The 56,798-nt window shown below is 69.2% G+C and carries 48 protein-coding genes and 2 pseudogenes (2 of these 50 only partly in view); 25 read left to right on the top strand and 25 right to left on the bottom strand.

Annotated features, from left to right (window positions below; all coding sequences use genetic code 11):
- Window positions 1–106: 106 nt before the first annotated feature.
- Window positions 107–1,138: a Dyp-type peroxidase gene (locus ACIBNA_RS38520; RefSeq protein WP_399169908.1), complete on the top strand. Its 1,032-nt coding sequence runs from the start codon at window positions 107–109 to the stop codon at window positions 1,136–1,138.
- A 585-nt stretch (window positions 1,139–1,723) separates the two neighbouring features.
- Here the strand turns inward: ACIBNA_RS38520 and ACIBNA_RS38525 are convergent.
- The 5 genes from ACIBNA_RS38525 to tpg (ACIBNA_RS38545) all read right to left on the bottom strand — a co-directional run bounded on the left by ACIBNA_RS38525 (window position 1,724) and on the right by tpg (ACIBNA_RS38545) (window position 6,769).
- The gene (locus ACIBNA_RS38525; protein ID WP_399169909.1) at window positions 1,724–2,437 is read right to left on the bottom strand and encodes a helix-turn-helix domain containing protein; all 714 of its coding nucleotides are present in this window, start codon (window positions 2,435–2,437) and stop codon (window positions 1,724–1,726) included.
- Window positions 2,437–4,482 carry a hypothetical protein gene (locus tag ACIBNA_RS38530; RefSeq protein WP_399169910.1) on the bottom strand — a complete coding sequence of 682 codons (2,046 nt, stop codon included), beginning with the start codon at window positions 4,480–4,482 and terminating at the stop codon, window positions 2,437–2,439. The genes ACIBNA_RS38525 and ACIBNA_RS38530 overlap by 1 nt, the downstream gene beginning before the upstream one ends.
- Before the next feature lie 22 nt (window positions 4,483–4,504).
- Window positions 4,505–5,107 carry a DNA-binding protein gene (locus ACIBNA_RS38535; RefSeq protein WP_399169911.1) on the bottom strand — a complete coding sequence of 201 codons (603 nt, stop codon included), beginning with the start codon at window positions 5,105–5,107 and terminating at the stop codon, window positions 4,505–4,507.
- 103 nt (window positions 5,108–5,210) lie between these two features.
- Window positions 5,211–6,182, bottom strand: coding sequence for a hypothetical protein (locus ACIBNA_RS38540; RefSeq protein ID WP_399169912.1), 972 nt, complete (start codon window positions 6,180–6,182; stop codon window positions 5,211–5,213).
- Between the two features lie 17 nt (window positions 6,183–6,199).
- Window positions 6,200–6,769 (bottom strand): telomere-protecting terminal protein Tpg, encoded by a 570-nt coding sequence (gene tpg / locus ACIBNA_RS38545; protein WP_399169913.1) that lies wholly within the window; start codon window positions 6,767–6,769, stop codon window positions 6,200–6,202.
- A gap of 101 nt (window positions 6,770–6,870) precedes the next feature.
- Here tpg (ACIBNA_RS38545) and ACIBNA_RS38550 point away from each other — a divergent pair, with 101 nt between their 5' ends.
- On the top strand, window positions 6,871–7,923 hold the full coding sequence (locus ACIBNA_RS38550) for a hypothetical protein (RefSeq protein WP_399169914.1): 1,053 nt from the start codon (window positions 6,871–6,873) through the stop codon (window positions 7,921–7,923).
- Window positions 7,924–7,976: 53 nt separating this feature from the next.
- On the opposite strand, the gene tap is transcribed toward ACIBNA_RS38550, so the two are convergent.
- A complete protein-coding gene (gene tap / locus ACIBNA_RS38555; RefSeq protein ID WP_399169915.1) occupies window positions 7,977–10,379 on the bottom strand; it encodes a telomere-associated protein Tap in 2,403 nt (800 codons plus the stop codon).
- Between the two features lie 185 nt (window positions 10,380–10,564).
- On the opposite strand from tap, the gene ACIBNA_RS38560 reads away from it, so the two are divergent.
- From ACIBNA_RS38560 to ACIBNA_RS38580, 5 genes are all read left to right on the top strand, one after another.
- Complete coding sequence (locus tag ACIBNA_RS38560; RefSeq protein WP_399169916.1) at window positions 10,565–11,284, top strand: TnsA-like heteromeric transposase endonuclease subunit; 720 nt, start codon at window positions 10,565–10,567, stop codon at window positions 11,282–11,284.
- Window positions 11,284–13,503 carry a Mu transposase C-terminal domain-containing protein gene (locus tag ACIBNA_RS38565; protein ID WP_399169917.1) on the top strand — a complete coding sequence of 740 codons (2,220 nt, stop codon included), beginning with the start codon at window positions 11,284–11,286 and terminating at the stop codon, window positions 13,501–13,503. Before ACIBNA_RS38560 ends, ACIBNA_RS38565 begins: the two co-directional genes overlap by 1 nt.
- 81 nt (window positions 13,504–13,584) lie before the next feature.
- Window positions 13,585–14,616 carry an ATP/GTP-binding protein gene (locus ACIBNA_RS38570; RefSeq protein WP_399169918.1) on the top strand — a complete coding sequence of 344 codons (1,032 nt, stop codon included), beginning with the start codon at window positions 13,585–13,587 and terminating at the stop codon, window positions 14,614–14,616.
- A gap of 150 nt (window positions 14,617–14,766) precedes the next feature.
- Window positions 14,767–15,441 (top strand): hypothetical protein, encoded by a 675-nt coding sequence (locus tag ACIBNA_RS38575; protein ID WP_399169919.1) that lies wholly within the window; start codon window positions 14,767–14,769, stop codon window positions 15,439–15,441.
- A 222-nt stretch (window positions 15,442–15,663) separates the two neighbouring features.
- Window positions 15,664–16,557, top strand: coding sequence for a hypothetical protein (locus ACIBNA_RS38580; RefSeq protein WP_399169920.1), 894 nt, complete (start codon window positions 15,664–15,666; stop codon window positions 16,555–16,557).
- 266 nt (window positions 16,558–16,823) lie between these two features.
- Here ACIBNA_RS38580 and ACIBNA_RS38585 read toward each other — a convergent pair whose 3' ends face one another.
- Together ACIBNA_RS38585 and ACIBNA_RS38590 are read right to left on the bottom strand one after the other, a co-directional pair.
- On the bottom strand, window positions 16,824–16,961 hold the full coding sequence (locus tag ACIBNA_RS38585) for a hypothetical protein (RefSeq protein ID WP_399169921.1): 138 nt from the start codon (window positions 16,959–16,961) through the stop codon (window positions 16,824–16,826).
- Between the two features lie 248 nt (window positions 16,962–17,209).
- A complete protein-coding gene (locus ACIBNA_RS38590) occupies window positions 17,210–17,755 on the bottom strand; it encodes a hypothetical protein (protein WP_399169922.1) in 546 nt (181 codons plus the stop codon).
- Between the two features lie 18 nt (window positions 17,756–17,773).
- Between ACIBNA_RS38590 and ACIBNA_RS38595 the strand changes: the two genes are divergently transcribed.
- Window positions 17,774–18,544, top strand: a complete 771-nt coding sequence (locus tag ACIBNA_RS38595) for a transposase (RefSeq protein ID WP_399169924.1) — start codon at window positions 17,774–17,776, stop codon at window positions 18,542–18,544.
- A gap of 259 nt (window positions 18,545–18,803) precedes the next feature.
- Here the strand turns inward: ACIBNA_RS38595 and ACIBNA_RS38600 are convergent, their stop codons facing one another.
- Together ACIBNA_RS38600 and ACIBNA_RS38605 are read right to left on the bottom strand one after the other, a co-directional pair.
- The gene (locus tag ACIBNA_RS38600) at window positions 18,804–19,313 is read right to left on the bottom strand and encodes a hypothetical protein (protein WP_399169925.1); all 510 of its coding nucleotides are present in this window, start codon (window positions 19,311–19,313) and stop codon (window positions 18,804–18,806) included.
- Window positions 19,310–19,537 carry a hypothetical protein gene (locus ACIBNA_RS38605; RefSeq protein WP_399169926.1) on the bottom strand — a complete coding sequence of 76 codons (228 nt, stop codon included), beginning with the start codon at window positions 19,535–19,537 and terminating at the stop codon, window positions 19,310–19,312. Before ACIBNA_RS38605 ends, ACIBNA_RS38600 begins: the two co-directional genes overlap by 4 nt.
- 518 nt (window positions 19,538–20,055) lie before the next feature.
- Here ACIBNA_RS38605 and ACIBNA_RS38610 point away from each other — a divergent pair.
- Window positions 20,056–21,921, top strand: a complete 1,866-nt coding sequence (locus ACIBNA_RS38610; RefSeq protein WP_399169927.1) for a hypothetical protein — start codon at window positions 20,056–20,058, stop codon at window positions 21,919–21,921.
- A 12-nt stretch (window positions 21,922–21,933) separates the two neighbouring features.
- On the opposite strand, the gene ACIBNA_RS38615 is transcribed toward ACIBNA_RS38610, so the two are convergent.
- Window positions 21,934–23,406: a hypothetical protein gene (locus ACIBNA_RS38615; RefSeq protein WP_399169928.1), complete on the bottom strand. Its 1,473-nt coding sequence runs from the start codon at window positions 23,404–23,406 to the stop codon at window positions 21,934–21,936.
- Window positions 23,407–23,837: 431 nt separating this feature from the next.
- Window positions 23,838–25,235, bottom strand: coding sequence for a hypothetical protein (locus ACIBNA_RS38620; RefSeq protein ID WP_399169929.1), 1,398 nt, complete (start codon window positions 25,233–25,235; stop codon window positions 23,838–23,840).
- Window positions 25,236–25,666: 431 nt separating this feature from the next.
- On the opposite strand from ACIBNA_RS38620, the gene ACIBNA_RS38625 reads away from it, so the two are divergent.
- The 4 genes from ACIBNA_RS38625 to ACIBNA_RS38640 all read left to right on the top strand — a co-directional run bounded on the left by ACIBNA_RS38625 (window position 25,667) and on the right by ACIBNA_RS38640 (window position 32,031).
- Window positions 25,667–26,989, top strand: a complete 1,323-nt coding sequence (locus ACIBNA_RS38625; protein ID WP_399169930.1) for a hypothetical protein — start codon at window positions 25,667–25,669, stop codon at window positions 26,987–26,989.
- A 116-nt stretch (window positions 26,990–27,105) separates the two neighbouring features.
- A complete protein-coding gene (locus ACIBNA_RS38630) occupies window positions 27,106–30,276 on the top strand; it encodes a DEAD/DEAH box helicase (RefSeq protein WP_399169931.1) in 3,171 nt (1,056 codons plus the stop codon).
- Between the two features lie 238 nt (window positions 30,277–30,514).
- Complete coding sequence (locus ACIBNA_RS38635; protein WP_399169932.1) at window positions 30,515–31,507, top strand: SEC-C metal-binding domain-containing protein; 993 nt, start codon at window positions 30,515–30,517, stop codon at window positions 31,505–31,507.
- Window positions 31,508–31,710: 203 nt separating this feature from the next.
- Window positions 31,711–32,031 carry a hypothetical protein gene (locus tag ACIBNA_RS38640; RefSeq protein ID WP_399169933.1) on the top strand — a complete coding sequence of 107 codons (321 nt, stop codon included), beginning with the start codon at window positions 31,711–31,713 and terminating at the stop codon, window positions 32,029–32,031.
- Window positions 32,032–32,160: 129 nt separating this feature from the next.
- Here the strand turns inward: ACIBNA_RS38640 and ACIBNA_RS38645 are convergent, their stop codons facing one another.
- Window positions 32,161–33,039, bottom strand: coding sequence for a nucleoside triphosphate pyrophosphohydrolase family protein (locus ACIBNA_RS38645; RefSeq protein ID WP_399169935.1), 879 nt, complete (start codon window positions 33,037–33,039; stop codon window positions 32,161–32,163).
- 123 nt (window positions 33,040–33,162) lie between these two features.
- On the opposite strand from ACIBNA_RS38645, the gene ACIBNA_RS38650 reads away from it, so the two are divergent.
- Genes ACIBNA_RS38650 through ACIBNA_RS38670 form a run of 5 tightly spaced genes read left to right on the top strand, consistent with a single transcriptional unit; the run spans window position 33,163 to window position 35,550 of the window.
- Window positions 33,163–33,423 carry a phosphopantetheine-binding protein gene (locus tag ACIBNA_RS38650; protein WP_399169936.1) on the top strand — a complete coding sequence of 87 codons (261 nt, stop codon included), beginning with the start codon at window positions 33,163–33,165 and terminating at the stop codon, window positions 33,421–33,423.
- On the top strand, window positions 33,420–33,827 hold the full coding sequence (locus tag ACIBNA_RS38655) for a helix-turn-helix domain-containing protein (RefSeq protein WP_399169937.1): 408 nt from the start codon (window positions 33,420–33,422) through the stop codon (window positions 33,825–33,827). Before ACIBNA_RS38650 ends, ACIBNA_RS38655 begins: the two co-directional genes overlap by 4 nt.
- On the top strand, window positions 33,824–34,720 hold the full coding sequence (locus ACIBNA_RS38660) for an ImmA/IrrE family metallo-endopeptidase (protein WP_399169938.1): 897 nt from the start codon (window positions 33,824–33,826) through the stop codon (window positions 34,718–34,720). Before ACIBNA_RS38655 ends, ACIBNA_RS38660 begins: the two co-directional genes overlap by 4 nt.
- A gap of 42 nt (window positions 34,721–34,762) precedes the next feature.
- Window positions 34,763–35,254: a hypothetical protein gene (locus ACIBNA_RS38665; protein WP_399169939.1), complete on the top strand. Its 492-nt coding sequence runs from the start codon at window positions 34,763–34,765 to the stop codon at window positions 35,252–35,254.
- The gene (locus tag ACIBNA_RS38670) at window positions 35,254–35,550 is read left to right on the top strand and encodes a hypothetical protein (RefSeq protein WP_399169941.1); all 297 of its coding nucleotides are present in this window, start codon (window positions 35,254–35,256) and stop codon (window positions 35,548–35,550) included. Before ACIBNA_RS38665 ends, ACIBNA_RS38670 begins: the two co-directional genes overlap by 1 nt.
- A 42-nt stretch (window positions 35,551–35,592) precedes the next feature.
- On the opposite strand, the gene ACIBNA_RS38675 is transcribed toward ACIBNA_RS38670, so the two are convergent.
- Window positions 35,593–36,624, bottom strand: coding sequence for a nucleotide kinase domain-containing protein (locus ACIBNA_RS38675; RefSeq protein WP_399169943.1), 1,032 nt, complete (start codon window positions 36,622–36,624; stop codon window positions 35,593–35,595).
- A 47-nt stretch (window positions 36,625–36,671) separates the two neighbouring features.
- Between ACIBNA_RS38675 and ACIBNA_RS38680 the strand changes: the two genes are divergently transcribed.
- Window positions 36,672–36,959, top strand: coding sequence for a hypothetical protein (locus tag ACIBNA_RS38680; protein ID WP_399169945.1), 288 nt, complete (start codon window positions 36,672–36,674; stop codon window positions 36,957–36,959).
- A 640-nt stretch (window positions 36,960–37,599) separates the two neighbouring features.
- The gene (locus tag ACIBNA_RS38685) at window positions 37,600–38,811 is read left to right on the top strand and encodes a UvrD-helicase domain-containing protein (RefSeq protein WP_399169947.1); all 1,212 of its coding nucleotides are present in this window, start codon (window positions 37,600–37,602) and stop codon (window positions 38,809–38,811) included.
- A gap of 115 nt (window positions 38,812–38,926) precedes the next feature.
- Here ACIBNA_RS38685 and ACIBNA_RS38690 read toward each other — a convergent pair whose 3' ends face one another.
- The 4 genes from ACIBNA_RS38690 to ACIBNA_RS38705 form a co-directional block, all read right to left on the bottom strand.
- Entirely contained in the window at window positions 38,927–39,589 is a 663-nt protein-coding gene (locus ACIBNA_RS38690; protein ID WP_399169948.1) for a hypothetical protein, read from the bottom strand.
- Between the two features lie 195 nt (window positions 39,590–39,784).
- On the bottom strand, window positions 39,785–40,696 hold the full coding sequence (locus tag ACIBNA_RS38695) for an HNH endonuclease (protein WP_399169949.1): 912 nt from the start codon (window positions 40,694–40,696) through the stop codon (window positions 39,785–39,787).
- On the bottom strand, window positions 40,696–42,216 hold the full coding sequence (locus ACIBNA_RS38700) for an AAA family ATPase (protein WP_399169950.1): 1,521 nt from the start codon (window positions 42,214–42,216) through the stop codon (window positions 40,696–40,698). The genes ACIBNA_RS38695 and ACIBNA_RS38700 overlap by 1 nt, the downstream gene beginning before the upstream one ends.
- A 279-nt stretch (window positions 42,217–42,495) precedes the next feature.
- Window positions 42,496–43,089 carry a hypothetical protein gene (locus ACIBNA_RS38705; RefSeq protein ID WP_399169951.1) on the bottom strand — a complete coding sequence of 198 codons (594 nt, stop codon included), beginning with the start codon at window positions 43,087–43,089 and terminating at the stop codon, window positions 42,496–42,498.
- Between the two features lie 703 nt (window positions 43,090–43,792).
- Between ACIBNA_RS38705 and ACIBNA_RS38710 the strand changes: the two are divergent.
- Window positions 43,793–46,210, top strand: a pseudogene (locus ACIBNA_RS38710) (Helicase associated domain protein); the annotation flags it as partial.
- A 12-nt stretch (window positions 46,211–46,222) separates the two neighbouring features.
- Here ACIBNA_RS38710 and ACIBNA_RS38715 read toward each other — a convergent pair.
- Complete coding sequence (locus ACIBNA_RS38715) at window positions 46,223–46,804, bottom strand: hypothetical protein (RefSeq protein WP_399169952.1); 582 nt, start codon at window positions 46,802–46,804, stop codon at window positions 46,223–46,225.
- Window positions 46,805–47,512: 708 nt separating this feature from the next.
- Between ACIBNA_RS38715 and tpg (ACIBNA_RS38720) the strand changes: the two genes are divergently transcribed.
- Entirely contained in the window at window positions 47,513–47,923 is a 411-nt protein-coding gene (gene tpg / locus ACIBNA_RS38720) for a telomere-protecting terminal protein Tpg (protein ID WP_399169967.1), read from the top strand.
- On the opposite strand, the gene ACIBNA_RS38725 is transcribed toward tpg (ACIBNA_RS38720), so the two are convergent.
- From ACIBNA_RS38725 to ACIBNA_RS38740, 4 genes and pseudogenes are all read right to left on the bottom strand, one after another.
- The gene (locus ACIBNA_RS38725) at window positions 47,886–49,064 is read right to left on the bottom strand and encodes a hypothetical protein (protein WP_399169953.1); all 1,179 of its coding nucleotides are present in this window, start codon (window positions 49,062–49,064) and stop codon (window positions 47,886–47,888) included. The two genes, tpg (ACIBNA_RS38720) and ACIBNA_RS38725, sit on opposite strands and share 38 nt — an antisense overlap.
- A gap of 11 nt (window positions 49,065–49,075) precedes the next feature.
- The gene (locus ACIBNA_RS38730; RefSeq protein WP_399169954.1) at window positions 49,076–49,708 is read right to left on the bottom strand and encodes an AAA family ATPase; all 633 of its coding nucleotides are present in this window, start codon (window positions 49,706–49,708) and stop codon (window positions 49,076–49,078) included.
- 187 nt (window positions 49,709–49,895) lie between these two features.
- Window positions 49,896–51,442: pseudogene (locus tag ACIBNA_RS38735) on the bottom strand (Mu transposase C-terminal domain-containing protein).
- Window positions 51,443–51,550: 108 nt separating this feature from the next.
- Window positions 51,551–52,567, bottom strand: coding sequence for an AAA family ATPase (locus ACIBNA_RS38740; RefSeq protein WP_399169955.1), 1,017 nt, complete (start codon window positions 52,565–52,567; stop codon window positions 51,551–51,553).
- 1,295 nt (window positions 52,568–53,862) lie between these two features.
- Here ACIBNA_RS38740 and ACIBNA_RS38745 point away from each other — a divergent pair.
- Both ACIBNA_RS38745 and ACIBNA_RS38750 read left to right on the top strand, forming a co-directional pair.
- Window positions 53,863–54,324, top strand: coding sequence for a GNAT family N-acetyltransferase (locus ACIBNA_RS38745; RefSeq protein ID WP_399169956.1), 462 nt, complete (start codon window positions 53,863–53,865; stop codon window positions 54,322–54,324).
- 319 nt (window positions 54,325–54,643) lie between these two features.
- A complete protein-coding gene (locus tag ACIBNA_RS38750; RefSeq protein WP_399169957.1) occupies window positions 54,644–54,766 on the top strand; it encodes a hypothetical protein in 123 nt (40 codons plus the stop codon).
- A gap of 319 nt (window positions 54,767–55,085) precedes the next feature.
- On the opposite strand, the gene ACIBNA_RS38755 is transcribed toward ACIBNA_RS38750, so the two are convergent.
- Window positions 55,086–55,403, bottom strand: a complete 318-nt coding sequence (locus ACIBNA_RS38755; RefSeq protein ID WP_399169958.1) for a hypothetical protein — start codon at window positions 55,401–55,403, stop codon at window positions 55,086–55,088.
- 643 nt (window positions 55,404–56,046) lie between these two features.
- Between ACIBNA_RS38755 and ACIBNA_RS38760 the strand changes: the two genes are divergently transcribed.
- On the top strand, window positions 56,047–56,798 hold the 5' portion of the coding sequence (locus ACIBNA_RS38760; RefSeq protein WP_399169959.1) for an IS5 family transposase. The gene runs 58 nt beyond the window's last position; the window shows 752 of its 810 coding nt (coding positions 1–752); it begins with the start codon at window positions 56,047–56,049; the stop codon falls past the right edge of the window.
- Window positions 56,795–56,798, bottom strand: the 3' portion of a protein-coding gene (locus tag ACIBNA_RS38765; RefSeq protein WP_399169968.1) for a hypothetical protein. The gene runs 500 nt beyond the window's last position; the window shows 4 of its 504 coding nt (coding positions 501–504); the start codon falls outside the window, past its right edge; it ends in the stop codon at window positions 56,795–56,797. The genes ACIBNA_RS38760 and ACIBNA_RS38765 overlap by 62 nt on opposite strands.

Below are 56,798 nucleotides of genomic sequence, written 5' to 3' on the forward strand. Positions count from 1 at the left end.
CCCGCCCCCTTGCGCATACCTCATGCAGTCGGCATACCGCAGGGATCATGAGCCGTCAGCCCTTGCCGACACCACGCTTTGAAGCTCAGTAACCGCCTCGGCGGCAATGGCCGCTGGAGTAGGCGGCCTCACTGCCGTCGGCGTCACAGCTCTGCCCAACGGCTCACCCGATGGGCAAGACAAAGCACCAGCCCATCTGCGCGGAGCAGCGCCGCTGCCGTATGCGCAGCTCATCTCACTCGACATCGCCTTGGGCAGCGAACGCGCCGACGCGCTGCGCGCTGCACATCAAGCCATCACGGCGATCGACGGCGGCAGCGTCGCCGCCTGGCTGGCACTGGGCGAAGGCGCCTTTTCCTCGAGCGCTGACAAGCCGCGGCACCTGAAGCGGATGCCATCGTTTGCAGGTGACGTACTGGACCCTGTCCAGTCACATGGCGACCTCTTACTCCACATCACCGGATCCTCAGCCCGCGCTGTGCGGCAGGCCACCGAGCAAACGCTGCGTGCGCTGGCCCAACAGCAGGTGCGCTGGCGCGCGGACGGCACCCGTCCCGAGAACCGCACCGAGGACGGACGAGGCCTGTCCCGTAACCCGTTCCACTTCACCGAAGGGCATGGAAACCCCGCCACGGCGGCCGAGATCACCGAACGCGCGACCGTCAGGACCGGTCAGGGTGAGCCGTCCTGGGCCGTCGGTGGCAGCTACGAGGTGATCCGGATCATCCGGCTCGCCACCGGCTTCTGGGACCGGGACACCGTTCAGGAGCAGGAGCGCATCATTGGTCGCCGTAGGAACGGACGGTGGTTGGACGGCACACCCAGCACCGAGCGGGCCGTCTTCGCCGCCGATCCTCACGGCAAGACCACTCCACTCGACGCACACGTACGCCGAGCAGCACCCGACCGGCGCAAGCCTCCCCCGATGGTCCGGCGCGGCTACAACTACCACCGGGCGCCCGACGACCAGGGGCTGATCTTTTCCTGCTTCCAGAGTGACTTGGTGAAGGGCTTCGAGGCGGTACAGCACAGGCTGCAAGGCGAGGCCATGGCCAAGTACACCCTCACCACAGGAGGCGGCTACTTCTTCGTCCCGCCACCCGGCGACGCCTGGCTCCACGCACTGGAAGAGAACTGAGGATCTAGGTCAGCGGCGCACTGAAGTGAACCCGTGTCATCCGGGCTCAAGTTCCTGGGCGTAGCGACCCACGGTGGGATGCGGGTTTACGGCCCCTTCTGCAGGCGCTTGATTCCATCGATGTGAACCGCCGACGGAGCAGTCTGAGATCAGTTGTAGAGCCTGAGGTACGGCCTGAGCTCCTGCGTGGTTCGTAGTGCGGTGAGTGCCTGGTGAGTGGGCCGGGCGGCAGTTACTGCTGTTGGGGGTGCGCCGGCGGGTAGGTGGGAGGCGTTCGCACGCGCGGGTGGGACCGGCGATGAGGTCTAGTACTTCGATGGCGTAGCGCGCTGCTACACGGTCGCAGTCCTTCAGGGGCCATGCGCCGTGTAGGACTGGCGTCGGCTGACCTGTGCTTGGCTCAGTCCGAGCGCGGAAGCGAGGTCGGACTGTGTTTCTCCCGTCATCTGCATGAGTGCGGCGATCGCGGCCCTCACTCGTTCCCCCGACGACAGCACCATGGTGTTCAACCTACCGCTGTCTGTCACTGGTTCGTTCGCACGGCGTCGTGTTCGGTTAGTGCCCGGTGTGGTGTGGCGGGGTCGGTCAGCGTGGGCGCCAGGTGCGGATCTCGAGGTGGAGGATGTGGGCGTCTGCGCGGATGCGTCCGGTCTCCACGAGCCATTGGTGCACGGCGGCGGTGACGTCGCCGGCGGCAGCGTTGACGCGGCGGGCGAAGTCGGCGGCGTCGAAGCCCCCGGTCTGGGCGGAGCCGTAGGAGCGTTCTTCGGTGTGGTCGGAGCGTTGGATGACGTCGCGGCGGATGCCGGGTGAGTCGGTGCGGCTGCCGGAGGGGAGCAGGTAGCCGGTCTTGGCCAGGCGGACGGTGAAGGCCAGGCGCAGGCCGCGGCGAGCGGCTTCAGCGATCAGTGGGCGCAGGCGGGCGGAGCCGGAGGCAATGGCCTGGGCGCCGACGCGGCCGGTTCCGGATCCGCTGGGCGTGATGAGGACGGCTTTGCTTCGGACGCGGGCGCGGGAGCCGGAGGCGGTGGTGCGGCGCTGGGTGTGGCGAGCGGCGATGGCGGCCAGTTCGGTCAGTTCGGTGATGCCTGCGGTCTCGATGGCGGTGAGGACTTCGCGCAGGGCGGTGACGAAGGCGGCTCCTTTGTTCTTGGTGTAGAACTGCGAGACGAGGGAGGGGTCGCGGTCGATGATGCGGGCGATGTCGCGTTTGGTGTAGCCGGCGGATTGGAGGCGGTCGGCGAGTCGGGCGGCTTCGTTGGGTGCGGTCTGGGGGGCGGATCGGCGGTGGGGCGGCATCAGGCCTCTTCGGGTGTGCTGTTCAGGGCGTGGCGGCCGGTGTCGCGCAGGGTGAGGAGTTCTTCTTCGCTGGTGGGTGCGTTGACGGGGCCGGGGAGGTGGCCCTTCATGAGGTAGTCGCCGGGCCGGTGGCGGTGGGGCCAGTTCTGCGGTGTGGTGAGGTAGACGGCGTCGGTGCGGAAGGCGACGACGGTGCCGGGCGGGGTGTGCAGGGCTCCGGCGTGGGTGTCGTCGTCGCGGTGGTACTGGGTGAGCAGGGCGGCGCGGGCGGCGGACCAGATGGCGGCGGCCCATTCGGGGTGGGCGTTGGGGTCGCGGGCGAAGCCGGTCGGGCGCTGCCAGGTGATCTGCTGGTCGTCGAAGCCGATGATTTCGGCGTCCGGTGGGACGTCCCGCTCGGCGGTGCGGGGGGTGGTGCCGGTGACCATGCGGGGGCGTTGGGCGAAGGAGCCGATGCCGTAGAGGAGGATGGAGCGCACCGCGCGGGAGGCGAGGTGAGCGGCCCGGGCCTGTTGGGCGTCGCCTTGGAAGTGGGCTTGGGCGGAGAGGTTGGTCCAGGTCTCCTTGAGCTTCTTGGACCAGTCGTCGAGGGGTTTGCCTGCTTCCCACAGGATGCCGTCGACGATTTCGATCTTCCACGGCTGGATGGGGTTGGTCAGGGCGGCGTGGACTTCGGGTCCGCCGGCCCAGGTGGTGAAGGTGGTGCCGGGGGCGTGCGGATAGTGCCAGGCTCGCTCGCCGGGGGCGGGGGCGGGCAGGAGGCCGATGTGGTTCCACCCGTCGGGCACGGTGACACGGATGTGCCAGTGACCGCAGCCGTAGAGGGCGTCGTGCTGTTCCTTGGCCGACCAGGAGGCGAAGGCCTTGCCGGTGATGCGGCGGGGGGCGCCGATGGGGGATTTCCAGGTGTGTTTGGCGTAGGCGAAGGTGCGGTCGTATTCGATCAGTGCGGGCAGTTGCTCGGGGACGCGGGGTGGGGTGATGAGTTCGTTGCGGCCCTGTCCTGCGGTGGCGTGCAGCAGCCCGCGTAGTTCTTCGGACAGCACGGGGAAGCCGTCGGCGTGTTTGCCCCTGCGGGGAATGGTGCGGGTCCACAGGTCGCGGCCGGTCTGGGAGGGTGAGCCCATGATGACGGCGTCGCTGAAGTGGCGGCGCAGTTCTTCCCACAGCAGGCGGAAGGCGTCGCGGACGATGCCGGGGTGGTCGGTGTCGTCGAGGTCGAACCACTCCCCCACGCTGCGGATTTCGACGTGGTGGTCGCCGTTGTCGCGTTGGTAGCGGGCGACGGGGTTGCGGGCGTGGACGAAGTGTCCGGCCATGCGGTCGCGGCCGCGGCCGGTGTCGGTGCGCCAACCGGGGGTGGGGGCGTTCAGCCAGGCGGCGACGGCGTCTTTGAGGTAGGGGTAGCGGTCGGCGTCGCGGTGCCAGGGGGCGCCGGCGGTGATGTAGATGCGTTGGATGCTGTCGGGGACGGTGTGGAAGACGGCGGTCAGGATGGCTGCGGCCGACCGGTCGCCCAGGTCGAGGCGGACGGTCTGGTCGCGGTGGACGAGGATCCCGGTGGCGGTGTCCAGGAAGACGGTGGGTCGGGCCTGCTGAATGAAGTTGGGGTACTGGGAGACGAGGCCTGAGGTGGGTGTGAACCAGCGTCGGGTGTCGGTGTCCTGGGGCAGGGTGGGCAGGTCTCGGGGTGCGCCGTGATCGGTCGGCTGCTTCAGCGGCGCGCAGGGCGCCGGATCTGGTGCGGGGGTGGCCGGGGGTTGGGGATCGGGCCGGCTGTTTTCCGCAGCGTGGGGCGCTGGGTGAGGGTCGGGGGCGGTGATGTCCTGGGGGGCGAGCTGGGGGGCCAGGGCGACGACCTCGGCGATGCTGAGCCCGGCCGCGGGGGCGATCCGCTCGGCCGTGGCCTTGTCGTGTGCGGCCAGGGTTGTGACGGTCTTGTCCCGCTGGGTTTCCAGGCGGGCCAGGGCGGCCGCAGTCTTCTTGATGTCGTCGCGCAGCGTGCGCAGCTTGGCGAGGCCGTCGGTGTAGGTGGTTGCGTCCATTGTGGTTCCTCGTGGGCCGTCGTCAGCTGGCGGTGTCGGGGGTGACGTAGGCGATCGCGCCGCCGGAGTGGGATTCCAGCCGGGTGCCGAGCAGCAGGGCGGCTGCGGCGCGGTCGTCTTGTCGGGCGGAGGGCAGTTCCATCGTGGGGGCGGCGAGGTCAGTGATGTAGCCGGCCAGGCGGGCGCCGGGGAAGGCGTAGCGGCCGTTGTCGTTGCGCTGCCAGGTGTCCAGGCCGGTCAGGACGGCGACGACGTATCCGGAAAGGGTGACGGGCAGTATGCCGGCGGCGGCGATGCTGGCGGGGTCGCAGCGCCACCAGCCGCGCAGGCTCTTGAGAAGGTCGTCGGCACCGAGGCGGGGTGCGTAGCCGATCCATGTGCGGTCGTCCTCGTGGACGCGGCGTGCTGCGTCGACGCGCAGGACGGCGATTTCCCTTGCGTTGAGGCGGTGCAGGGGGGCGTGCGCGCGTTGGTGGAGTGCCTGGACGACGTGGAGGGGGAGCATGACGCGGACACCACGGTGGGTCAGGCCCGGCAGGACGTCGGCGCGGATCAGGCGGCGCAGGGTGGTGATGGCGCAGTCCAGTTCGGCGGCGGCCTGTCCCGTGGTCAGCAGCACGGCCATGCGTGTCTCCTCGGTGGTGTGACCTGCAGGATGTTAGCGATACGCCCAGCCATTTGCAAGCCCGATCAGATATCTGATCGGGCTTGCAAAAGCGGATGGATGGTCACAGGGCGTTGAGCCGGGCTTCGTCAGCGGCCGGGCCGACCGCTCCGATCTTCAGCAGCCGGCTTTCGATGGCCTGCTCGCTGCGGCCGAATTCCTTGCTGAGTTCGGGGGTCAGCAGCCCTTCGGCGCAGAGTCGGGCCAGTTGCCGTTCCTCTTCGTCGCTCCAGCGGGCGTGGGAGTTGGGGTGGACCATGCGTCGTTGCTGCATGGCCTCGGAAAGGGGCCGGTTGGCGGGGCGGCCGGTGTGCTCAACTCCGGGCGCGCGGATCAGTCCCTGGCGTTTGAGTTCTTCGTAGATGGCTTTGCGGGTGCAGCCGAACTCCGCAGCGAGGATGGTGAAGTCGCGTTCCTGGCGGAAGCGGGCTGCGAGGCGGGCGCTGTCCGTGGGGTGCCACGCGGCGCTCTGGCGGGGCGGTGGGATGGGGGCAGGGGTGGCGAGGGTGTGTGCGGCGGCGTCCAGAAGGCGGGCCAGGGGTGCAAGGTCGTCATCGGTGACGGCGCCGCACAGTTCCCCCTGGATGTCGCCCTGCCCGCTACTGATGGTGAGTTCCAGCGTGAGCTGTCCGTTGGCGCATCGGGTGCCGGTCAGGACGTAGCGGCGGTCGGCTTCGGTAAAGGCGGACTCCAGGCAGGGCGCCGGTGCGGGGTCGGCTGGTGCTGGTTCCTGGGTCGCTGCGGGCAGGGGGGCGGTGCCCATCGGGTGGGCGAGGAGGCTGTGGACGTGCCAGGTGGCCTGGAAGTGGCCGCCGGTGTCGAGTTGGTAGGTGACGGGGCCTGGTTCGAGGTCGGTGACGCCGTACAGGACGGTGAGCTGCTGCCCGGCGAAGGGGCTGTGGGCTTCGGGAGTGCCGGGCACGGGCTGGTAGGTGAGGATGCCGCGGTCGGGTTGCTCGTCAGGGTTGAGCAGAACGGTGTCGGGATCACCGTGCCAGCGGCCGTTGGTGTCCTGGAAGGCGTAGATGAGGGCCATGAGCGGGTTCCGGAAGGTCAGTAGTGGAATTGGATGAGGTGCAGGTCGCTGATGGTCACGGCGGCCTGTTGCTGGTCGGGGGGCAGGGCGCGGAAGAAGTAGGCCTCGCCGATGCCGTCGGCGAGGATGCGGCGCAGTTCGTCTTCTTCGGCGTCGCGGTGGCGGGCGTCGAAGAGGTGGCGGGCGTGGTGGGCGGGCAGGTCCTCGATGACGCGCAGCAGGCGGGGGTCGTGAAATTCGCCGCTGAGGGTGGTGTAGGCGAAACGGGCGTGGAGTTGGGCGGTGACGCAGCCGCCGTGGTCGAGGATCTGCTGATGCGCACGGCGGCGGACATCCGGCTGCCAAGTGCGGTGGATCTCGCGCTCGATGAGGGTGGCCTGGGCGGAGGTGAGGTCGTCGAGGTCGCCCTCGGCCCATCGGGTGAGGGTGTGGGGGTAGGCGAACAGGCGTGGCGCCAGGACGCTGGGGCTGGCCTGGCGCAGCAGGTGGCGCAGGCGGGTGGCGGGGCGCTTGGGGGGTTGTCGTGTCCAGTGCCGGGCGTCGGCGAGGTCGAGCGCGTGGGAGACGGAGGTGTTGGGCAACGGCACGGTGGGGGTGGTCTCCTGCCGGGGGTTACCGGGGTCGGTGCTGGTCGTTGTCCGCGGTGAAGGGCCAGGCGGGGGCCGGGCTGGGGATGCGGGAGGCGGGCATGGGCATGGAGGCGGTGCCGAAACTGGTGGGGGTGGAGCCGGTGCCGGGTGAGGCGGCGGCTTCCTTCGTCCTGCGGCTGGCCCACCTCAACGAGTTGCCCGTGAAGGAGGTGCTGCGGGAGGCGGGAGCGCACCGGCCGCCCCGCGAGCTGGATCCGTGGGCGCAGGAGGTGTTCCTGGGTGACCAGGCCGCCGCGCGGCTGGCGGTGATGGCCTGGCGCACGCCGCAGGAGCTGTGCCGCGCTCTGCCCACGCTGGCCGCCGGCACCGGTGGCGGCCGCCGCCCGTCGGTGCGGGTGAAGCCCTGGCCCGGGCAGTGGACGCCGCTCGAGCCGTGTGCGGCGTGCCTGACCCGGCACGATGACCTCGTGACCCCGGTGGTGCTGGCCGGCGGCGATCCGTGGCAGGTGTGCGTGCGCCACGGCCGGTGGCTGCGCAGCACTGCTGGCGGCGGCCCCGCCCAGGTCTCTCTGGCCGGGCTTGAGGAAGTGGTGCGGGCGCATCGGCGCCGGGTGCGGCTGCAGCAGCGGGTGGGACCGTACGCGCGGGCGCTGCTGGCCGATGCGCTGCAGGTGACCGCGGCCTGGTGGCAGGGCCGCCAGATGGGCTCGGAAACGCTCTGGGCGGGCCGGGAGGAGGTGCTGGGCACGGGGCGGCAGCGGTGGGCGGTGCCGCTGGTCGTCTATCCGGAGGCCGTCATCGTCGCCGAGGCCATGGCCGTGTACGAGCGGCAGCGGCACTGGGGCCGGGAGTTCGCAGGCGATGCACCGGGCTGGGTCTCGAAGCGCTGGATCGCCTTCGTGGGCGAGCGGCTGGGCATGCCCGGCCCGATGGAGCACGGTGGCTACCGGATGCTGCGCCAGTGGACGCTGCAGCATCGCATCACCGCGCCGGTGGTGGACCGGCTGGCCCAGCCGGCGCCGCCGCCCGGCTACCGGAGGGGGCATCTGCCGGTGATGGATCCGCATTGCGGCCTGCCGGAACGAGGGGCGCTGGAGGACGCCTCGTGCCTTGACTGGCGGCTGGGCCGGCCGGTGTCTGCCGCGGGGTGAGAAGGAGGCGCCCGCCCGGTGCGGGCACTGGACACCGTGGGCGGGCTGGGCGTTCACCATGACGGGCAGGTGTCTTTCAGCAGCTGGGCGGGGTTGGTGCCCTCGGCGCAGCGGGCCGTGTACCAGTGCAGCGGGCGCACTGCGACGGGAAGGACGTGGCCGGGCGAGATGCCGATCTTGAAGTCGCTGTAAGGGGTGTCGGTGATCTCGGTCAGGTGCGGGGTGCGGGTGGCGTAGACGATGTGGCTGCCGGCGACGGCGAGGGGCCAGTAGCCGCTGCGGGATGTTCGGGCGAGCTTGCGGTGGAGGTTGGCACGGGCGTTGGCGACGACTGCGGCACGCAGGTCGGGACGCCAGGAGGGCTCCTTGGGGCTGGGCCAGGCGGCCAGTGCGGCCTGGTCGGGCGGCTGGGCCAGGGCCTCGAAGGCGCCCTGGGCGGTGGTGTGCAGGGCGTGCAGCAAGGCCCGCTGCAGAGGGTCGGCCTGAGGCAGGTCGGTGAGGGCGGCCAGAAGGTCGGGGATCTCCAGGGTGGCGGTGATGCCGAGGCGTTCCAGGACGGTCAGGCGGGCCAAGCGCAGGTGGTCGTACCAGGGGGACAGGTACGGGCCAGTCGGCCCGGGGCGCAGCCAGCCCCGGACGGGTTGTAGCTGTGCTGCGCCCATCCGTAGGGCGGCGTAGGCGACGGCGGGTGTGGTGTGCCAGGCGAGGCCGGTGCCGGCGAAGGCCGGGGGCAGCAGGGGGTGTTGGGGGACGGCGGAGAGGTCGACGAGCCAGCTGCCGGGTCGTTTGGGGTCGAAGGGCGGGTGGTGGAAGTGGTGGGCCGGCCCGTCGGCGACTCGGATCTCGTTGCTGCCGGCGAGGTGGAGCAGGTTCACCGCCAGGCACACCGCGTATACGCGGTCGGCTTCGTCGGGGGCGGGATGGCGCCACCAGTCGATGTCGGTGTCGGCGAGGGCGTCTTGCTCGGCGCGGTGGCTGGCCAGTTGGTGTCCGGGCGGGGCCTCGCAGGGGGCCGGGTCGACGGGCATCGTCAGTGCTCCGCGCACGCCCGCGGTCAGCTGGGCGCCGGTGGCGGTGTGGCGGTGGGCGGGCGGGCGCAGGTCGCGCATGAGCTGGTGGCCGCAGGCGCCCGGGGGGCCCAGCGGAGTGCGCACGAGCGAGGCGTACTGGCCCAGGACGGCGGCGAGTTCGCCGGGGGTGAGCCGTTCGGGCAGGTTCCAGGCGTCGTGGTGCAGGGCGCCCCAGTCGGTGATGGCGAGGTGGACGCTGTCGCAGGCGGGGTCACCGGCGCTGGGGTGCAGCCGCGTCCAGGGGCCCAGGCCGTCGGCGTCGGTCTGCCAGCCGATCGCGCGGGCCTGCTGCAGCAGCGGGTGGTCGCTGCGCGGATGCCGTGCGGGCAGGTCGGGCAGGCCGGCGGGCAGCGCCAGGCGGGCGCGGGCGGTGCCGGTGAGCACCAGCAGCGGGCCGGGTGGCAGGGCTTCGCGGCGGACGGGGGCGGCGCCGAGCGGGGTGTTCACTGCCCAGGCCAGCAGCCCGTGCAAGTCATCGGCGGGACAGGTCAAGGTGCGGCCGTCGGCGAGGCGGGCGATCAGCCCCGACGGGCCGGCTTCGAGGACGGCCAGGGGGCCGTCGGACATGCCTCTGGCCTTGATCGGCGGATAGGCCAGCCGCACCGTGGGGCGGGCCTCGAGCGGTTGCCGCTGCTGCTGCGGCGGCGCAGGAGTGCTGGCTCCTGGCCATGCAGGCGTTGGCCGGGATGCGGGTGAGGCCGGCAGGGCCCGGTCGACTTCAGGTGCGGGGCATCTGGTGCCTAGGTGCTGGGGGTGGCCGCCGACACGGTGTTGCGTGGGCTGCTGGCAGCGGCGGCACGGTGCGTGGGCTGCCTCCCGGGTGGGGATCTCGTGCCGGAGAACGCCCAGCGCGGCCCAGTCGGGTGCCTGGGCCGGCAGGGGGTGAGGCCCGGCAGTACCTTCCTGCCGGGCTTCCAGGGCAACCAGCAGATGCCCGTAGATGGCCGCAGTGTCGCCGCGTGGGGTGGTACTCCCCCGTTCCCAGGCGCGGACGGTGTCCTCGCTCACGCCGCAGGCGTCGGCGATCTGATGCAGGGACAATCCGGACTGGCAGCGCAGTCTGCGCCGTTGCGCTGGCAGGGGCAGGCCGCCGGGCGGCGGCCCGGGCTCTGAGATGGCGTCGAGGTCGAACAGTCCGTCCACGATTGGGTCGGCCCCCCACTGGTGCTTGGTCCGGATGCGGCACTGCTGGTCACAGCAGATGCGCTTGGCAGCGCAGCATGCAGGAATCTGCAAAGCGCATGCGTCACACGCAAGAACGTTCCGTTGGGCGCCGACCTGCACAGATGCCGCGGACGTGGGCCGGAGATCTGCTCCGTTCGAGCGAGGCGCGCGCCGGGTGTTGTCCTGCGCCCCCCTTTCCCGGCCTTGTCGGTACGGGTTCACCTGGTACAACGGCCGGTTCGCCCGTGTGATCGAACGGCGCGCGGGCGCGGCGCGCGCTCGCTCGTTCGAGGGTGTTCGACCCGGATCGCTTTCTCCAGGCGCAGTGGGCGGCCACGGTGATCGGCATCGCCCGGATCGATCACACGGGCGATATCCGTGCTGTCGCATTGTGAGAGGTGTTGAGCGTGGCTGAGGTGGTGTGGGCGCAGTTCCTGTCCCCCGCTGGGCGGCTGCTGAAAAGACCCGTGAGCCAGGTCTGTCAGGAGCGGCTGGAGGAGCGGGCCGAGGTGTGGAGACCGACGCGGTACCGGGGCCGGCGGGCGATCGCCACCTGGTGGCGGCCGGCCGGGCAGGCCCGCCTCGCGGGCTGCGCCACCCTGGGTGCCCTGGAGGCGGCGCTTTCCTTGGAGTTCGATCCGCAGGTGGTGTCGTTCACGGGCTGGCCGGTGCGGCTGGCCTGGGCGGACAGCGAGCAGGGGTACGTGCCGGACTTCTTCGCCCGGCTGGCCGACGGGCGCGCGCGGCTGCTGGTGTGCCAGACCTCGCAGCGGGCCGCGGGCGACTGGGAGGAGGCATCGAGGCTCCTGGAGGCGGCCGGCGAACAGGCCGGCTGGGAGGTGCGGGTGCATCCGGACGCCGAGGACACGGCCGCGGCTGCGAATCGGCAGCGGCTGGCCCGCTACCGGCATGCGCGGCTGGCCGATGTGGACACCGCGCGCGTCCTGCACCAGGTGTTCGCCCGGCCGCGCCCGTTCACCGACGGGGTGACAGCGAGTGCCCTGCCCGAACTGGCCACGGTGGCCCGGGCGTTGCATCTGGTCTGGATGCGCGAGCTCCTCATCGACTGGAGCACCCCGTTCGTGCCGGCGCGCTCCCTGGTGTGGTCGCCGCAGGGGGTGCGCTGATGGCGGTACACGCACCGGCTCGGCCGGATGTCGTGGCGGTGGGCAGCGCCGTGCACTGGCACGGCGAGACGTATCTGGTGACGGCGCTGCAGGGCATCAAGGTGCACCTGCTCAGCCAGCACGCCGACGGCGAGGACGCCGTCGTGCTGCTGGACACGCTGCACCGCTCCCCTGGCTTCCGCGTGCTGGACGCGCCGGCCTCAGACGACGGCCCTGCCCCGCCGTCGGCGTCCGCGCGCCGGCCCTTGGGCGGCGCGGAGCTGCTGGAGGGGCTAACGAAGGAGGCCCGCAAGGAGGTCGACTTCTGGCTCGACCATGTGCTGGAAGTGCACACGGGACTGCCCGGATTCGCCGCCCCGGGCACTGCTCCGCGCCCCTGCTACGACCCCGAGCACACCACCCTGCGGGACCGGTATGCGACCAAGGCCGCCGAACTGCGCGCCGCGCATCACCCGGTGTCGGCGGCCACGGTGGAACGCAAGCGGCTGGCCTGGCTGGAACAGGGCGTGTGGGGGCTGGTCGACAAGCGGCGGGTGCGCGGCCCAAGCCGGCACGGCCGCGTCGACGAACAGGTCGTCAAGCTGCTGCGCAAGGTGCACAAGCGGCACGAGAAGAAGTCCATCGGGACCAGGTCACGGCTGTTTGAGCTGCTCAGGAGGGCATGCGTGCGCAAGTTCAAGAAGAAGGCGGAGCAGCTGATGCCCTCCCGGGCGACGTTCTACCGGCTGCTGGACCGGCTCGGGATCGTCTGCGGAAAGCAGGCAGCCGCCCGGCGCGGCGACGGCAGCCACCGCCCCGAACCGCCGTTCACGCTGGCTATGGCCACGGCGCCGGGCGAGCAGGTGCAGATCGACACCACCTCGCTGGACATGCTGGGCGTGGACGAGACCGGACGCATCGTCTCCTTGGAGCTGACCGCAGCCATCGACGTGGTCAGCCGGTCGGTCCTGGCCGCGGTCATCCGGCCCAAGTCCAGCGGCACCAAAACCAGTACCACCTCCCGCCGTCACGGCGGGCGGGCCACCAAGGCCGTGGACGCCCTGCTCCTGCTGGCCGAGATGTGCACCCCGCAGCCGATGCGCCCGCACTGGTCGCTCAAGGCGAGCGCCAAGGAATCCGACCTGCCCTACGCCCAGCTGGTGGAGGCCGACGAGCGGATGGAGGGCGCGGCAGCCCGGCCGGTGATCATCCCGGAGATGATCATCATGGACAACGGGAAGGTGTTCGCCGGGCGTGCCTTCATGGACGCCTGCGCCCAGCTCGGCATCTCCGTACGCCCGGCCTGCGCCTACTCCCCCACCCACAAGGCGATCATCGAGCGGACCTTCGGCTCGATCAAAAGCCTCTTCAGCCAGTTCCTGCCCGGCTACACCGGCAAGGACCTCACCCACCGCGGCAAGAACGTCGCCAAGGAACGGCTGTGGCGCATCGACCAGATCAACGACTTCCTGCAGCAGTGGATCGCCCTGGGCTGGCAGCAGCGCCCGCACAGCGAACTGCGTAACCCGTTCCTGCCGTCCATGCCGCCGCGCACCCCCAACCAGATGTTCGCCGCCCACGTCGCCAGCAGCGGCTACGTCCCCCTCCGTCTCAGCGCCGAGGACCGGCTGCGGCTGCTGCCCACCGCCTGGGCGCAGGTCACCGACAAGGGAATCCGCCTGAACAACCGCACCTACGACAGCCGCGCCCTGAACGGCTACCGCAACGCCCGCTCCGGCTGGCCGGGCAAGGGACAGCGGTGGCCGGTGCGCTACCACCCCCACCAGCCGGAGAAGGTCTGGCTCGACGACCACCACAACGGCGCCTGGGCGGAAGCCGAATTCGTCTACCAGCGGCTGATCGGCGACACCTGGAGCGAACACATCTGGGACCAGGCCACTGCCGCCCACCTCGACAAGGGCGGCCACACCCGCGACGAGACCGCCATCGCCCGCCTGGTGCGCTCCCTGCTGGAGCGCGCCGGCCGCGGCCCCTCCCGCACTGCCGTACCGGGGCCGGTCCCCGTCGAGCGCGGCATGCAGGTCTCACCGGCGCCGGTGCAGGACCCCTATCGCGGCATCCCCGCCCCCGCCTACCACAGCGTGGCCAGCCTGCCCGTCATGGACGTCGACCCGCGCGAGCTGTACGCGCCGGCTGTGCGTCTCGCGCTGCCGGCCAGCCCGTCGGGCCCACCCCAGCCGAGCGAGGGCCGCGGCCACGCCTCCGTCGAACAGTCCTAGCTCTCCTTCCCCGTCTGCGAGCGGTGACCGGCGCGGATACCGAGCGCCGGCCACCGCCGACTGTCTCCAAGGACGCATGCCATGGCTTTCCCTCAAACCCCTGACGCCACCAGCCGGTTCCTGCCGCCGACGACCCACCCGGGCTGGCTGGCCCAGCTCGACCGCGTCATCGACCCGCCCGACCTGGCAGCCTGCCCGCAAACGGAACACCCCCTCGGGCTCGACGACCCACGCATCCTCTACCACGCCACCATGCGCACCGTGCAGACACCGGCCCTGACGAAAGCGGTCGCCGTCGCACGGCGACTATGGCTGGTGGGCGGCCCCCGCAGCGAGGGGCCCCTGCACCTGGCCGTCGACGGACCGGGCGAGACCGGGATGACCACGGTGCTACGGCAGATCGGCCGGGCCTACGAGGGCCTCATCCGCGACCGGCTGCCCGCCGACCCCAAACGGATCCCTGTCATCCACATCAACACCCCGCTGGCCCCCAGCAGCAGGCTGGACATGTCGGTCCCGTTCGCCGAGTTCCTGGGCCACAAGCACACCAAAGACCCCGAGACCAGCCAGCGCAGCACCGACATGACCGGACCCGTCTGCCACGTCATGAAGACCCGCGGCACCCGCCTGGTCCTCGTCGACGGCATCGACCGGCTGGACAACTCCGAACTGAAGACGGCCTTCGACTACTTCGGCTACCTCGCCGCCGAATGCAACGTTTCCTTCGTCTACTGCGGGCCCGGCGCCCGCGAGATCGTCAACGAGGCCCGGCGCGGCAAACGACCCGCACCGCCCGACGGCGGCGGCGCAGGCGGCATCCCCACCCTGGCTGTCACCCCGATCCCCTACAGCGCAGACGACTACGAGTTGTTCCACCAGGTCGTCAAGGCCCTCGATCAGGACCTGCGCCTGCACCAGCACCGTCCGGGCGACCTGCTCAAGCTCGCCGCCCACCTGCACCGTCGTACCGGCGGCTACATGAAGCCGCTGTCGTACCTGGTGTGCCAGGCCGCGCAGGAGGCCATCGAGACCGGCATCGAGGCCATCACCGAGGAGCTGCTCGACAGCCAGCTGGTGGGCCGCTTCGATGATGATCCGATTCTGCAGATCTGACACGCATCCGTTCAGATCATCCGCTCGTTGCACTCCATGTCAGGCACCGCTTACGGCAGCGCGACAGGCACCGGCAGCCGCGCTCTGCTAGACACCCCGCCCCCGTCGGCGGCCGACCTGCCGCCACTTCCCCGAAGGAACCTTCTCCCCGTGGCCAAGCGCAAAGCCAAAGCCGCCCGCCCCCGCCAGGCGCCCACCATCGTGGTAGCGGACGCAACCGAGATCGGAACCTCGCCAGGCGTCCTCATCGTTAGAACTGGTCCCCTCACCAAAACCCCCACGGTCCTCACCCTGCCCGCCGAGACCGTCGACTCGTTCGTGTCGACCTTGCAAAAGGCAGCCTGCGCAGCAGAAGAGGAGTACTGGGGCCTTCTGCCCGCCTTCCGAGCTGGGGCCGCCAGTGAGGACAGCACCGAGTTGGCACGAGCCAAGGAGACGTGGCTTCTTTCCCAGCCCTGGCAGCAGGAGATGCGGCGGGTACTGGGCCAGCGGAGCGATCGTCTGTTCTTCATGGACTACGTCGGACACGTCGCCGTCGTCGCAGCTCCGCCCTACGCGGCCACCCCTCACCTGCTCATCTTCGACCCGCTGCAACTCCACCGGCTGGCCCCAGCGTTCCGGCAGGCCGCCGACCGGGCACGGCACAGCCCGCCGGCCGCCACGGCCGATCCAGTGCAGCGGCTTGCCGCGGCGCACCTCGAATGGTCCTCCCTCCCCTGGCCGCGCCACCCGGTCGCCCTGCCCACCCAGCAGCAGGCAGACACGGTCATCACGGCGCTGCGCACCGAATTCCTGCGCCGAACCCCGCTCCTCAAGGAGCACTGAACGCTCCCGGCCAACCGCCCAGCCTGTCCTCGCGGGTCGCGGTAGCGCGCAAGCGGGCCGTGCTGCCTGCCGGCCAGGTCGGTCCCCCAGTGCCGCTGCGGCCCCATAGGCCCCAGGCCGGACAACGGGCCTGTCCCTCTCATGTCTCTCTTTTCTCTTTCCCCCCAGGCGCAGCGCGCCGCACTGGCGTGCCGCGCCCCACCTCAGAACAGGGAATGCCTGATGGAGCAGTACCGCACATGGCTGGAAGTGCGTTTCCGAGATGACGACGGCCAGGACGGCCCCTGGCAGCGCTACGACCAGGTGATGGATCCCTACTACTCGCAGGCCCCCCGCAGCGAGCAGATGTACGAGGACGACAGCCAATGGCTTCCGGGCACTGTCCAGGAACGCGCCCAAGACGATCTCAACGAGGCTCTCGACACCGTCATCGACGAGCAGTACCTCGCGCGCGTGGTACGCGATGGCCCAATGGATGTGCGTGTCCGGCTCGTGGAAGAAGGCTCCGGCGACACCCCTGACAAGGTCATTGCCGTGTACACGCCGTCCCCCGAGCAGGAAGCCCGGGCGTATCTGAAGTCAGCCCTGAGCGGCTACGACGACGTACGGGACGATCTGCGCTGGCGGCTGCTGCGGGCATACCGGGCGGGTGTCGCTGCGGACGAGCTCATCCGTGAGACCGCTGGACGGATCGAAGCCGCCGAAATCCACGCCCTGTTCGAGGCTGACCGGCTAGCCGAGGCCGCCCGCGCCGTCATCGCCGGCTGGGAGGACCCGGAGGATCGGGCAGCGGTGATGGTCGGGAGGGACAACTCTGTCCTTGTCCTGCTGCGGACCTCATTCCAGCAGGAAATCAACTACGAGGAGATGTGCCGCAGCGACGGCCACTACGGGTACGAAAACTGCGAAGACGACGACTGGTGGGGATACAAGGACGGCGTGCGCGACGCTGAAGCGCTGTTGCAGCTCCTGGCCGAGCACTACGCGGTCACTTGCGGTGGCCGCCCGGCGACGGCGTCCGACCTGGCCCCGACGGATCCCGCTCAATGGGGCCAGGTACGGATCACTCCCAAACCGTCCCTGGCTCAGGCACCCTGTCTGCTGCAGGCGCCCTGAAAGGTTCCTGGTGGCTGGTGCGGGATGCGCGCGCACCCCGCACCAGCCACCAAGGGCCGCGCGTCAGCACGACCGCCAGTGAGGCGAATCCCCCCGCTCAGAAGGGAGGTTCGGCATGGACACCCGCGCCGGCTCCGCGAGCCGGGCACCTGGGAGTGTTGCAGGGCCAGTTGCCGGCGATGCCCATCGTCGTGCGAGCTGACGCAGCTACGGACGGCCATCCAGCCGCCAAGCCGATGGAATCCCGCGGCCCGCACCAGGCGGCCTCAGGGTGAGTCCTCCTCGTCGAGGTCCAGAGCGGTCAGACGGCATCTCGAGCCACGGAAGTCCAAGGCCTCTGCGGCCAGGAAGGCGCCGAGGCCGAACCCTTCCCAGGGATGGTCCAGTTGCACATTGAAGAGCACCAGGAGGTCGTAGTGTCCTTCCAGGCCAAGTTGATGGATCTTGCTACCCGGTCCTCCCAGGCTGCGAAGACCCTCGACGCCAGGGGCCGAGCTGTACTCCAGTCCGTCAACGCTCCCAGGGTGTGTTCCTCTTGCCACCAGCCCATACGCGCCAGTGTTTACAAGAGAACTCCAGCCTCAAATCCTGTGGAGGACCGGGCAGTTTCAGTGGGTCGAGCGGGCCGATCTGCCGGGGCACGCCCCGCTGCTCACTGATCGGCACGGGCCGGGGGGATCACGCAGTGCAGGAGACGAACCTGGTCTGCGTTGATCGCCAGCTCGTGCTCTTGGTAGTCCCAGTCGTCGGCAGTGTCGGCGTCGGCAAGGTTGAGCCGCTCGGCGAAGTACTGGGCGTGCTCGGCAGCGGGCAAGCCCGCCGTGACCGCGGCCTCCATGAGCTCCGCCATGAGGTCACCTTCGACATGGCTCACCCAGTCCCGCTCCTCGCGGTGGCGCACGGCGAACAGGGCGGTCTGCTCGCGGACAGTCTCGTCACCGCCCGCAATCGTGTGCGCCTCGCACAGAGTCCGGTAGCAGGCGGGCCGTTCAGGGCACCGAGGCTGGTCACAGAGTCTGTGAGCGTCACCCCAGGGTCCTGCCCCGAGGTGGAAGCGCCGCCGGGTGTCGCTGATCACCACGCCGTCCAAGCTGGCGGTCTCGATCGAGAGCTTGCGCTGCTCGAGCAGCAGACAACCGGATGCCAAAAGGTTGACGGCAGCCAGAACGCTAAGGGCTGTCCCGTAACTGCTGGTCACGGATGAGATGATCTTGCTGTGTCTGGTGTGATCACGGCGTCGGAGCCCTCCTGGATAGCCCCGTTCACCGGGCTGAGCCCGCGCCAGTTCGGCAAGCTGATCACCGCTCTGCGGCGTGAAGGTGCGGACCCGGTGCGCAAGGGCCGGCCGTGGAGCCTGCCGCTGGAGGACCGCGTGCTGCTGGTCGCCGCGTACTGGCGGACGAACCTGACCCTGCGCCAACTGGCGCCGCTGTTCGGGGTGTCCAAGTCCGCCGCCGACCGCATCATCGATCACCTCGGGCCCGCGCTCGCGCTCCAGCAACGCAAGCGGTTCCGCAAGGACACCGTGCTGATCGTCGACGGCACCCTCGTCCCCACCCGCGACCACACCATCGCCGAGCAGTCGAAGAACTACCGGTACTCGACCAACCACCAGGTCGTCATCGACGCCGACACCCGGCTCGTCGTCGCCGTCGGCCGACCGCTGCCCGGCAACCGCAACGACTGCAAGGCGTGGGAACTGTCCGGCGCGAAAGACACCATCGGGAAGGCCACAGTCATCGCGGACGGCGGCTATCGAGGCACCGGCCTGGTCATCCCACACCGCCGCGAACGCGGCCAGGCCGACCTCCCGGCCTGGAAGGAAGAACACAACGCTTCCCACCGCAAGGTCCGCGCCCGCGTCGAGCACGTCTTCGCCCGCATGAAGGGCTGGAAGATCCTTCGCGACTGCCGACTGAAAGGCGCCGGCGTTCACCACGCCATGCTCGGTATCGCCCGCCTGCACAACCTCACCCTCGCCGGGTGACGCAGAAACTGGCAGGTCACCCAGCCTGCCAAAGATCATTTACGGGACAACCCTTAGTGCGGGCAATAGGAATTCCCAGGATGGCCGAGTGATAGACCACCCAGTCGCTGCAGCGGTGCGCGGGAGTGCGGGAGGACTCCTCGATGAGGGCCCAGGCCGAGAAGGGAGTGGCGGTGGGATTGCTGGGCGGTGATGCGAGCGGGTGGGTACTTGCAGTGCCATTCACGGCGTGGCTCCGTTGCATGTGGGGCTGGAGGGGTCAGAGGTGATGCATGTCGGTGCAGGGGCAGTGCGAGCACGGCTCACCCTGCCCTGCGTTGCCGGGATGGCACGACCAGTCGTGCCCGCAGGCGCACAGGATGCCGCCATTGGCGGCGGAGAAGGAGCAGATGTTGCAGGCCGCGCTCTCCGGCTGAGGGCTTTCGGGGGAAGAAGTCCGGAGCTGTTCGGGCAGGTGCTCGAGCAGCTCCCGCGGCAGGGCGGAGCGGCCCTGGTTGAGGACGATCTCGCACAGCTCGTGGTCGAGCCAGGCTTGGGCTGGATCGTCGGTGTTGGCGATCAGCCAGCTGCGGAATCCGGCCGGCGCGTCGTCCAGAAGTGCCAGTTTCCCCCGGCTGGCAGTCTCCAGTACGTGGGTGAGGCGGGTGGCGAGTTCGCCACCGAGCTCGTGGCGGTCGGCTGCGGCCTTGCGCGCGTGCAGCAGCACGCTGGTGCCGTGCGGCTGGAGGGTCAGTTCGTTGGGCAGAGCGGCGCCGGATGCCCCGTTCACGGGATCGGTGTGCCAGGGGAGGTCAGGCGGCTGGTGTACCAGTCTGTGAATGTCATCGGGTCGGCAGTCTGGCTGCTCCATCCCCAGTCGACTACACAGCCGCAGGCCTGCTTCAGCGGCGTCCAGGCGATCTGCGCCGCGCGTGTCTTGGTGCTTCGGCGCTGGCTGGCGTCGTGCAGTCCGCGCAGCTTGTGGCGCGGCTTGTTCTTCTTCGTACGTCCCATGGATGACCCCTGCTTCGTCACGGAGATGACCTGGCCCCTTTGGCCGACGGTGTCTCTTCCCACAGGACAACGACCGATGAGACGAAGAGCGGTGAATGTGATCACCTTCTCGCTACTTCGTGTGATGGTCGAGCATGTACGCGATCCCGACAGTTAGGCGTATGACGCCCGTTCCGGCAGGCTCCGCTTCTGCCGTCGGACAAGGGCGTCTGCCTGGTGATGACGTCACGTCAACTCTCCGCCACGATGCCGGGTTGACGCTTCGCAAGACCCCCCGCAGCACCACCTGTGGGTGCCTTCCAGCGGGCGCTTCGGGATCGTGCGTGGGCAGCGCGGTGTCGTGGCGGCGGTCTTTCCCTCGGAGGTGCCTGCGCGAGGCTGCCCGGCCGGAAGGTCACGCCCGAGAACGCGGGGTGGCTGATCATCCGTGCGGATGAGATGCGACGGCGCCCGTCTCGTGCGGCGCGCGCTGTTCGTTGGCGCCAGGGCACTCGGCCATGCGGGCCGGGCGGAGGGAGATGTGCGCGGTGCGTAGGCGGTCTTTCATCATCGAGCGACACGAATTCCAGGTCCAAGGCGACTGGGTGGGTCAGGTTTTCACCGGCGTGGTGACCTTGCTCGTGGGCTGTTCCGGGTCCGGCAAGTCGACGGGTTTCGAGTCGCTGCTGTATCCGCTGGGCCTGAACAGCGGGAAGATCATGCATGCGGTGCGGGCGTGTACCCAGGTCCGTCTGGTGTTCCGTGTCGGCGGTACGCGGTGGCAGGCGACGCGGCCGGCGGTGCACCGGGGCGGCTATGTATCCTTCGAAAATCTCAGCGACCCGGCGGTCGGCGAGGTGCGTCGGCCGGTCGCTCGCGGGCGCGGCGGCGAGCAAAGCGCCAGCGAGTTCGTGATGGAGTTGCTGGGGATCCCGATCCTGGGCAGCGGCGGGGGCCGGGTCGGGCTGGCCGAGGTGGAGCGGTGGATGGCGCTGCGGCAGTCCACCATTGCCACCGCTTACCTGGGCGGAGGAAGCGACGCGGTCCGCCGGCTGACAGGGCGGGTGTTGCTGGGCCTGCACGACGAGCACATCGACGCCCTCCAGCAGCGGTTTCAGGAGGCCAAGTCGGCCCACGCACAGGCGAAGGCGTCGGCCGCGGCGATGCTCGCGGCGCGCCGTGACGCCGGGCTGCCCGGCCCGATGGACCTGGAGGCGACCGAGCAGCTATGGAAGCAGGAGCACGCGGCCGCGGCCGAGCGGGTGAAGCAGGCTCAGGGGGAGCTGAGTAAGCATCAGCGACACGTGGCCGAGCTGGACAAGCAGCGCGACCAAGCGAAGACGGCACACCAGTCGGCGCGCCGCCATACCGGCGCTGTGGAGGAGCGGCTACGGCAGGCCCTGCGCCATGAGGGACGTCTGGAAGGCCGCCTGGAGGGGCTCCGCAAGCAGGCGTCCGTGCCGCAGCACTGCCCGCAGTGCACTCAGGTGCTGCAGGCGGACGGCCTTCCCAATGACCACTGCCGGGTGTGCAAACAGCCAGACGCGCTGCACGCGCAGCGGCTGGCGGGCCAGGCGGCCCTCCTCGCGGAGGCGGAAAAGTCGCTCGCCTCGGCCCGGCAAGCCTGCGGGCGGCTGGAAACCGAGCTGGCACGGGCACAGGAGACGGAAGATGCGGCCCGGGAAACGGTACGGGCGGTAGAGCAGTCGATTGGTGACTTCACGCGTTCCACCCTCAACCCTTGCCGGGCGTCCGCCCTCACGCACGAGAAGGAGGCCGCTCACCTGGCCGGACGCCTGGAGCAGCTGCAGGAGCGCATCAAGGAGGTCGGGGTGCTGGCGGCGCTGGAGGCAGAACGGGACCGGCTGCTGGAGGCGAAGGACCAGGCGCACGAGGCGTGGAAAGAGGCGGAGAAGAAACTCGCTACCGAGCTTAAGCGTCTGGTGGAGCAGTGGTCGCACCACTTCCTGGCCCGGCTCAGGGCGGTCAACCCCGACGTGCGCCACGCCCACATCGACCCCGAGACGTTCCTGCCCCACGTGGACGGGCTGGCCTTCGACGACCAGGCGGTGGCCGGCGGCCCGCAGACCCTGGCCAACCTCTGCGCCATGCTCGCTCTGCGCGATCTGGCACGTTCGGTGCCGACGGTGCTGCTCCCGCTGTTCTTCATGGTCGACTCGCCGCTCAGCGGCCTAGGCGGCCAGGGACTGGACGGGCAGATGGCCGAGCGGCTCATGGAGCAGCTCGCCGACGCGGCCGCCGACGCGGACGCGGACGGGACGCCGATGCAGATCATCGCCGCGGTCAACGATCCTCTGACCCGCCCGCTGACCGGGGTGCGCGAGATCCGCCTGGACCGCAGCAACCGCTACATCCCCGCCCAACTGGAAGGTGAGGCAGCCTGACCGACACAACAGTCAGTGCGGCTGGCCGACCGGGTCTTCGCGTCCGTCGGCCGGCTCGCCAGTCAGCCGGCGCGCGGCACGGGAGTCGTAGTCGGGCGCCAGCAGGCGCTGGACACCGGCGACGTACTCGGTACCCGACTGGCCCCCAGGCGCCGCCAAGACGCCGGCGTGGACCAGGTTGGCGGACACGACCCGCATGGTCGGTACGGTCGGGCCGGACCAGCCACGGAAGTCGGGCACGTCCACCGTGGGTGCTCGGCCCGACGCCCGCCATGCAGCCTGCCGCACCTGGCGGTTGCCGCTGAAGGCACGGTGCGCCGCGAGGTCGGCCAGAACCCGTGCCGTGGTGCCCGCCGCCAGCCTCAGCCGTTCGTCCGTCTCCGGTGCCACATCCGGCCCCAGCGCGCGCAGGGCCTGGGGGTCCAGCCGCAGCAGCAGATCCGCCATCGGCTGGGTGAGCATCGGGGTGGGCAACAGATCCGCGAGCAGGAAGCGCACCTGGTCCTGAAGCGGGTGCGGAACGTCCAGGTGGCAGTGGGCGACGGCGGTGGCAAGCAGGCAGACCTCCGGGCGCTCCCGCCCGTCGCCGTGGCAATGCTCGAGCATGAGGCGCAACTGGCCTTCTTCACCGGCCAGCAGTTGCAGTGCGGATGCGGCCGGAGTGTCGCCCAGCCACCGGATGAACTCGGCCGGGGTCTGGACCAGCCCGCCAGTCTGGGCCATGCGATACCAGGGTGCGGCGGCATACATGCACCAGGGCACGAGTCCGATCATCTGCTCCAGGTGATCAAGGTCAGTGCGTGGTCGACGGAGCGCGATGGAGCAGATGCGGGAGCTCACCTCTTGGCGGGGGCCTTTGTCGCCGTAGCTGTGGAGGTTGTGCAGCTCATAGAACAGCGCATCGGCCGTGTGGCTCAGCGGTGCTTCCAGGCGCTCGACATGCTCCCGGGTGTGCCAGCGTTCGGAAAAGCTCAAAGCTTCGCGATCGATGTCGGGCAGCAGGGGGATGTGGGTCCTGACCGGCTCAGGCAGACGCATCACCGTCGGGGAGCTCGGCGGGAGAGGCCCGCCCAGACGTGCGCGCAGGCTGGTTGCCATCTCAGCCCAGGCGGTGGCCGCGTCGGCTGCACGTTGCGCCATCACCCGTTCTTGGCGCAGCCTGCGTCCCTTGGCAGCGCCTTGCTCGTTCAAAAGCGGAACGCCCGCGGCAAGGCGCTCGGTCAGCTCCTCCTGAAGGACACGCTTCACTTCGGCGGCCGGCACCTGAGCTCGGACGACCTCCACCGCCGGGGTGTGGCCGGCTTCCTCCAGCTCACACACCCAGGTGGCCACCGCATGGGCGGTGGGCCGCTTCTTCAACACAGCCTGCGCGAGTGACAGCTGGGTGGGGACGGGGATCTGGCCCAGATATCGCTGGGTGTTGTCCCGGGGATCAACCAGCGCGTAGATGACCCGGGCGCCGGCGGAGGAACTGGTTGTGGACATGAGCGTCGATGCTAGAGGGCGGGACACCGCCGAAGGGGGCAGCAGCCACCCCTGCGAGTGGTGCCATTCCCCCGGTGACGTCGTACCCCCTCGAACGGGCGTTGACGAAATCACGGTGTCAGCACCCGACCTGCTCAAGATCCGTCGGCGCGTCGCACGCGCGTCGGGCGGCTCGGCACCGCAGCTGGCGGCCCACGCACCCGGGACCACGGAGGGCCAGCGAAGGCGTCCAGATGCCAGCAGACCGGTTCTGCCCGCAGTTCTCGCGGGCCGCAGCCGACGCGCCCGGGATACCGGGCTGAACGCTGGCTGTCTCCTGCCCGCCGAGGCGGGGCCACGCCTTGCTCGTCTCCCCGATCCGATCACAGGCCGGGGCTGGCCCCGCCCTCCCCGCCCCTTCGGCTTCCGCGCCGCCCCTAACGGGCGGGCGCTCAGGGGGCGGACGATCGCGAGGTCGCCGTGACGCTCAGGTAGTGGGCGTATTGTTCTTCGGTCAGCCGCTGCCCCGACCAGCCGCTGCAGAACGAGCACATGGGCCCGTTCCACCGCCAGAACTCCCCCAGCTCCAGCAGCTGGGCGAGGGAGATCCGCTCCAGGTGCGGCCCCAGAGATCTTGCATGCTGGCAGGCGTCGCCCACCCCGTGGGAACGGCCCATATACCGGCCGTGCAGGTTCGACCCGTACACCCACACTCCGGCTAGCGGCCCCAGCCTGCTGGGATCTGCCCGGAAAGGGCTCACGTCAAAGGAGTCAGCGGAGAAGGTCACCGCGTCGGCAAACGCCTTGTGCAGTCCGAAGTGGACGTCTCGGATCCGCGCGCCCAGGCCTCGCAGATCCGTTTCGCTCGTCACTTCGGCGGCCAGGGCCAGCGCTGTTCGCTTGTCGCGGCTGTCCCACCCGGCCTGCTGGCAGCGGCCCTGCAGATAGAGCAGGGTGTCCTGGGCGCGCACACTCCCGATGGTCTTCAGCCAGCCCTCCCGCGGCCGCGGTTGCTGATCCACCGCAAGGACTCCTCGCGCTGCCGCACTCGTCGGCTCGGGAACGGGCTCGGGCTCGGGCTCGGGCTCGGGCTCGGGCTCGGGCTCGGGAACGATCGTGAGTGCGGTGGCTTGTGGACGGTAGGCCTGCGCGAGCTGGAGCAGTTCCTGCCGCTTCTGGGCCAGCAGCTCACCCGGCTGCCGCAGGGCGGGGTCCAGCAGGTAGATGCCGTCCTGGAAGTGGGTGAATCCGATGCTCTCCCACAACGCAGCGATCTTGCGGCGGGCTTGCTGCCGGTAGGACTCGGACACCTCCTCCCGGTTGTCGGGCCACTCGGCCATGCCGGGTTCGGCGGCCACCGCGCAGCAGCCGCCGGACAGGCGCCGGATCGCCTCTGCTGCAAGGACGGGACCGAGTCCGAAGCCGCGCCACAGCCGGTCCAGGACGACTCGGTCGAGGATCAGCAGGTCACCGACCGGGCATTCGATGGCTTCGTCAAAGGCATCGGTGTACTGCCCGGTCCGGGGGTCGAGGAGGGTGGAGGCGATGGATTCCAGATCACCCGACTGGGCGTCGGCGGCCTCCCATCGGTTGTCCGCGGTGTAGTCACGCAGCCGGCACAAGAGCAGGTAGCCGATCTCCGTGCCCTCCTCGATGGCCCGCTCGCAGACCTCGCTGCACCCCTGGGGGCACTCCTCGTCCTCTTCGTGGAAGAGGCGCACCGAGACGTGCCACTGCTCCAGGGTGTCCTCGAAGTCGTAGGGCTCGATGGGATGGCCGTGCGTGTAGACCAGGCGCAACCGAGCCGGGTCACCGGGCAGTTCGCGTGCTGGACGGCGGGATGCAGTCATGTCTGGGGAGGGTAGTGGGCAGGTCTGACAACCGCCGCGGATGCGACCCAGAATGAAAGACTTGTGCCCGTCCGGAGCGCGCGTGGCGCAGGCATCCTGTGGGTCCTGCGCTGGCCTGCCGGGAAAATGGTGCTGAAACGCCTTACCCAGACGTGCCGACCGGCTATGGTCTTTCACGGACCCGGGTTGTCGATCGTATCGACGGCACCAGTCACGTTTCGATTCTTGCGCTGCCCGGAGATGCGGCTGTACCGCGCCTACCAGCAGCTTTCCCTGTCGTGTGCGGTTGGCCCCTGGCTGGCCGCGGTCGTTGGAGCGCTCCTGTGACAGCCCCACCGGTTTCGGCCGTGCCCCGTACGTTCTTCTGCGAGCACGCAAGCAGCAAGAGCCGTGTCCTTGTCCTGCTGGCCCATGCGAATGGGCCAGCCTGCGTGCAGGCCGTGTTCACCTGCCGGGATGCCCACGTGGCCCAGCATGCGGCCCGGTTGCTGTCGTCCGCCGCTCTCAACGGAGCCCTCACTGAACGGCAGAAGATCACGGCACACAAGATCGCCACGGCGCTGCCGGACGCCCCGGCCTCGTCCTTCCGTCAGGCCCTGGAGCGCGCTCGGGCCGGCGTGTGGCCAAGCGCCGCCCAGACGTTGTTCGCGTGGCCCGCCGACGACCCGCTCGAAGAGCCGGCAGAGGACGAGCCCGAGCTTCCCGTCTCGGCGACCCGCTCACCGAAGGACGCCCGGCTGGCCGACCTGCCGGGCCCGGTGGTCCGGGTGGTGCAACTGCGTGAGTTCCACGTGTACGACCAGACCAAGGTGCTCGCTGCCGCGACAGCCGGCGGCTGGGAGCCGATGCCGGATGAGGAACTGGGCGAGGACGATCCACACGACCTCGTGGGCGCGGTCATGTTCGCTGCCGAGACCACGGGAGAGTTGCCCGGCATGGACTGGCTGACAGATGCGCAGGAAGGCGGACTGCTGCTGTCCGCACGGGGAGACGAGGTCGCCGACTGGTCGACCGAACCTGTACGCATCAACTTCGGTACCGGCTGGCGGCTCCAGCAGGCCGCCAACCCCTATGCTGCTTCCCCGCGAAACCCCGGTGCCACTGCGGCTGTGCCCGAGGAGCCGCAGCCGGACTTCGCCTCGCTGTTCGCCTTGCCCGCGGCATGCGACTGCGAGGAGGAAGACTGCCAGAAGTGCCGCTGGACTTTCACGCCGCGCACGGCCGATCTGCTCTTCAGCGCGCTGGACGAGCTTGCTGAGGCAGCCTACGACGACGCCGCCGAGTTGGGCGATCGTCCCGTCACCGAGGACGATGACGGTGCCTGGGGCTTCTTTGCCCGTCTGCCACAGGTGACGTGGCGCCAGAGCATGCAGTGGCGGCGCAACGTGGCCCGGGCCTGCGACGATCTGGCAGGCGACCTCAAGCGCGGAAGCTGGCCGCGGCCCTCCTGCGCGGCCGAGGAGATAGTCTTGCACCTTGCCCTCGGCGACGCGCCCGCCCACCTGGAAGATGGCGGCAGCGCGCATGCAGCGCTGCCCAAGCACCGTGACGACTACGACTTCGACGCCTGCTCGGACTTCTTCTTCCAAGACCACGACGTGCTGTGGCTGTACGACAGCAAGTACGGCGAGGGCTCCGGTGGAGCGGACGGCACGGAGTCCTCTCCCATCCCCCCCGCCTTGCAGCCGGACAACTGGTTCGAGGACTTCCTCAACGTCCCCCGGCGCTCTCCCGAGCGCGCACACCGGCGCTGAACCCCGGGCACCGTCCCGGCTGCGGAAGCCGATCCCGTGACTCTCGCATCTGCCTTCCCCGGCCTGCCCGGCCCACCGCCGGCTGGTGCCCAGATCCGCAACAGAGAGCCCTTCGTATGAACGTGAGCACCCAGCCCGTGTGGGCTGAAGAGCGATTCGAGCACAACAAGGTCCGCCAACTCCTAGTCCCCGGCAGCACGCTGAACGTCACGGACGAGGACGGGCTACTGCGTGTCTCCAACACCTACGGCAGCTGGCCCGCGGTGCGCACGGCATCTGACGCAGCCAATGGTCTGACGGCCGTGCTGCCCAGCCGCTCCGGCCGGGATGTGCGCTGGCAGGGCAGCCTTGCCTGTGCGCCACAGACGGTGGTGGAGTCGTATCGGGAGGCCATCGGCTTTCGTCCGTACGGTGAGCCGCGCAGCCTGCGCCGCCCGCAGATCGGCGCCCTGCACGCGGTGATGGGCCATTGGGCCGCGGGGCTTGCCGATCCCGGCATCGTGGTTATGCCCACCGGCACCGGCAAGACCGAGACCATGCTGGCGTTGCTGGTGGCGGCGCGGATGGAACGGCTGCTGGTGCTGGTGCCCAGTGCGGCGCTGCGGGACCAGATCGCGGGAAAGTTCGAAACGCTCGGCATCCTGCAGCAGGAGGAGATCGTCATGCCCGCCGCCTTGCGGCCGCGGGTGGGCCGGCTCGAACGCGGGTTCAAGGACCCGGAGGAGGCGGCCCGGTTCGTTCAGGCGTGCAATGTCGTCGTCGCCACCCCACAGATCCTCAACAGGAGCGTGGGAAATGTGCGGATGGCTCTGCTGTCCTCGTTCTCCCATCTGATCGTGGACGAGGCGCATCACTCCCCCGCGGAAACCTGGGCGCGGGTAATCGATGACTTCTCCGAGCGTCCGGTGCTGTTGTTCACCGCCACCCCGTTCAGGGAGGATGGCCGCCGCCTGCCCGGCCGTACCGTGTTCCGTTTCCCCCTGCGGGAGGCCCAGCGGCTGGGCTACTTCACACGCATCAACTACCGGGCGGTGTTCGGTATCGAGGACGTCGACCGGGAGCTGGCCGAGCTGGCCGTGGGCCAGTTGCGCGCCGACCGGGCAGTGGGGCACGACCACTTGCTGATGGCGCGGGCCGAGAGCATCCCGAAGGCGGAGGAACTCGGCTTGCTCTACCAGGAGTTGGCGCCCGAATTCAATCCCACCGTGGTCCACCAGAACGTGGGCGTCACCCGCCGCAAGGCGGCCGTGCAGGCGCTGCGGGAGCGCGAGTGCCGCGTCATCATCTGCGTCGACATGCTCGGCGAGGGATTCGACGAGCCCGCCCTGAAGATCGCGGCCATGCACGCGGCCCGCAAAAGTCTGAGCCCAATGATCCAGTTCATCGGCCGCTTCACCCGGGCCGCGGGCGGACTGGGCGAGGCCACCGTTTTCGTCGCGCAGGAACCGGGTGCAGGCGCCTCACCACTGCGCCGCCTACTGCGCGAGGACGCCGACTGGAATCATCTGCTGCGCGACCTCACCGACCGCGCCACCCTGGCCGCGGAGGAGACCAGCGCCTTCGACACCACCTTCACCGGCGCGCCCGAAGACGTAGCGGTCAGCGTGCTGGAGCCGAAGATGAGCGCGGTCGCCTACCGCGCGTCCACCCCGGAGTGGAAACCCGAGGCCGCCCTCGCGCTGTGCAAGGACAACGAGCGCGTCCTGGACGACCGGATGGCCCTGGGCGGCGAGGACTCCCCCGTCGCCTGGTACGTCATCGAACGCCGCACCCCGGTGCGCTGGGGCGCCCCGCAGGAGTTGGAGCAGGTCGTCTACGAGCTGATCGTGCTCTACTTCGACACCACCAGGCGGCTGCTGTACATCCACGGCTCGGAGAAGTCGAGCACCTACAAAGACCTGGCCGAGGCAGTATTGGGCGAGGACTGCGAACTGATCAACGGCAAGCGCACCTTCCGGGTGCTGGCCCGCCTGGACCGGCTGGTGCCCACCAACGTCGGCCTCAAAGACGCCCGCGATTACTTCACGCGTTTCTCCCTCCACGTCGGCAGTGACGTCTCGCAGGGCTTCACCACCGCCCAGGAGCACAAGAGCCAGACCCACATTGCCACGTCCGGCTTCGACGACGGCGACAGCGTCTCGATCAGCGCGGCGCACTCGGGCCGGTTCTGGTCCCCCACCACCGCGCCGAGCCTGAAGGCCTGGACCGACTGGTGCGACCAGCAGGGCACCAAGCTGCTGGACAGCACCATCAACCTGGAGCAGGTCTTCGACGGGTTCATCATCCCCGAGGACATCACCGCACGGCCGCCGTACGCGCTGCTGGGCGTGGAATGGCCGTGGCAGGTCTACCTCGGCTCCCGCGACCGGTACACCCTCACCTACGAAAACGTCCGTTACGCGCTCACCGACGTCGACTTCGAGGTCGACGACTACTCCCCCACCGGCCCGTTCCTGTTCTCCCTGACGACCCCCGCCTGGCGGGTCGCCTATCAGGCTGATTACGGCACCAAAGGCCTAGTCTACCGGCCGCGCGAGCAGGACGCCGTCATCGTCTCCAGCGGCCCCACTGCCGAGCCGGAGCCGCTGGAGGAATGGCTCAACGCGCACAGGCCCGACCTGTTTCTGGAGGGCGACCGCCTCATCGACGACGAGGGCAAACTCATCGCCCCGCGCTACGCCCGCCGCCCCTACGACCCGGCTCTGCTCACGCCACTGGATTGGCAAGGCGTGGACCTCAGCAAGGAGTCACAAAAGCCCGAGCGCCGGACCGACTCCATCCAGTACTACATGTCGGCCCACCTGCAAGCCACCGGCTCCTTCGACGTCCTCCTCGACGACGACGGCTCGGGCGAGGCAGCCGACCTCGTCGGTCTCAGGGTCGACGGCCGCTGCCTGGATGTGACGCTCGTGCACTGCAAGTACTCCTCCAAGCCCGCGCCCGGCAAACGGCTGAACGATTTGTACGAGGTGTGCGGCCAGGCCATGCGCAGCGCCAAGTGGCGGCGCGGGAACGCCCTGCCCCTGCTGGACCATCTGCACAACCGAGCCATCCGGTACGCCCAGCGCAACGGCGGCATCTCGGCATACGAAGTCGGCGAACCTAAGGCCCTGTTCGCCATCCGTGACCAGGCCCGCCTGCTGCGGCCCCGCTTCCACACCGTCATCGCCCAACCCGGCCTTCAGGCCCGCAAGGCCACCAACGAGCAACTCCTGCTACTTGCCGGCGCGGAAAAGTTCGTCCGGGACACCAGCGCCGGCGACTTCACCGTCTACTGCAGCCGGTAGCGCCACGGCCCGGACACGCGGTCGGGCGGCTGCAGGCGTTGCCCGGCTGTCGTCCTCATGTCCACCCGGACGATAGGCACGCAGGTGCTGCTCCGTCGCGGGCAAGAGCGGGGTGGCCCGGGAGGGAGATTGGGCTCGTGCATCGTCTTTGCGGAGACGTCTGCCGGTTTGGCCTGCATGATGAGTTCTTGTTCGTACGGCCTGAGCGTGATCGGGCCGAGTGTGAAGGGGGATGAGAGTGAAGCACACGCCGCAGGGGACGGTTGCGTTGCCCCGAAGGATGAGCCACCTTGAGGTTGACCGCCGCGGCTATCCGGTGATTGCGACGGTTGACCGCAGCCCGCAAGAGGTGCATTTCGGAGGCATCAGCGAGCGGCGCAAGCTGGCATTGGCCGCGTTCGACTGGTGTGCGGTGTGCGGCATGCCCTTCGCGGACGAGCTGCGCTGGCAGATGGTCTTCCAGGACGGGCCGTTGCCGGCCTCCGTCATCAGCGGGGAGGCCCCAGTGCATGAGGTGTGCGCACTGTATGCGGCACAAGTGTGCCCCTACCTGTACTCCCATCGCTCACGCCTGGGAGACGAGATGCGTAAGGGAACGGTGCGCGACCCCATGGTGCGGTTCGCGGGCTTTAGGTCCACCAGCGCAGTGCACGCCTACGAGTCGCAGTTGCAACCCGGCATCTTCACCCTGCACTTCGAACACCGAGGCCAGGCGGATGAGTTCTCCTACCGCACTCCGGACGAGATCAGCGGGCGGTTCTCCGATGCCCTGGAGCAGGAGGAGGACCTTCCAGTCAGCGATGCGGAAGGCGTGCTCATCCGGTTGTTCAACCGGCTGGATGAGGGAGGAGAGGTGGCCGGTGCGGCGCTCGCGGCAGGGGCCGCCTTCGCCCGGGACATCTTCGAGGTGCAGGGATTTGGCCCCTACCGCGGCAAGAGCTACGCGACCGTCGCCGGACTGCTACTCAAAGGCACCGAGCAGGAAATCCGCGATTTCTCCAGCGGCGCAGGGGACGAGGCATTCAGCGCCGTCGGCCCCTGGGTGCTCGAGCGGGACGGCCAGTTTCCCACGCCGTTGCAACGCTGGCGCGCCCGCGGCCAGAGCATGGTCCGCCGCCCCGCCCCTTCCCTGCCACAGGGGCCCGGGCGCAATGTGACCAAGAACGCTCCCTGCCCCTGCGGGTCTGGGCGCAAGGCCCGCCGCTGCCACCCTTCCGGAGTTGCCGGCTAACAGCGCCTCACGCAGCGCCCGGCTGAATCGTCCCCGGCCGACCGGTGTCGGTACTGTCCCGCGATGGACTCGGTATCGCCTGTCTGCAGCACAACATCGTGCCGCACCATGCCGACGGGTCGTTATAGGCAGGCAGGTGTTGAGGCGCCGGACGGAAGAGGACTGCGATGTCATACGGCTATGGCGGAGGCCCGAATTGGCCGATGATCCGCGCCAAGCAACGCGCTGAGAGCGAGGCTGACGATGCCCGCCGTCGCAGCGCACAGCTGCAGGCAACGGCATCAGAATGGCAGGCAAAGTTCGAGGCGCTGGCCGAGCGCGTGCGGGAAGCCGCGGATCGTGCAGGCGGGGAGCACCAGCAAGAAGACGGCTGCTTGTGCCGCTCCTGCTGGGATTCGGTGATCACGATGATCGTTGAGGAGCCGCGAGCCGGGGAGAGGGCCACCGGGCATTTCGGCAACTCCGCCGGCACGCTCTCCTTCGACGATCTGTTTGGCCGTTCCACCCCACCGGGGCGCAACTGACGAGTCCGAGTGGGCGTCGCCGGCTGTACTGCCGTCGGCTGGGCCAACGACAGCGCCCGCGCGCTATCGCGCCGCCCGGCGCTCGTGTGGGGAACGCCCTCGACCAGGGCGTTCCCCACTGCCGGGCCGTCAGTTCCGAGTGACAGTTAGGGTGCGCTGGTCAAGGTCGAGGTGGACGACGCCGCCGTTCTGCTCGCGCAGCCGGCGCCAGGCGGTGTAGCCGGTGAGGATGGCGTGCTCCCAGTCCGCGGCGCGGCAGATGCTGACCTCCAGGTGGGCGGTCATATGGCCGATGGTGGCGAGGAGTTCGTGGTCGATGTGCTTGATGTCGGCGAGGTAGCGGTGGCGGGCGGCGTAGGAGAAGACGAGGGCGGAGATGCCTTCTTCGATGGCGATGGCGCGGCCGCCGTCTTCGGCTTCGTCGGTGCGGGGGGCGCTCTTGCGTTTGCGGCCCAGCAGGAAGCGGGTGACGGGGGACCAGCCCAGCACGGTGGCGTGGGCGAGGTGGAAGATGTCGTGGAAGCGGTAGTCGTCTTCGACGTGGGAGGCGCTGGTGAGCGGGTCACCGGCGGGGGTTCCGTCTTCCCGGGTAAGGATGATGACGGTGCGGCCGGCGTCGGTCTTGGTGGGCGTGAAGGTGAGTGAGGTCTGCCGGGGCAGTTGCTCGTGGGCGGGAAAGCCGGCGTCGAAGGGGGCGTGCTCGTCGCGGGGGGTGGGGCGCCAGCGGTCCTTGGTCTTCTCCAGGTTGGCCGCGGCGACGTCGTCGAGGTCGAGTCCGAAGCGATGGGCGAGTGCGGCGACGTACCACAGGACGTCGCCGAGTTCTTCGCGTAACTGGTGTTTGCCCTGCTCGAAGGCAGGTCCGTCGCGCAGGAACTTCTTGTAGGCGGTGGTCAGGGATCCGACTTCACCGGCGAGGCCGAGGAGGGGGACGAGTACGGGATCGGTGCCGTCCACGGGGGGCTGAAGGGTTTTGAGGGCCGCTTCCTGGTAGCGCTTGAAATCCACACTCACACCTGTCCGATCTTGAGACAACTTTGTTGGCTTTCTCGACAGTGTGTCGTATGCTACGACAGCGCCGTTGGAAATGCAGACGATTGGGGAGAGTTGTCGAACACAGGCACACCAAGCATGGACGACATCACCTCGGTCGTCATCGGCTTCCTCGCCGAGCACGAGGGCGTGTCGCCAGACGAGCTCCGCTCCGAACTGGAGCAGGGCGGCCAGGAGTTGCCCGTGGATTCGCTTCTGGTGGTCGAGATTCTCACACGCATCGAGGAGCGCTACCAGGTCGCCATTCCCGCAGACCGGGAAGCGGCCCAGGCGACCGGGTCGGTGCAGGCATTCGCCGCGGCGGTCCTGGACGCGATCGAAGAAAGGCAGCAGTCATGACCCCTCCCCCTTCCGATACCCGTGACCGCGATCCCGAGCTGGTGCGGCTCGGTGAACGGCTGAAGAAGACCCGCGACTACTTGAACATGTCCCAGCAGTTCGTCTCGGACTCCACCGGCATCCCCCGCTCGGCCATCAGCGACATCGAGCGCGGCGAGCGGCGTGTGGACAGCCTGGAGCTGAAGAAACTGGCGCGCCTGTACCGGCAGCCGGTCGCCTATTTCCTGGCCGAGGAGAAGGACGCCGACGCCAGCGAGTACTCGCTGGCGGGTCTGCCGCGGGCGCTGGCCCAACTCACCGACGGGGATGCCAAGACCGTGCTGGAGTTCGCCGAATACCTCACACTCCGACGCGCGGCAGAACGCGAGGAACAGGACGCCGACGACGGGAGTCCGACGGCGTGAACTGGGGCTTAGCACACCGGATCGCGTCGATCGCAGCCGTCCAGGCGCACCGCGACCTCGGCATCGACCGCACGCAATACGTTCACGTGCACCGGGCGCTGGGAGCGGCGGACGTGATCGGGATGGCGCAGCCGATGCCCCGGCTGTTCGGCGTGTACTTCTCCCCCGCCGACCGAGGGCCAGCCGTGATGCTGAATGCCTCGCTGAACGCGGTCACTCAGCGGCACACTGCCGCACACGAGTTGGGCCATCACCGGCTGGGCCATCGCACTGCGGCGGACCAGGAGCTCGATCCCGCGTTGCGCTGGGGCAACGGCAGCTGGCCCGAGGAAGAGAAGACGGCGGAGGCGTTCGCGGCGTGGTTCCTGATGCCTCTGCCGGCGGTGCGGGCGGCCCTGGAAAGGATTTGTGGCGGCCGCCCGTCGTCCCCCGAGCACGTCTACCGGGTGGCGCGCGAGCTGGGTACGTCGTACGCCGGGACGGTACGTCACCTGGTGAATCTCCGGCTGCTGGATGCCGGCCGGGCCGGCCGGTGGGCCAAGATCCCTCCTGCCGGCCTGCGTAGCTCACTTGCGGGAGGGGCCTCGCTGCCCGGGCAGGCCCAGGTGCACGTGATCACGACGGCTTCCGAGGGGCAGACGGTGTACGCCGACGCGAGCGATGTGCTGGTGCTGCACCTGGACAACGCGGTCTTCGACGTACTGCCCAAGGGACTGGAGCGATGGACCAGTGATGGCACGACGCCGCTGGCGAGCGCCGTGGTGACCGACGAACTCCCCCCGGGCGAGCAGGGCCTGATCGAGGTCGCGCTGCCGATGCACGACGCCGCGCTGCGGCTGACGGTGGTGCGCGATGCCCCGCGTGCCGGGGTCGACGAGACCTGGCCCGACTGAGCCCGGCTCCCCGGACCACACCCGTATGTGTCAGGAGGACTGATGCACACCTTCACCGTGACCGAACGCGACGTCACCCAGGCCTGGGTCGCCGCCTGCAACAAGCTGGACCGCAAGGACAACCCTGACCGGACCGGCCTGCACACGGTGGTGCGCATCTCCGATCCGACAAGCGACGACCTGGTGTTCCGCGCCGAACTGGACCGGCTGCGCACCACTCGCGGGCTGTGGCCGCTGGAGACCGTGGCCAGCACCCTGTTCCCCGCGGCCCTGGCGGCACGGTGTGCCGGCCCGGATGATCTCGCCAAGCGCTACCGGCAGATGTATCAAGTGATCAAGCGTTACCCGGGCAACCACCGCGGCACGTACTTCGGCCGCCTGGTGTCCTACCCTACGGCGTCGAAGAGCGGCGTCGACCAGCTCGGCACCGTCATCGGCCGGCTGCGGGACCAGGCCGCGGGCACCAAGATAGCCGCCGCCTACGAGATCGACATCACCGCAGCCGCGGACACGCAGGAGCCGGCGCGGACCTGATGGTCCACACCGCGGGGAAGGACAACAGCTACATCGGCTTCCCCTGCCTGAGCCACATCTCCCTCCAACTGGACCGCGACCGGCGGGTGCACGCCGCGGCCCTATACCGCAGCCACTTCATGTTCGAGCGCGCCTACGGCAACTACCTCGGACTGGGCCGCCTGCTGGCCTACATCGCCCAGCAGGCCGAACTGGCCTGCGGGTCCCTGACCGTGGTGGCCGGCCACGCCCGACTGGACGGCCCCATCACCCAGCTGCGCCCCCTGCTGACCGGCACCGGCCGCCTGGCGGCATGACGGCAGCCGCCCTACGGCGTGCGGGCGTCACCCGCGGCAAGCTCAGTGTCCGGGCGGCTCGTTGAGCCGCCACTTGGGGGGAAACCAGGCCGGTACCGGATCGGCCTGCTGCCGGTAGGTCTGCTTAATGCGACTGCGGCCACTGATCCCGGCGATGTCCGGATGGGCGACCCGGGCATACTTGTCGACCTCGCAAAACAGGTTTTGGCAATCGATCAGCTGCAGCGGGCGCCCTCGCAGTCCCGCGAAGGAAAGGCCCAGGCGGGCGAAGTGCTCGTCCTGAGTGTCGGCCATGTAGCGGATGACGTCCGCCTCGATGCCGTCGGCTGATGCCCCGAAGCACTTGCGGATCCCGTCGCGCGCCCCTGGCCCGGCGACGACGAAGTCCATCTCCGAAAACGGCATCGCGGCCGCGTAGTTGAGATCGATCACGAACTGGTAGGCCAAAAACGGCCCGATCGCCGGGAAGCCCAGCAGGACCTGGTAGGCGGCCTGCAGCGTCGGCGCGGACAGCACACGCTGCGGCGCGTCCGCCTTCATCATCATCTCCAGCAGCCGCAGATGGTTCTGGTGCTTGCGCTGCTCGCCGAGCTGCGGCGGGGGCACGATGTAGGCGGCCGAGTACAGCCGCTGTCCCGCGGTGAAGGCCTGTGAGAGCACCCGGTCAAAGGTCCGGTAGTCGTAGGCGTCCCACCGGACCTCTCCCAGCGCGGCGTTCAGCAGCTGCCAGGTCGAGGTCTTGTTGAAGATCTTGAACAGGAGGGTCCGGAAGAAGACTTCCTCCCACGTCTGCTCGCCCCGGTAGATCACGCCGCCGATCAGGTCTTGGCTGACCCGGTCGGCGGCCCGGAAACAGTTGGTGAAGCGGTGTCGCTGCAGGATCGGGTCGTTAGTGAACGGTCCCGATCCCCCGGCAAGCCGCGCCTCGTAGACCTTCTGTCGCGCCGCCGCGAAACGCCAGTAGGTGTCGAACACCGGCGTCAATGTCAGCGTGCGGCCCGCCACACGGATCTTCCTCGCAGGGCCGCGGTCTAAGACCCGTTGCTCTGCACGCTCTTGCAGCACCGTCACCATGGGGTCAATATATATTCGATATAGATAGATGTCAGCGAGGGGGACGTGTGGAATTGCTGTGGCAGCGTCCACGACGCAAGACGCTGGTCGACTGGCCGGAGGACGTGGACTCAAGACTGGACGTCCTGGTCCGGGCCGCGGCCGCGGCCGGGGAACAGACATCGCGTTCACAGGTGCTGGCCGCACTCGTCACGGCGGCCCAGGTCCGTCCCGCCGTCATTTCCGAACTCCTCCACTCGTACCGCCAGATGCCCGCCGACGCCCTCGAAGCGGACAACGCGCGCGAGGACCTGCCGTCCGTACGCTCTCCCGGACGCACCCGCGGCCGGCGGTGACGTCACGTCGTCAGTCCCGGTATCTCACCCGAGTGCCTTCGACGCCCCGGTCAACGCATTCAACGGCCATGAGGTCACGGCTGCGTGCGCCGTCCCTTGATAGGCGGCTATCCCACAGGCGAGCCGGCTGCCGATCCCTCCTACAGCGGGCAGCAAGTCATCGATGTGCCCACCGTGTCCCGGCCGGCGGGTGTCTGATGGCCTATCAGGCACGCGCGGACCAGCGCTCTGTGATCGAGAGCGCTGCGCCGGTGCTGGTGGTCAGCGGCGGCGCCGGCATGGGCAAAACCACGACCGCGGTCGCCGCCGCCCGCGCCCACCTGGAAGCGGCAGACGAGAACCTGCTGCGACTGCGGCAGGAAGCCGCCCGGCACGGGCAGCGCGCCCGACTGCCCGCCGCGACACGGGTGTTGTTTCTTTCCTTCTCACGTACCGCCGTCGCCCAGATCATCGACCGGGCCGCGAACGTCATCGGAGAGCTGCGACCGCGGCTGGAGGTGTGTCGACCTTCCACGGCTTCGCCTGGAGGGTCATCACAGGCTTCGGTGCACACCACGGTTATCCACCCCCGCAGAGCGTACTCAGCCAGGCCAACCAGACCGTGCCCGGGGCCCCTCCCGGGCTGACGTACAACCAGCTCATGCCAGCCGCCCGCCGACTGCTGGCCCTGGACAAGGTCCGCGACCACTACGCCGGGCGCTACACCCTCGTCATCTGTGACGAGTTCCAGGACACCGACGCTACCGAGTGGTCCTTCCTGCAGCAGATCGCCCCCGCAGCGCGTCGCATCCTTCTGGGCGATGTCAACCAGAGCATCTACGAGGGTTCGTTCAAACCCGGCGTGAATCCCGCCGCCAGGATCGCGGACGCCCTGGCCCTGCCCGGCGCCCGCCGTATCGATCTGGAGGCGGCCAGCTATCGTGACCCCTCCGGTGTGCTGCCCGCCGCCGCGGAAGCCGCCCGCCAGCGCCGGTTCACCGACCCCGCCCTCCGCATGGCCGCGCAGCAGGGCCGTCTGGCCGTCACACGGATCACCGACGACACCGACTACGCGCAGGTCATGGAACTGGCCCGCGCCACCCGTCAGAAGAAACACACCGTCAGCATCTTCACCCACACCAACATCGCCACGACATCCCTGTCCGACGCCCTGACCGCGGCTGGCTTGGTCCACGAACAGGTCGGCTTCCCTGAAGCCCACGCTGAAGCCCTCTCCGCCCAACTCGCCCTTATCCAGTACGCGCTCGGGCAGAAGCGCACCCAGGTGCGGCGAGCGCTCGCTGTGTTTGTCACTGCCTGCCTGCGTGGCGGCGGACTTCCCGCTCTCGCAGCGCAGATGCTGGACAAGTCCAACGCTGCGTTGGAGCGCGCCCTGCGGGCCCTCGCGCAGGATCTACGCTCGGCGGGGACCGGCCCGAACGCCGACATCGACCGCCTCACCGACATCGTCACCGGCGCCTACGCACGCATCGGAACCTTCCGCGGCCAAGAGGCCTGGCGCCAGGCCGCCCCCACCACCCGCCGCGCACTGCGCCTGCTCAAGCAAGACCAGAGCATCACGGCGGTGGCCGAGGAACTCCACCGCGCCCGCGACGAGACCCTGGTGGGCGACACCCGGCAAGGCCCACGTCCGGTGCAGGTGATGAACCTCCACCAGACCAAGGGCCGCGAGGCCGACACCACGATCCTGCTGCTGGCCGACGGTGAATGGTACGGCCACGAAGGAGAACCCTTCCCCATCGGCTCACGGCTGCTCTACGTCGCCATGACCCGCGCCCGCCACCCCGCACACCTTGTCGTCTCGGCCAACGCTCACTCTCTGTGGGCGCCCCTTATCACCTCCCTGGAATAACCTTTCCCACTCAACAGTCTTCAGCGTGTGCCGAGAGCGGCGGCCGACGGGCCATGCTTCGGTTGTCCCTATGTTGCGGCTGCAGCGGAGCGGCCCACCGGGCTGATCCGGGGCCTCAGACGTCCGGGTCGAGCACGGGGTTCCAAGCAAACCAGTCCAGCGCTTCGGCTCCCAGTTCGTACGGTGCGTTCAGGAACGCTCGTTCCACCTCGGGCAGATCGTCATGAACGACGGCAGGGGCCTGCTTCAGGATCTCGGAGAAGTCGATCTTGTAGTCGGTCCTAAGGCGTTCTACGAAGCCGGGATCCCGTCCGTGAAGTCGGTCCATGGCAGCGCGTACCCGTGGCTCCCAGGCGGGCATCCCGAAGTGGTCGCAGGCACCGAAGCCCTGGAAGGCGGCCAGGAGGAGGAACTCCTCGCGGGGGAACGTCTTCTGCAGGTACATCAGGTAGTCGGTGGACTTCTTGGCGTGTTTCTTGATCTCGCCCAGCGCGCCGTATCCGAACTGCGTCAGCGTGCCTGACGTACCGGGCCAGACGAGCTCGCGGTCGAGGATGCGCTTCTCGAACCGCAGCAGCGCATACTGCTTGGGGCTGTTCACCGCCTCGAGGGCCTGGTGGTAGACCCAGGTGTTGCGGGCGAACATGACGCCATCGTGCAGCTTGTTGCGCCGTCCCCTCGCTCCCGCGTGAGCGTCTTCGATGGGCCCGTTGCGCCAGACGAACTGGGTGATACCGACCGCGGCGGCGTTGGCGAGGTTTCCGCCTTCTGCGCTCACGCCCAGTGCGCTCAACCGTTCCCGTGCATACGTGATCACGGCTGCGTGGTCGTAGTCCCCCACCGGCTCTCCCCTCCGCGGCGGCAGGCTCCCCCCACCGTCCCACTCCATTATCGTCGGGCAAGGGGCTTACAGGTGATGGGCTTCGGAGCAGGCGGAAAGGCGCACAGGCGCCTTCCGCTCGTGCGGCCTGCGCTATCCGGGGAGTTGGCCCATGATGAGGTCCGTCTGGAGCTCTTCGGGTGTGAGAGCAGAGCGCTGCGGGCCGGCGGCTTGGCGCCAGCCGCCATTGACGTACCAGGAGTCGGCGGCCAGTGCCCGGTAGAACGCGCTCTCCCAGCTGTTGGGGTTGGTGTGCGTCCACGCCTCGGCCTGCGATGCAAGCAGGCGGCCGACTCCGTCGCCAGGCAGGGCGGCGAACATGAAGGAGAGCGTGGAGAGGTGGCTGCCGACCTGGAGCGCGTAGCGCTCGCTGAGGTTGAACAAGTCGAGGTGGGCCTTCAGTCGGGCGACGAACGCCGGGGCCCATGCAGCGGGCGCGTCGACGAAGAATTGCGCCGTCATCGGCTTGGTCGCGGTCTTCCTGACGAGACGTGCGGCAAGCCAGACGGTGCGGGAGAACTCGTCGAAGTAGGGGTGCAGGGCCTGGGCCTGGGCGGCTGACGGTGATGCGTCCGCCTTTCCGGTGTTGCAGTCGCGGCAGGCGGGCACGAGGTTGGCCGGGACCACCGCGAGCAGCGGGTAGTCGACCTTGGGGAGCTGGTGGTCGAGGGTCTCGACCTTGCCGATGCCGCACAGCGGGCAGAGGTCCTCGGCCGCGTTCTTGATGGCGTTGTAGATCTCGTAGCCAGGGGTGCCCTTCTTAGCCATGCGGTCGGTATAGACCTTGCGGAGCTGCTTGCGGTCCGTGGCGTCACCGGGGCGCGCTGCCATGTCGGCAAGGTCATGCAGGGTGTGGTTCTTCGCTGCCGCCTCGTACTCCTCGCCGGCCTCAACGACGGCTTCCTCAAAAGTCTTCAGGCGTGACTTGGCCGCGGGCCGGGCGATGCTGATGCAAGTGGTGTAGGTGGTGCGCACATCGAATGCGGGCAGGTCCATGCGGCGCATCAGTCGGTTCCCCCCGGTGTATCGGCCGTGCCGTCTCCTGTGCTTAGCAAGGCGCTCAGGACGAGCCGCGCCTCGCTCCCCAGCCGGTCCCCGAAGTGGGCGAGTACGTCGTCGTAGGTGTAGCCCTGCCTGGTCAGGCGGCGCAGTTCCTGCAGGAAGCCTGCTTCTCCAACCTCAAGGCCGAAGACCTCGTGGGTGAGCATGCCGACGTTCTCGCCGTAGGTCTGGATGCGGGGTCTGGCGGCCCCGAGATGCCGGCCGTGGCGGCGCAGGATCCACACGCAATGCGCTGGAATCTCCTGAAGGACGACGGGAGAGTGTGTGGCGACGATGGCGAGGCCGTTGCGCTGGGCCAGCAGGTCCGACAAAGCCCGCATGAACGCGGCGAGCAGCGGCGGGTGGAGGTGGGCCTCGGGTTCATCGATGATCACCAGAGTGCGTTCGTCGACGTGCTCGACCAGCCGGGTCATCGTGAGCAGGACGATCTTGTGCCCGGAACTGAGCCCGCGGAACAGAGCCCGCGCCTTGCGGGCGCGGCTGCGTGGGCTGGTGACGCGCTGGAAGTCCTCCAGCCATCCTTCCTCCAGGAAGCCGCTGCCGGAGTAGTTGAGCGTCTGCAGGGCCTCGGTCCATCGGAGGGAGCGTTCGCGGGTCATGCAGGCGTCAAAACTGTCGCGGAAGTCCCGGCGCAGGGCGGTGGGTGTCTTGAACCGGGGCGAGCGGGCGTTGTTGACGCGCAGGCCCACGTAGGACGCCGTGAACATGTCGTCGCCCTCGACCAGGGGGAACTCGTCGAAAGCACTGAACGATACGGTGACGAGGTTGGCGAACGAGCGGCCGTCACGACCGTATTCGATGACACGGCCGAGGCCGGGCTGGGGCTCCGCCGCAGCGACGGCCCGGGCTAGGTGAGACAGGAGGAAAGACTTTCCCACACCGTTGCGGCCGGTCAGAGCGTGCACGTTGGTGGGGGGCTGGGAAGCGGGCTGGACCCGGAACTGCAGCAGCACCGGCTCGGTGCCGGGGGGTGTGGGCGGCTCGTAGGCGATGTCGAAGGAGACCCTGCGAACGCCGCCATGAGCGATGCGGCGCCATTGTCCCCGGACGGTGGCCAGTTTGATGCCACGCAGCAACGACGTGCGGGTGACGTCCGCAGGGGCCGTGCGCAGGATGTCCTCGCTGAAGGCCATGTCCCGCAGCGCGACGAGGACGCCCTCGCTGGTGGAGGCGGAGACCTCCTGGAGCCGCTCGTAGTAACTGTCGTCCTGGCCGAGTGAGAAGAAGCGGTGGTCCAGTGCGGTGAACCGGTCCGGTAGGGGAACCGTCAGATTCCCGTCCGGCCCCATGGAGGTGTGACCGATCTTCACGGTGCCGATCTCACGGGCCGCGCCGTCCTCCACCAGGAACAGAGTGAAGGTAGTGCGGTAGCCGTAGTCGTCCCACCTGTCACGGACCAGCAGCGCGTCGGCGTTCCCACGCCATCTGTCGAGATCCCCGTAGTTGATCACTTCGAACCGCACGTGTCGCTCCGCCCCCGATTCATCCCACTGGCTGCCCTGATGCTAGACAGCCCCTGTGCCAAGCCGGGCTCCGGGGAGCCGTCGCGCTGGGACTCCGTCCCACCCTGAAGGCTTCCAGGCCGCCCTTCACTGACCCGTGAACTGCACGCACAAGCACCGCCGGCCGGCCTGGAAGGCTCCTGCCCTGCACCCGTGTCGCGTACAGGCACTGAACGGGCAGACCTCGCGGCAGCGGCGGTGGCGCGAGGTCTGCCCGGGGCGAGCTTCGCCAGTCAGCCTCTAGCGCCACGCACCGGGATGCGTCGCGATCGCCAACCGGGCTGCATCCAGGAACGCTTGCGTCTGCCGCTCGACAGGAGCGGGTCCCAACCTGCTCAGCGCCTCCTCGTCCCCGTCTGCCGACATGCGCTCGATCATTTCGCGGTCTTTGCGGATGAAGTCCTTCTCCAGGGCATCTGACACCTCGGCGGGCTCCTCGCGGACGTCCTGGACAATCACCAGGACGAGGCGTTCTCGGGCATAGCCCACGGTCCGCACCCGCCACCCCAACTGCCGTGCTGCACGACGCATCGCGGCCCGGATGAGCGCCATGCCTCCCAGCATCTCTGCATCGGCCGGGTGAAGATTGGCCTGCAACGCCCCGCCGTACCCGCTGGCTCCTGGAGGGCAGGTCGACTCAAGCACCGGCTTCAACGCCTCGGCCAGGGCAACACAGCGCGGGTCCTTGGACAGTGCCGGCCGCTTGACCGTGGCTGCCTTCGCCGAAGCCGTTTTCGTCGCTGCAGCGGTCTTTGGCTCCGCACCGGAACGGGCCTGCCTCGTCAGGCCGGGTGCCCCAAGGTTGTGCTGCAGGACGACGAGAGCCTGCTCCATGCCTTCATGATCGAGCCGGGCCGGGAGGAGCCCAGCCTCGCTGCAGGCGATCACATGGGCCAGAGCCTTCTGGTAGGACAGCGACTGAGCGACAGCGAAAGCCCGTGCCAGACGAGTGCGGTGAGTACGACCGGACATCACGATCCCAATAGGCCTGCACTCGCAGCAGATACATCCCACCGCACCATGCATCCGGCAGGCCTTGGACGTGAAGGGCCAGATCCGAACCGGGGTACATCGTCGTGGTCCTGGCGGCGGCCGGGTTCACCCGAGGCGGTGGCCCTAAGGGTGGTGTGCGCCCACAAACGCAGGCCCCAGTATGCCATCGCGGTCGCCTCCAGCGCTGGGAATCCGGCTATCTCCCATCGCGCCATCCAGCCGCCCCGACGGCCTGCGTGACGAGCGATGCCTTCTCAACAGAGGCATCCTGCCAGAGCTCGGCCAACACTTCCCAAGCTCATAAGCACCACCACCAAGGGCGCCTGCGAGGAAGCGCTCACCGAGCTCGACCATGATCAACACCCTGGGGCACACTCCCCCAGCGCTGCCACGGTAGGCGTTCTCAGCGCACTAGCGGCAGTCTCACCCAATCTGCAGGATCGCAGGTCAGACGCCTTGCACACGGTCCAGAAACTGTCGCAGTCTACTTGCGGCACCGCAGGTCAACGGAGTCCAGTCACAGCAGCATTGGTGAGACATCACAGGGCACCGGGCCCCGATGGTCGCGGTGTGCTCGCTGGAGAACGACCCGGTCCTCAACGAGCTGGGGGTGCGCACCACCACCAACCCGATCCAACTCGCCCTGTGGGCAGGGACGGGGCCGGTCGTCGTGTTCGCCACGTACGCCTCCCTGGTGGACCGCGAGGACATCGACGCACCCGAGGGCCAGCGGAAGGTTCGCGGGCCGCTGGAGGCCGCCCTGGCGGGCGGAGAGCGGCTCTACGGGCAGCAGATGGCCCGGTTGGACCTCGCCATCGTGGACGAAGCCCACGGTACAGCAGGTGATCTTGGCAGGCCGTGGGCGGCGATCCACGACAACCAGCGGATCCCCGCCGACTTTCGGCTCTACCTGACCGCCACCCCGCGCATCCTGGCAGCTCCCCAGCCGCGAAGGGGCGCGGACGGCCAGGAGGGGGAGATCGCGACCATGGCCGACGACCCGGACGGCACCTACGGCGCGTGGCTCGCAGAACTCGGACTCTCGGAAGCGGTCGAACGCGAGATCCTCGCCGGGTTCGAGATCGACGTCCTGGAGATCCGCGACCCCTCGCCGGTCGGGGAGTCGGAGGAGGCCCGGCGGGGCCGGCGCCTGGCCCTGTTGCAGACCGCGCTCCTGGAGCACGCCGCCGCATGGAATCTGCGCACCGTCATGACGTTCCACCAGAAGGTCGAGGAAGCCGCCGCGGTTGCGGAGAAACTGCCCGAGACGGCGGCCGAGCTGTACATGAACGGCGCCTCGGATGAGGATCTGGCGAGGGCAGAGGAGCTGCCGAAGTCGTCGATCGACGCGGAGTTCTACGAGCTGGAGGCCGGCCGCCACGTCCCGCCGGACCGGGTGTGGTCGGCGTGGCTGTGCGGCGACCACCTCGTGAGCGAGCGGCGCGAGGTCCTGCGCCAGTTCGCCAACGGCATCGACGCCGCCGGCCGCCGGGTCCACCGCGCCTTCCTCGCCAGCGTTCGCGTGCTCGGGGAAGGCGTCGACATCACCGGCGAACGGGGGGTGGAGGCCGTCTGCTTCGCCGACACCCGCGGCTCGCAGGTGGAAATCGTGCAGAACATCGGCCGCGCGCTCCGGCTCAATAGGGACGGCAGCATCAAGGTGGCCAGGATCATCGTGCCGGTGTTCCTGGAGCCCGGCGAGGACCCGACCGACATGGTCGCCAGCGCCTCGTTCCGCCCCCTTGTAGCCGTCCTCCAAGGACTCCGCAGTCATGATGAACGACTCGTCGAGCAGCTCGCCTCCCGCGCCCTCACCCACGGACAGCGCAAGGTCCACATCCGGCGCGACGAGGACGGACGGATCATCGGGGCCGGCGGCGAGGTGGGCGAGGACCAGGAGCAGGACCACACCGACGGTGCGGTCGAGTCCGCGCTGCTCCACTTCTCCTCCCCCCGGGACGCCGCCACCATCGCCGCGTTCCTGCGCACCCGGGTCTACCGGCCGGAGTCCCTGGTATGGCTCGAGGGCTACCAAGCCCTGCTGCGCTGGCGGAAGGAGAACGAGATCACCGGCCTCTACGCCGTCCCGTACGACACCGAGACGACGGTGGGCGTGACGAAGGACTTCCCCCTTGGGCGGTGGGTGCACCAGCAGCGCAAGGCGCTGCGCGCCGGTGAACTCGATCCCCACCGCAAGGAGCTGCTGGACGCCCCGGAGGCCGGGATGGTGTGGGAGCCGGGCGAAGAAGCCTGGGAGACCAAGCTCGCCGCACTCCGGTCTTACCGGCGGGCCACCGGGCACCTTGCTCCGCGTCAGAACGCGGTGTGGGGCGAGGGCGAGCCGATGGTGCCGGTGGGTCAGCACATGGCCAACCTCCGCCGCAAGGGCGGCCTCGGCAAGAACCCGCAGCGCGCGACAGTCCGCGCTGCACAGCTCGCGCAGATCGACCCGGACTGGAACTGCCCCTGGCCACTGCACTGGCAACGCCACTACCGCTTCCTCGCCGACCTGGTCGACGCCGACGGCAGCCTCCCCGACATCGCCCCCGGGGTGCTCATGGACGGCGACGACATCGGGCGGTGGCTGGCACGGCAGAAACAGCCGACCACTTGGGCGCAGCTGTCCACCGAGCAGCAGGAGCGACTGTCCAAGCTGGGCATCAAGCCCGCCGAGGCGCCGCCACCGGCCCCGGCAGCAACGCGGGCGACAAAGGGCCCGAACAAGGCTCAGCAGGCGTTCCAACGCGGCCTGACCGCCCTCGCGCAGTGGGTGGAACGGGAAGGCGCCCACCGGCCTGTGCCGCGCGGCCACACCGAGGAAATCACCGTCGACGACGGAGACGAGCCAGTGGTCGTCAAGCTGGGCGTATGGGTCTCCAACACCAAGACCCGGCGCGACAAGCTCACGGCCGATCAGCTCGCCGCCATCGCCGCCCTCGGACTGGAATGGGCGGGGGCGTAGAAGCCTCTCAGGCTACTGTGCGTCGATGCAGGGCCCTTGGGCACGGTAGCGCGCGCGGGTTTCCGGCCAGGGTGTCGCGCTGTCGTGGCCGAAGCAGCCGACGCCTCCGCAAAGGGGTCGTGAGTCGCGCGCCGGTCTGCCGTTGATCAGCGCCACTCGCCCGTACGCCTCGTAGCGCTCGCGGGTGTTCTCGCCGTCCACAAGATCGTTGGCGAGCTCCTGCTTGGTGGAGCGCACGAGATCCGCGATCGGAATACTCCACCTGCTGCTGATCATGGCTACGAGCTGCGTCTTGGAGTGGTCGCGCATCAGAGCGTTTCTCCGCTGGAGCAGCTCGTTGGCGAGCTCGACTTCGGCTGCGGGTATCGGCGTGATCGAGTCGCGGATGTACTCGGGGTCCTCGTCCGCGTCGAAGATCATGATGCAGGCCGCGTGCGGTGCGAAGACGACGATCTCATCTGGATTCTCAGCCTGCGCCTCGGCGGTGGCGCGTACCCAGTTGAGGGCTTCGTGGTAGCTGAAGTGTGTGCCCTGCTCGCGTGCGGTGCGCTGGAGTTCGCGGGCGCGCTGCTGCTCGGTAGTGCGTTTGGTCATGGGCGGGTCCTCTCGGCACCGGGTCCTCGCCCCCACACGGCAACCGCGGCTCGATGGATCCTCAGGGTGTTCGTCAAGCGGTCCGTTGATCCCGGAAGACCTTCCACCAGTGTTCCGGGCAGTGTGGGTGTCCGGGTGCGGTGTGGGCGTCGGCGAAGCCCAGGGCGTCAGCCCTGCGGGCAGGATACCGGCTCGGCCGTCGGCTCTTCCCTTCGTCAGTGAAGGCGGTGGCGTTGTCCTCGTACGGGTCGTTCGGCTCATGTGCGTGCCGGACGGCGTCGCGGACGAGGCGTAGTCGAAGGACCACGCCAGTTCTCCATCCGGCAGAGCTCTCCCGCCTCACCTTTTTTTGGGGGGCTCGATGCAAGAAGGACAACACCGGGATGTCGGCGACGTCCGTCGTGACCCGCACCGCCAGCTTGTCGCTGGTGCTCGCCCAAGGGCTCGTAGCCTGCGTCAGCCAGCGCTGTTCCGAGAATGCAGAAACTGGCAGGCGGGGGCGGGTGATGCGGGAGAACTGACGCTACGGACTGCAGGGTGCCTGTCGCTTGGAGAGGCGGACGTGGGACAGATCGAGCGGGGGCTTGAGCGTGCTTTGCGCACCCGGACCATTCCCTCAAGTACCAGGGCCCGCCTGCGATTTTTGCTGACGACGCACCAGGTTCCACCCGGAGGGTGGCCACGGTGCTGGGGGTGTCGCAGCGCACTGTGCAACGGTGGGTGACGAAGAAGTCCGGAGCGCGTCGTCCGCCGGGTCCGCTGCAGGTCCGGGCGATTGAGGAAGCGGTTCTGGCTCGGTGGCAGCCCCGGATACGGGCCCGTCGGCGTGCACAGGCCGAGGCGGAAGGCTTCGTCTTCCATACCCGGGCGCGATTCGGTTTCGCCGCGCCGACAGGGTCTTCGGACGATCCGCGGGTGCGGTGGATCACCCAGGACCTGCCGGGAGAGGTGGCCCGGGAGCTGTTCGCCGCTCGGGATGCCGGCGCGGGCGAGCAGCAGCAGACGGTGATCCTGGCTCGGGCGCTGGGGCACGCCTACTTTCGCGAATGGGGCCGCCGGGCCCACGGTCTGCATGTCTCTTTCAGCGACGTCGAGTTCGCTGACTTCTCGATCGGCTGAGCCTGCCCCGTCGCGTAACCGCGTCAGGGTGTTCAGCGTCGCGAGGGCCTGACGCGACTGGCCGGCATCGCTTCGTACCTGTCGGCTTCCCGCCGCTCGCGCCAGTCCCACTCCACACGGCCGACCGGGCCTTGGCGACGGGCCGCGGGTGGCTGTGGCGGGCGCAGTCTGGCCGTCTCCGCCACGCGCAGCAGGTGCGCACGGTCCCCTGGCGCGGCGAGCAGCTCCTGGTCCTCACCGGAGACGAGCCTGGTGAAGCAGGCCGCGGCCTGCAAGAAGACGCGCGCCCAGTCGGGTACGGGGTAGGCGGGCAGCCGTCGGTGTAGCGGGCGCGGTCGTGCAGGGCGAGCGTGGCGGCGGCGTCGTAGTCGCGGGGGCGTGCGGTGGCGAGTTGTTGGAGGGAGGCGCCGGTGAACAGCGCGGTGGCAAGGGCCGCGGCCAGGCGAGGATGGGCGGTCGCCGCGTGAAGCCGGTGAGCGACGCGCTGCGCGGTGTGCGCGGTGAGAGGAGCGAGCGGTGGGCGGTGCCGCCAGGCGATCGGGGGCGGCGTGCACGGGGCGGTGCAGGGGCGGGGGCTGTCGTAGGAGATGAGGCGGTCCAGTGCGGGCAGGGTGAGCCATCGGCTGGCCGGCCCGGCGGCCTCGTCTGCCGGCGGGGGTTCGCTGATAGGCGTGCCGTAGTAGTGGCGGCGGGCGGCCTCGAAGTCGGCGGTGAGGGAGTAGTCGGCCGTCCGCAGGGCCTGGTGCAGAGCGGCGGGAAGGTGTGGGCGGTGGCAGACCAAGGTCAGGTGGATACCGGTGAGGGCATGTAGCTGCAGGAGGCGCATCGCGCGACGGGTGGTGAGGTGGTGGGCGCGCAGGACGGTCAGCCGGGTGACGGGCAGGGCGGTGATCCAGGCGGCAGCGGCTTCCCAGGCGGGCTGGCGGCCGCCGGGAAAGCGGCCCGGGAGTAGGGGCGGTTTGCCCAGAGCGGCGAGAAGGTCGTGGGCGAGGCCGGTTTCACTGGTGGTGCCCGGGCCGGGGTGCAGGGTGATCCGGCCGGACGGCGGATGGTGGGCGGCCAGGGCGGTGTGCGTGTGCAGCGCGTCGTCGTGGCGGTCGAGAACCACGGTGACGGGCGGCAGCGGTGGGGCGGGAGGCATGGGCGGTGTGGTCAGGCGAGGCGGCTGAAGGCCCAGCGCAGCAGCTCCTGGTTCACGCGGGCGCGACCGGTGCGTGCCAGGGCGGTGCGGGTATGGGCGGTCAGCTGGGCCCAGGCGCGGAAGTTGCCGTGCGCGGCGTGGCTGTCGGCGAAGGCGATGTCCTCAGGCTCGGCGTCCGCCCAGACCGGGTGGAACAGAGGCATGGCCTCGAGGACCTCGTCGGGGTTGAGGCGGGTGAAGTGCTGCCAGATGAAGATGCGGGAGGAGAGCATCGGTTCACGGCGCAGCACGGTGTGGCAACCCTCCCCGCCGACGAAGATGATCGCGAGCTGGGTGGAGGGCTCGTCCCACAGGTAGCGGAAGTATTCGAACGCCTCCCCGTTGAGCCACTGGGCCTCGTCGACGAGGAAGGTGCGGGGGCGTTCGGCCAGGGCCATCTTCAGCAGGCGGTCGAACTCGCTGGGGTGGCGCGGTGGCTCGCCGGCCAGGTCGAGGGCGGTGAACAACTCGTAGCGCACCGCACGGGCCGTGGGCCGGGCACGGAAAGTGATCTTGCGGACGTCCTCGCCGGGTTCGAGTGCGCGCAGGCAGATGTTGACGGCGAGGGTCTTGCCGAAGCCGGCACCGCCGTGGATGCACATCATCGCGCGTGCGGCGAACCGTGTCGGTGATGTTGTCCCGGGCGGTGAGCAGAGCACGGGTGGTGACCACGGAGGCGTCGGGCAGGTCGACGTACTGGTAGGTGGCCGCGGTCACGAGGCGTCTCCGTCTTCGTCGGTGGTGGGAGGTGCGGCCCGTCTGTCCGGGCTGTCCGGGGCTGTAGCGGTGGAGTCACGGCCGGACGGGGCACGGGGCGGGCCGGGCCGGCGTGGTCAGCGCGGCCAGGGAAGCCGGGGTGCGCCAGTCGGCCGGGGGTGCAGCGGGCGGGACGACGTCGGGCAGCGCGAGCTGCGACAGGCTGGCGTCGGCACTCTGGGCGAGTTCGGCGTCGGCCTGCGCACCGGTCAGCGCGCCGAGCCGCCGAGGGGGCTCGGCCTGGGTGACGGCGGCGTAGCGCTCCCGCTGGGATGCTTCGAGGTCCTTCTTCAGACGGCGGCTGCGGGCGGCCCGTGCCCGCCGTACGGCTCTGACCTGTTCCTCGGTGGCCTGGTCGGCCAGATCCGCCGGCCCCAGGTAACGGCCGGTGACCGCGTGATAGACCTCGATGCGGTGGTCGTGGCGAGGCATGAACCGGACCCTGACCCGGATCCCGGCCTGACCGGTCATCCACGCACCTACGTAGTCGCGTCTACGGAAACGGACTCCGCGGGTGGTCAGCGTGCGGGTACCGGCGTCCTCCAGGGTGAACGTCCACAGATCCGCGGCCGGCACGTCCCGCAGCGGAGTGGGATCGTCCTGCCACACCTGAAGCGGGGTCCTGCCCCGCAGCGGTTCGGGGCGGTGCTCGGTGTTCCACCACCGTGTCCAGTCCAGCAGCCGGGCGGTGAAGTCCTCGAAGCTGAGCAGCACCTCGTCCTTCGGCCGGGAGGGGCGTTTGCCGGGGCGGGGCTGGCGGGCGTAGCCGGGCAGCGCGGCCAGCAGCATCGGCTCCACCGCCCGGTTCAGGCCCTCGACCGTGCCCTTGAGGTGCGGGGTGTAGGCGGGCAGGTCCTCCACGGTGACGTCCAGGAGATCGAAAGCGGCGGTCACCGTCCTGGACAGGAAATCCTGCCCCGGTCCACCCGCACCTTTTGAGGCAGGCCGCCGAACGGACCGTAAGGGTCCTCGCGCAGCACCGCGGAACGCAGCGCGGCGAGCACCGACTCCCGCGACGGATGCCCGGGCGTGACGGCAACGCCGGTGATCGCGTTGGTGGCGCAGTCGGTGAACCACGTGATCCACGTCCTGCGGGCCCTGCCCTCGACGTCGACCAGCACCGGAACCTGTACGTGGTCGGTCTCCCACACCTGGTTACGCCAGCCCCGCGGCCGGGCCAGGAACACATCGTGCTTGCGCGCCGCGCGCTCTCCTCCCGCGAGCCCGGCCCGCTCCCCCGGCGTCAGATCACGGCGGATCGCACGGTGCAAGGTGGGCAGCGACGGCGGCGGAGCCGCGGGCGGGGACTGCCGGGCCGCGCGGGCCGTCAGCTCACGATGAACCGCCGCGACGTTGCCCTTCCACAACGCGAGCAGGCGGCGTACTTCCGGGGTGACGGTGAAGCGGTCCCGGCTCTGGGCCCGCGCCCCGGGCTCTGCGGCCGCGGCTTCATCGCGCTCGGCCGCGGCCAGCCACCGCCACACCGTGCGCTCGGTCACCTCCAAAGATTCGGCCACCAGCCGCACATGCCGAGTCGTCAGTCTCTGGTCCCGCCGCAGTGCGAGCAGCCGACGGCACGGCAGGACCACGCAGCGCCGTCACAGAGGCAGAAGGCAGCCCTCCACGCCCGTGCGGACCGTCCCCGGCCATGCCGGAGCCAGCTGGGCCCCTACCCGGCCCGGGGGTGCCCGTCACAGTGGCCCCATGAGCCGCGAGCAGACCCGTTCCAGTATCCGGCGGTCCACCACGGCACGGCTCTTGCCGTAGATCTCGGCGGTCAGATGCGAGGTGAGCTTCGCCCAGGTCCGGAAGTTGCCGTGTCCCACATGCTCGTCCAGCCACGCGACATCGTCCGCGGCCACGTCCTCCCACAGCGGGTGGAAGGCAGCCACCGCCGCTGCCACCTCGCCTGAGCTGAGGCGCGGCACCAGCTCCCAGGTCAGCACCCGAGAGGCCAATGCGGGCACGCGGCTCAGCGCCCGTTCGTTGCCCGCCCCCGCGAGCACGAGAGCCGTGTCTGCGTCCGTGTGGTCCCACAGCCCGCGCAAGAACTCCAGCGCCGGCCCCGGAAGGCGCTGCGCCTCGTCTAGCACCAGCACACGAGGCTGTCTCAGCGCGTCCACCAACGCGACGTCGGCCTCCCCCGCCCCCCGCGGCAGACGCCTGCCCAGCTCAAGAGCGTCCGCCAGCACACGGCGCAGCTCGGGAACCGTCGGGAGCACACCGACATGGACCCGACGGACCCGGGCCGGGTGCGGCAACTGGGACAGGGCGTACTGCAGCGCAACGGTCTTCCCCTGGCCGGCGTCGCCGTACAAACACACCACCGCCCCCACCGCCGCCGCGTGCGCGACCGTCCCCAGCACCGACCGCACAGCGGACGTGTGCACGACTTGTGCGCCCGGCACCAGGAGCGGGACCTGCGCCAGATGCTTCTGCTCCCGCAGAAACACCTGCCCGCCGACGCCTTGGCCGGCCACGACGTTCAGGCCCAGCTCGCACAACGGATCCGATCGGCGCGGCACGGCCACCTCAGGCTCCCGCTCGACCAGCAAAGCCCGGCCCGCCCGGCGGTCCCTACGGATCACCCGGTGCAACGTCGACGCCGACGGCACCCCCGCCCCGCCGCCAGCAGCGACCAGCCGGCGTCTCAGCTCAGCGACATTCCCACCGACCTCGCCCAGCAGCGCCCACACCTCGTCAGACACCCCATACCCCTGCCGGACTGAAGCCTCTATCTGCCCGGTCGCCTTGGCCTGCTCCAGCCAGCGCCACACCGTACGCTCGGAAAACACCCACCGTCTCAGCGACCGCACGCACATGCCGGGTCGACAACTCCCCCGCCTGCTGCCTCTCCAGCAGACGACGCACCACCAACCCCCTGGGCAGCCCAGCCCCACGGCCGGCCCTTACGTCTTGATCCACCCCACGATCACACCGGCCGGACCCACCTCATCGCATAAGAAATCTTGAACCTGAGACAGCATCAGCTGCCATGCGATAAAGCCCCACGACAGTGACCCCGCCTATCAATCTCTCACCTCACGACAGCGGCCCACCCACCCACAAACAACCGCTGACCAGCCCCGTGACACCCCACCCCAAAACGACACCACCGACTCTCACCACCACTGACACCAAGCCGAGAGATCGCAGTCCGGCTTGGGGTGTTCCTCAGCAACACCAAGAGCCGCCGGGCCAAGCTGACCGCCGACAAGCTCCAGGCGCTGGCGGACATCGGGCTGGAGTGGGCTCAGGCGTAACGGCGCCGAAGTGGCGTTGTCCTCATGGAATGCCGGTCGCCTGCGATCGCAGGTGCGATCGCACAAAACCCCCTCACGCAACAGTTGTTGCGTTAGAGTGGGGCCACCGACTTAGTTGTCAATTAAGTCGCCTACTAAAAGCGGACGGGGCCCCGCCGCTGCAACGGCAAGGGCCCCGCACCGCGTCGAGTGCCGTCCCCAGCTCACTGATCCTGAGCTGGGGACGGTGTCAGCACCAAGTGCGGACCATCTGACCCACCCAGAACACGGTCGCCGCCACCGGAGCCATCCAGAGCCGAATGCTTCTCAGCACCCGCTTCCAGCGCACCGACTTTGGCCTCGCGTGCTTCCCCATTGAGTCCCCCTCGGGACAGTGGGACCGACACCTTGTTGCCGGACCCCGGGCCCGAGGACCCGCCAGTGCGGTCCCCTCCGAAGGCTCTTCGCTAGGAAGCGGGCACCAACTTACACGGTGTCAGCGATGCTCACGCGTCCTTTGGGAAAGGCGAGTTGGCGCTGCCAGCAGCGCAGCGTTACCCGGCCGGGCGGCCGGGCCTACCCGATCATCCGTCCAAGCGACGAAGATGGTTGGCGCTCACGAAGGTTCATGAATCCGGGCGGCCGGGTAACCCAAAGTAGTCAAAGTTGAATGAGTGGGCTACGTCACATGCACGTTGACGCGATCCGAGAGCAGCTGGCTCGCGATCGGAGGCCACCACGTCCCCTGGGATACTCGGTTCATGCCGCTGATCCGGAGTGCGTCCAGGTCCGACCACCCGATGGTCCTCCAGTTGCTGGAAGCGGAGGATCTAGGTCCCAACGGCTCTTACAGCGCCGATGGCGTGGACGTCATCGTGGCCGACCGTCACGGACAGGTCGTAGGAGTGGCTGAGTACAGCCTGAACTGCGACTTCGGGCGCCCACAGGGGCGGCCTGACCATCCTGGAGAACAGGCGTGGATCTACAGCATCACGGTCGCTCATGAGCAGCGGCGCAACGGTCTCGGCCGAGCACTGCTCGCTGAAGTTGCCCGGCGAGCCCAAGCAGCCGGCCGAACGGTCCTCGCCATGACTCCGCAGGAAGGCAGCGACGTGCCCAGCAGGCTTGCATTCTTTCGGGCATGCGGACTCGCGCTCATCGAGTCGAACACTCCAGGCGCAGCATGGGGCTGCACCGTTTCCGGAATCCTCGCGGCCCTGTGAAGATCGCGGTTGCCCGCCGGGAGGCTGGGCACGCTGGACGGCCATCCCCGTCGTGGTCCGCGGTGTGGCAGCGGCACTGCGAGCTAATGGCGACGTAGAGAGCCTGGCGAAGGTTCTGCCCGGCTTCACGGTCCACGGGATGGCCAACGGGAAGCGGCTGGCTGAGTAGCGCAAGCCCGAGGTCTGGGAGGCACTGACGGACGGGCAGCCGCGCTCGTCGGCCTCGGGCTGGAGTGGGCAGCAGCGGAAGGAGCAGCGTGATGGCCGCAGGCGAGCAGGACACGGGGAAGCGGCCGGTCGGCGCGGACCGCGTCAGCGGATGAGCGCCCATCAGATGAAGGCGGTCAACGCCCGGATGAGGGTCCACGCGGTCCTCGCGGCCGCCGGGCTGGAGCCGGACGAGGCCGACGAACTCGTCTGCGCGCTGGAGGCCGGCGCCTAGGGCACCGAGTACAGAGACGGCTGGGACGGCGCCGTGGACCGGGTGGCTTCGTTCACTTCAACCGACAGCGTCTACCGGCAACGCGGGCACGCGCGCGTCACCCGGTCACTGCTCATCGGCGGATAGATCCTCCACAACCGACTCGCCGCCGCGGACCAGGCCGCAGCGACCGGCACCGCTTCCATTCCCTCCGACGAATGAGGAGACGGGCGGGGCGGTTCTGCATGACCTGTGCTCACACCAGCAGGACGCCTGATGGTTGCCGGATGGCCCTTTGAAAGTCGCCGCTCGACGGCGCAGGCCTCGCCCGCGCCCCAGCTCACTCCTTGTCGCGGCCCTTGTCATGGTTCTTGAGGTTGCGGCCTGCGCCGCTGGGTGACTTCAGGTAGGCCTTCTCCGCCTCTGCACCCTGCCACTTGGCGTACAGGTACGTGCACGCCCAGATGGAGGCTCCGAGGGCGGTAAGGGTCACGCCTTGAGCTACCAGCAGACGCTTGGTGAGCTTGGAGAGCTTGCCTCCGTCTGGCGCGGCCTCGCTCTTGCAGTTGCCGACGTGGCCCGTCTCCTGTGAGTGCCGCTGCAGATCTTCGAGACCGTCAGCCTGGAAGGGGCACGCCGTGCACACGTATTCGGTCATCAGTTGATCCCCCCAACAGGAACAAGATTGCCACAGGTTGAGTGCGTCCGCGCACCACTTGGCCATCCTCCAGCCCGGAGACAACCGGAGGGCAACCGTGTCGGCCCCGCGGCGGCGGCGTCCCAGTGCCTCCACGCACTGGGGTGCGATGCCCGGGGGTTCTGAGCTGCGGCATCGCACTGGAGTGCGTGTGGACCCTGGGTTCGTGGGCCGCTCCCCTGGTGGACTATGTGGCGGCCGGGAGGGGTTCGGTGAGGCGGTCCAGCCGCTAGTAGAGGGCCTGTACGAGGCGGGCGCGGTTCAGAGCGCAGCGTGCGGTGCCCTGCCCGGTTCCGGGCGTGCTCAAGCCGACAACCGTGTATGCCGATGAAGTAACTGGCCGTTCTCTATCCGGTCGTGCGCTCGGTCTGGTTCGAACGGGGTCCTGGATCGGGTGACTTGTTGGCTGGTGGGGCATAGAGGAAGGGCCTCTTGGTAGCTCGCGGTTGTCGAGTCCAACGAGAAACAAGAGGCCCTGTTGTCGAAGTGTCGCGTGGTCGTGGTTGCCGGGTCCAGTCCGTCCACTCCCAGGTGTGACTGTCTCGCCCATCGGTTCGGGAACGCGGCCGACCGGCCAGAGCGCCGACCTCGGTACGGCTCGGACATGAGTGATACGGAGTGGGCACTGGTGCGGGATCTGCTGCCGGTGCCGGGATGGCTGGCGGGCCGGGGAGGCCGTCCGGAGGGCTACTGCCACCGGCAGATGATCGACGCGGTGCGTTATCTCGTCGACAACGGCATCAAGTGGCGGGCGATGCCGTCCGACTTCCCGCCCTGGCCGCGCGTTTATGCCTTCTTCGCCCGCTGGCGGGATGTGGGGCTGGTGGCCGAGCTGCATGAACGTCTGCGTGAGGCCGTCCGCAGAGCTGAGGGCCGCAGCCCGGAGCCGACCGCGGCGGTCGTGGACTCGCAGTCGGTGAAGGCGGACGCCACCGTCACCCACGCCTCGCGTGGCTTCGACGCCGGCAAGAAGATCAACGGGCGCAAGCGCCACCTGCTCACCGACACCCTCGGGCTTCTGCTGGCCGTGCTGGTCACGCCGGCCTCCACCACCGACCGGGACGCCGCCCGCAGCCTGCTGCCCGCAGCGAAGGATCACTTCCGGCGGCTGATGCGGATCTGGGCCGACGGCGGTTACACCGGCCACCGCACCGACTGGACCACCCAGCACCTCGGAGTCGTCCTCGACATCGTCCGCCGCAGCGACGACGTCCAGGGTTTTCAGGTCCTGCCCCGCCGCTGGGTCGTCGAAAGATCCTTCGCCTGGCTCCTGCGCAGCCGGCGCCTGGTCCGGGACTACGAGCGACGCGCCGACACCAGTGAGGCCGTCATCTGGTGGTCGATGACCATGCTCAT

Origin of the sequence: Streptomyces sp. NPDC050164 (genome assembly GCF_044459945.1) — a bacterium.
Taxonomy (GTDB): domain Bacteria; phylum Actinomycetota; class Actinomycetes; order Streptomycetales; family Streptomycetaceae; genus Streptomyces; species Streptomyces coeruleorubidus_A.

Bases quoted from the DNA above. Each gene is read 5' to 3' on its own strand.
- ACIBNA_RS38520 (WP_399169908.1), top strand. From the start codon at position 107: ATGGCCGCTGGAGTAGGCGGCCTCACTGCCGTCGGCGTCACAGCTCTG.
- ACIBNA_RS38525 (WP_399169909.1), bottom strand. From the start codon at position 2,437: ATGCCGCCCCACCGCCGATCCGCCCCCCAGACCGCACCCAACGAAGCC.
- ACIBNA_RS38530 (WP_399169910.1), bottom strand. From the start codon at position 4,482: ATGGACGCAACCACCTACACCGACGGCCTCGCCAAGCTGCGCACGCTG.
- ACIBNA_RS38535 (WP_399169911.1), bottom strand. From the start codon at position 5,107: ATGGCCGTGCTGCTGACCACGGGACAGGCCGCCGCCGAACTGGACTGC.
- ACIBNA_RS38540 (WP_399169912.1), bottom strand. From the start codon at position 6,182: ATGGCCCTCATCTACGCCTTCCAGGACACCAACGGCCGCTGGCACGGT.
- ACIBNA_RS38550 (WP_399169914.1), top strand. From the start codon at position 6,871: ATGGGCATGGAGGCGGTGCCGAAACTGGTGGGGGTGGAGCCGGTGCCG.
- ACIBNA_RS38565 (WP_399169917.1), top strand. From the start codon at position 11,284: ATGGCGGTACACGCACCGGCTCGGCCGGATGTCGTGGCGGTGGGCAGC.
- ACIBNA_RS38570 (WP_399169918.1), top strand. From the start codon at position 13,585: ATGGCTTTCCCTCAAACCCCTGACGCCACCAGCCGGTTCCTGCCGCCG.
- ACIBNA_RS38580 (WP_399169920.1), top strand. From the start codon at position 15,664: ATGGAGCAGTACCGCACATGGCTGGAAGTGCGTTTCCGAGATGACGAC.
- ACIBNA_RS38605 (WP_399169926.1), bottom strand. From the start codon at position 19,537: ATGGGACGTACGAAGAAGAACAAGCCGCGCCACAAGCTGCGCGGACTG.
- ACIBNA_RS38610 (WP_399169927.1), top strand. From the start codon at position 20,056: ATGTGCGCGGTGCGTAGGCGGTCTTTCATCATCGAGCGACACGAATTC.
- ACIBNA_RS38615 (WP_399169928.1), bottom strand. From the start codon at position 23,406: ATGTCCACAACCAGTTCCTCCGCCGGCGCCCGGGTCATCTACGCGCTG.
- ACIBNA_RS38620 (WP_399169929.1), bottom strand. From the start codon at position 25,235: ATGACTGCATCCCGCCGTCCAGCACGCGAACTGCCCGGTGACCCGGCT.
- ACIBNA_RS38630 (WP_399169931.1), top strand. From the start codon at position 27,106: ATGAACGTGAGCACCCAGCCCGTGTGGGCTGAAGAGCGATTCGAGCAC.
- ACIBNA_RS38640 (WP_399169933.1), top strand. From the start codon at position 31,711: ATGATCCGCGCCAAGCAACGCGCTGAGAGCGAGGCTGACGATGCCCGC.
- ACIBNA_RS38650 (WP_399169936.1), top strand. From the start codon at position 33,163: ATGGACGACATCACCTCGGTCGTCATCGGCTTCCTCGCCGAGCACGAG.
- ACIBNA_RS38655 (WP_399169937.1), top strand. From the start codon at position 33,420: ATGACCCCTCCCCCTTCCGATACCCGTGACCGCGATCCCGAGCTGGTG.
- ACIBNA_RS38665 (WP_399169939.1), top strand. From the start codon at position 34,763: ATGCACACCTTCACCGTGACCGAACGCGACGTCACCCAGGCCTGGGTC.
- ACIBNA_RS38670 (WP_399169941.1), top strand. From the start codon at position 35,254: ATGGTCCACACCGCGGGGAAGGACAACAGCTACATCGGCTTCCCCTGC.
- ACIBNA_RS38675 (WP_399169943.1), bottom strand. From the start codon at position 36,624: ATGGTGACGGTGCTGCAAGAGCGTGCAGAGCAACGGGTCTTAGACCGC.
- ACIBNA_RS38685 (WP_399169947.1), top strand. From the start codon at position 37,600: ATGCCAGCCGCCCGCCGACTGCTGGCCCTGGACAAGGTCCGCGACCAC.
- ACIBNA_RS38695 (WP_399169949.1), bottom strand. From the start codon at position 40,696: ATGCGCCGCATGGACCTGCCCGCATTCGATGTGCGCACCACCTACACC.
- ACIBNA_RS38705 (WP_399169951.1), bottom strand. From the start codon at position 43,089: ATGGAGCAGGCTCTCGTCGTCCTGCAGCACAACCTTGGGGCACCCGGC.
- ACIBNA_RS38715 (WP_399169952.1), bottom strand. From the start codon at position 46,804: ATGACCAAACGCACTACCGAGCAGCAGCGCGCCCGCGAACTCCAGCGC.
- ACIBNA_RS38725 (WP_399169953.1), bottom strand. From the start codon at position 49,064: ATGCCTCCCGCCCCACCGCTGCCGCCCGTCACCGTGGTTCTCGACCGC.
- ACIBNA_RS38730 (WP_399169954.1), bottom strand. From the start codon at position 49,708: ATGATGTGCATCCACGGCGGTGCCGGCTTCGGCAAGACCCTCGCCGTC.
- ACIBNA_RS38745 (WP_399169956.1), top strand. From the start codon at position 53,863: ATGCCGCTGATCCGGAGTGCGTCCAGGTCCGACCACCCGATGGTCCTC.
- ACIBNA_RS38750 (WP_399169957.1), top strand. From the start codon at position 54,644: ATGAGCGCCCATCAGATGAAGGCGGTCAACGCCCGGATGAGGGTCCAC.
- ACIBNA_RS38755 (WP_399169958.1), bottom strand. From the start codon at position 55,403: ATGACCGAATACGTGTGCACGGCGTGCCCCTTCCAGGCTGACGGTCTC.